The organism is Sinomonas soli (assembly GCF_054782415.1).
Genome location: NZ_BAAGSN010000020.1, coordinates 55,149 through 111,168, shown reverse-complemented (window position 1 = coordinate 111,168; position 56,020 = coordinate 55,149). Strand labels below are relative to the sequence as shown.

Here is a 56,020-nt window from a genome sequence, read left to right as displayed (position 1 = left end):
CGGCCCAACCCCTCGGCCCCGGTCCTCGTCATCGGCCTCGGCCGCTTCGGCGCGGCCACTGCCGAGCAGCTCGTCAAGCAGGGCCGCGAGGTCCTCGCGATCGAGCGCGACATCAATCTCGTCCAGAAGTGGTCGGGGACCCTGACCCACGTGGTGCAGGCGGACGCGACGAACATCGACGCCCTCCGGCAGCTCGGCGCCCAGGAGTTCCAGTCGGCGGTGGTGGGCGTGGGCACGTCGATCGAGTCCTCCGTGCTCATCACCGCCAACCTCGTGGACCTCGGGATCGAGCACCTGTGGGTCAAGGCGATCACCCCCTCCCACGGCAAGATCCTCACCCGCATCGGCGCCAACCACGTGATCTACCCGGAGGCCGACGCCGGGGTGCGCGCCGCCCACCTCGTCAGCGGGCGGATGCTGGACTTCATCGAGTTCGACGACGACTTCGCGATCGTGAAGATGTACCCGCCCAAGGAGACCCAGGGGTTCACCCTCGCAGAGTCCGCGGTCCGCTCCAAGTACGGGGTCACGATCGTGGGGGTCAAGAGCCCCGGCGAGGACTTCACGTACGCCCAGCCCCACACCAAGGTCACGAGCCGGGACATGCTCATCGTCTCGGGCCATGTGGACCTGCTCGAACGGTTCGCGGCGCGCCCCTAGGCGACCTTCCCGACTGCGCCGTCCTCCGCCGCCCTCAGAGGCGGCGGAGGAGGGCGTCGAGCATCTCCTCGGTCAGCCGCCTCGTGGACGTGTTGTGGGGACTCACGTGGTAGCTGCCCAGCAGCCGGACGCCGCCACCGCCGGGAAGGCCCAGGACCGTCTCCGCGCCGTGGCCGAACGCGGGTTTGGGCCGGGGCACCGCCCAGCCGAGCCGGCGCGCCGCGGCGAGGGCCGCGCTCCACGCCACCCCGCCGAGCGCCAGGACGGAGTCCAGGCCCCCGGCCGAGGCGGCCGTGAGGTCGAGGTCGCGGTCGAGCCAGTGCCCGCACGTGGCGAGCTCGGCCGGCGTCGGCCGGTTCGCCGGAGGTGCGCAGCGCACCGAGGCGACGATCCGGATGCCGGTGAGCACGAGCCCGTCCCCTGCCGCCGAGGAGGTGGCCTGGTTGGCGTAGCCGGTGCGGTGGAGGGCGGCGTAGAGCCAGTCGCCGGAGCGGTCCCCCGTGAACATGCGCCCCGTCCGGTTCGTCCCGTTGGCGGCGGGCGCGAGGCCCAGCACGAGCTTCGACGCCGAGGGGTCGCCGAACGAGGGGCCGGGCCGGCCCCAGTAGGGCTGGTCCGCGAACGCGGCACGGCGCCCCGAGACGGCCACGGCCTCGCGCCACTGGACCAGGCGCGGGCACGCCCGGCACACCGAGCTGAGCGCGTCCACCTCCTGGACCGTGGCCGAGGCGGCCGCCAGGCGGGAGACATCCGCGGCGTCGTGGGCGACCGGCGTGCTGGCCGTGGCCGGATCCCCCGGCCATCCCGTGCCCGGCGGGACGGGCGAGGGGAACGGCGCTGCGGTGACGGGGTGGGGCTCGAGGGTCATCTCCTCACGCTAGCGGCCGGGGCGCGGCCTCGTCCCAGAGCGCGGCGAGGGACGCCGCGACGCGCTCCGGCTCGACGCGGTGCGGAGGGTCGAAGTGGTGCCTGCCGGGGAACACCTCGAGCCGGAATCGGGGGAAGACGCCCGAGAGCCGGTCGGCGATCTCGCCGTAGTCGTCGGGGTTGGAGAGGCCTCCGAGGGCGAAGTAGACCGGGCGGTCGAACCGCTCCAGGGCGCCGCGGTCGAGGTTGTACGTGGAAAACGTGGTCAGGAAGGCCCGGATGCCCGCGGGCCGAAGGGCCATCCAGGGCGGCTGTTCCCCGCCCGGCACCGGCAGGCCCGCCGTCACGCCGGGGCGCACGCCAAGACGGACGAACCGGGCCATGAACTCATCGGGCGGGAAGCCGTCCAGGTCGGCGTACTGCTTCCAGAGGGCGCGGTGGGCGGGACTCCATCCCCAGTTGCCCGCCCACGCCGGCTCCAGCAGCGCGAGCGACTGGAGCAGCTCGGGGTGCCTCGCCGCGACGGCGAGGGCGGCGGCTCCCCCGCCGGAGTACCCCACGAGATGGAAGGTGTCCCAGTGCAGCTCGCGGGCTGCGCGCACGACGCCGGCCACCTCCGTGTCGAGCGAATAGTCGGCGGGCGGTGTGGGCCCGGCGTAGACCTCGAGGTCCTTGGCGACGGGGCGGACCGCACCCCTGAGCCTGGCCTGCAGGGCCTCGATGAGCGCCCCGTAGGCCGGGGCTGCGGGGAGGACGCTGCCGGGGAGGAAGAGGACGCGGTGTGCGGCTGCGGTGTTCATGTCCCAAGGATCCGCCCGCTCGCGCCGCCCCGCATCGCGCGATCGCGCTATGCGGCCCCCGCCCGACCGATGCTGCCCGGCCGATGCTGTACGGGCGACGCCGCCCGCGCGATCATCGTCGCATGACCCGCCCGCTGCGCCTGGCCGAATTCGCCGCCGCCGCATCCCTCGCCACCGACCTCGGCATGGGCCAGCCGCTCGAGCAGGGCCTGCGGACCTGCCTCACGGCCCTCGAACTGGCAGATGCCGCGGGCGTGGACCGTGGCGTGCTGCCCGAGGTGTACTACACAGCACTCCTGCGGTTCCTCGGCTGCACCGCGGACGCGGCCACGGCAGCGGCGCTCGCGGGCGGCGATGAGATCGCGCTGCGTGCCGCGATCGCGCCCGTGCTCGGCGCGCCGCCGCGGGAGTTCCTCCGCGCAGTCCTGCCAGTGCTCGCCCCCGAGCGCGCCCTCCTGCCCCGCCTCGGGGCCGCGGCGGTCTTCCTCGCCCGGGGCCCCGAGACGCTCCGCGCCGGGGTCCGTGCCCACTGCGAGGCAGGTGAGGTCCTCGCCGCACGGCTCGGTCTTCCCCTGGGGACGAGGGCAGCGCTGAGGGCAGCGTTCGAGACATGGGACGGCCGGGGCTTCCCCGACGGCGTGGCCGGCGAGGACATCCCGCTTCCCGCGCGGATCGCGTTCGCTGCCCGTGACATCGAGGTCATCGGGCGGCTCCAGGGCCGGGAGGCCCTGGGCGCGGCGCTCCGGGACCGGTCGGGAGGCTCCCTCGATCCGGAGCTGGTGGGCACCGCCCTGCGGCACCTCGACCGGCTTCTCGACGCCGCCGGCACCGACCGGCCCTGGGACGAGGCCCTGCGCCGCGAGCCCGCGCCGGTCGCCGTCCTCCCGGCGGACCGGGTGGACGAGGTCCTCGCGGTGCTCGCCGACTTCGCGGACCTCAAGGTGCCCGCCCGCGCCGGGTTCTCGCGCGATGTCGCCGCACTCGCCGCCTCCGCGGCCCCCGACCATGCCGAGGCCGTGCGGCGTGCGGGCCTGGTGCAGGACCTCGGGCGGGCGGCGGTGCCGGCGGGGCCCGCGTCCGGATCGCTGGAGGTGTCCGAGCGGCTCCGGCTGCACCCGTACTACAGCGAGCGCATCCTGGCCCGGGTCCCGGCCACGGCGCAGCTCGCGCGGCTGGCGGGCCTGCACCACGAACGGCTCGACGGCTCCGGCTACTACCGGGGCGCCACGGCCGGGGACCTGCCGTGGGAGGCCAGGGTCCTGGCTGCCGCGGACGCGTTCCGGGAACTGCTCATCGCCCCGGCCGGCCGGCGGCAGGTGCCCCTCGCCGACGCCGCAGAGGCCCTCAGCCGCGAGGCGCCGGACCGCCTCGACCGCGAGGCGGTCGACGCCGTCCTCGCCGCCGCGGGCGCGAGGGGCCGCCGCGCACGGCCGGCGTGGCCGGCGGGCCTCACCGCGCGGGAAGTCGACGTCCTCCGCCTCCTCTGCCGCGGCGCGACCAAGAAGGAGGTCGCTGCCGCGCTGGGGATCTCGCCCGCGACCGCAGACCACCACGTGCGCCACATCTACAGCAAGACCGGGTGCTCCACGCGGGCCGGAGCAGCCCTGTACGCCGCGGGCCACGACCTCCTCTGAGGCGGCCCGGGATCAGCCCTGCGGTGCGCGGCTGAGCTCGCGGGTGATCTCGTCCGAGCGTTCGACGGCGGCGCGGGCCCCCTCGGCGATGATCCCGGGCAGGCCCCGCTCGTCGAAGACCCGGATGGCCTGCTCGGTGGTGCCCTTGGGGCTCGTCACGGCGCGCCGGAGGGCGGCGGGGTCGGCCCCGGGCTCGTCCAGCATGTACCCGGCCCCGACCACGGTCTCGCGGGCCAGCTGGAGGGCGAGCCCGGGCTCGAGCCCCAGCGACTCGCCGGCCTTGGCCATGGCCTCGGCGAGGTAGAAGGCGTACGCGGGGCCGGAGCCGCTCACCGCGCTCACAGCGGCGATCTGGTCCTCGGAGACCTCCACCACGAGCCCGAGACCGCTGAAGAGCTTCTTGACGTGCTCGACCTGGTCGGTGGTGACGTGCGTTCCGCGCGCCACGGCGACCACGCCCTTGCCGAGCCGGGAGGGGGTGTTGGGCATGGTGCGGATCACCGGCTGGCCTTCGGGCAGCTCACCCTCGAGCTGCTCGATCGACACGGCGGCGGCGACGCTCACGACGACGGCTCCGGGACTGAGCACGGGCGCGATCTCGCGTGCCACGGCCGCGACCCCGACGGGCTTGACGCCGATGACGACGATCGAGGCCCCGCGCGCCGCCTGCGCGTTGGAGTCGCCCTCCTCATCCCAGGCCATGACGGTCACGCCGTAGCGTTCAGCCAGCTCGGAGGCGCTCTCCCTGCGCCGCACCGTGGCGACGATGTCCGTCTTGGGGAAGCCGGCCGCGAGCAGGCCGCCCATGATGGCCCCGTTCATGGAACCCGTGCCGAGGAATGCGATCTTGTTGCTCATGCCCCCATCCTGCCAGCCGGGCGCGGCCGCCGCATGCCGGCTGGCGGCATCTTTCCCAGCCTTTTCCCACCCTCGCCCCGGTGTTCTCCCATACTCCGTCCCTACAGTAATAACTACCTCACAGGGTGCGAGTGATGGGGCGGTCAGTCTCCCCCCAAGACTGACCGCCAGGCACTGGCAGTTCGGATGTATGGTCCCCTAACCTTCCCCGAACTGCCAGTGCCGAACTCGTTTAAGGGGTTCCTTGTCCTCAAGGGGTGCGCAGACAGCTTCGGCGCCGGCCCCGGACAGAGGCCGCCGCCGAAGCCCCTGCCTAGATTCCGCTGCCCGCGTCGAGGCGGGCGCGCTGGCCCAGATGGGTGCGGGCGAATTCGAGGGTCTCGGCGAGCATCCGCTCGCGCTCCCCCGCCACCTTGGCCTTGCGCGTGCTGATCTCGGCGACCACGGCGCCGTCGAACCCGTTCCCGCCCAGGTGCGCGAGGCACTCCGCGACCCGCTGCGTCCCCTGCCCGGGGAGGAGGTGCTCGTCGCGGAACGAGCGTCCGGACCCGTCGGTCAGGTGGACGTGCCGCAGCGTGCTGCCGAGCGCCTTGATCGCGGCGAGGCTGTCCTCGCGCGCGGTCGCCGCATGCGAGAAGTCCCACGTGACGTCCTGGTAGCCCTGTCCGATCGGGTCCCAGTGCGGGAGGTAGGCGAGGGTCTCGCGCCCGCGGACGCGCCAAGGGTACATGTTCTCGACCGCGATCCGGACCCCGTACGCGTCGGAGAGGTCCCGGACCCCGTGCGCGAACGTCTCCGCGTAGTTGCCCTGCCAGCGGAACGGCGGGTGCACCACGACGGTCTCGCACCCGACGTCGACCGCCATCTTGCAGGACTGGCTGATCTTGTTCCACGGCGACCCCCACACCTGCTGTGTCAGCAGGAGCGTGGGCGCATGGATGGACACGATCGGCTGGTCGTAGTGCTGGGCGAGCTGGATGAGCTCCTCGGCCTTCTGGCTCGTGGAGTTGTTGGTCACCATGACCTCGACGCCGTCGAAGCCGAGGTCGGCGGCCACCGCGAAGGCGTCATGGACGCTCAGCGGATAGACCGAGGCGCTCGAGAGGGCCACCGGGATCTCCCCTCCGTCCGGGCGCTGGTCCGCCTCTGGTGCCGCCTGGGGTGCTGTCTCCACGTGGGTTCCCGCTTCCGCTCCGGTGCCGCTGGATGAGTTCATACGCGCGCCCTCGAGGGGTGCATGCGCTCTGACCGCCGACGCTCGCTCTGGATGGGCCCGATGTGCGCCGGGGGCTCGAGCGGGCCGTCATGGACAAGCTGGTCGAGCCGGCGCAGGATCAGGCCCTCGCGCAGGGCCCAGGGGCAGATCTCGAGTTCCTCGACCTCGAACTGCTCCATGGCCGCCTCGGCGGCGAGGGCACCGGCGAGGAGCTGGGGGGCACGCGCCTCCGAGACCCCGGGGAGGTGCACCCGGTCGGAGGCCGCCATCGCGGAGATGCGCTGGGCCCACAGGCCGAGGTCGGTCCGCTGCAGGACGCGCCGCACGTACGGCCCTGCGCCCGACGGCGCGGCGCCGGCGATGCGGGCGAGCGAGCGGAAGGTCTTGGAGGTCCCCGTGACCAGGTTGGGCCGGCCCGCCTTCTCGAAGCCCTTGACCACCGGCCGCAGCGTGTCCCGGAGGTGCTTGCGCAGCTCCTTGATGCTCTTGGCGGTGGGCGGGTCCTGGGCCAGCCAGTCGCGCGTGAGGCGCTGGGCGCCGAGCGGGACGGAGGTCGCGACGGAGGGCAGCGAGTCGTGGCCCATCGCCATCTCGAACGAGCCGCCGCCGATGTCGAGATCGAGGATGGTCCCGGCGCCCCAGCCGTACCAGCGCCGGACGGCGAAGAAGGTCATCGCGGCCTCCTCGGGCCCGGTGAGCTCCTGCAGCGTCACGCCGGCCTCCTCCTGGACCCGGTCGAGGACGGCGTCGCCGTTGGGCGCCTCGCGGATCGCGGAGGTGCAGAACGCGAGGAGGTCCTCGGCGTGGTGCCGACCGGCGAACGCCCAGGCCTCCTGGACGAAGTCGACGAGCTCCTTCTGGCCGCGCTCGCTGATGCTGCCGTCCGGCTCGAGGTACCGCACGAGGGAGAGCGGCCGCTTGTGCGAGGCGTAGGCCACCGGCTGCGCACCCGGATGGGCGTCCACCAGGAGCAGGTGAACGGTGTTCGAGCCGATGTCGAGGACGCCTAGCCGCATGTGCCCATTATTCCCCGGCCGGACCCGCCGGGCCGTCCGGGCCCAGCTCGCCCGGCTCGGCGGGTCGGAAGTCGCGCAGCACCGCGGCCACGTGCTCCGCGTTCAGCTCGAAGCCGTAGGCGCTGCCCGGGTTCAGCACCAGGCCGAGCTCGCTGCCGAGGTTCTGCAGCAGCAGGGCGCCCTGGGTCTGCACCACGGTCGGCGCGTGCTCGAGGAAGTCCGGCCGGATCCGCGCCCGGTGGGTGAACGCCGCGACCACGGGCTGGCCCTCGCCGTTGGAGAGGATGAGCGGCTCGACCGTGTCCCCGCCTCCCGGCTCCCCCGCCGGCTCCGGCACGAGGAGGCACACGAGGCTGTTGAGGAAGACCAGGATGGACTGCTGCGCGTCGTCGTCGGCCCCGGAGGCCGTCGCCGAGGCCAGTGCGGCCTCGAGCTCGGTCAGCGGCACCGGGTCGAGGTGCGCGGGCACCGCCGTCGGTTCCGCGGACGACGCCGCATGCTCGCCGCCGGTGACCGGCTCGCCGTCGTGCGTGCTCACTTGGCACCCGCCTTCGCTCGGCCGCCCGACGACCGCCGGGCGGGCTTCTTGGCCGGGCCCTTGGCCCGCTTCTCCGCGAGGAGCTCGATGGCGCGCTCCCGCGTCAGTTCCTCGATCGCGGTCGACCGGGGAACGGTGATGTTCGTCTCGCCGTCGGTGATGTACGGGCCGAAGCGGCCCTCCTTGACCACGATGGGCTTGCCCGAGGCCGGGTCGTCGCCGAACTCGGCCAGCGGGGCCGCGGCCGTCCGGCCGCCGCGGGTCTTGGGCTGGGAGTAGATCTCGAGCGCCTGCTCGAGGGTGATCGTGAAGATCTCCTCCTCGGAGCCGATCGAGCGCGAGTCCGTGCCCTTCTTCAGGTACGGTCCGAACCGGCCGTTCTGCACCGTGATCGCGGTGCCCTCCGCGTCCTCGCCGAGGCGGCGCGGGAGCGTGAGGAGCTGCAGCGCCTGCTCGAGGGTCACGGTGTCCAGCGTCATCGACTTGAACAGGCTGGCGGTGCGCGGCTTGACCTTGACGGGCTTCTTGGGCGGCTTCGGCTTGCCGTTCTTGTAGTACTCGACGGGCTGGGCCGCGAGCTGCTCGGGGGTCAACTCGGGGATCACCTCGGTGACGTAGGCGCCGTACCGGCCGTTCTTGGCGACCACGGTGTGACCGGTGTGCGGGTCCTGGCCGAGGACGCGCTCCTCGGGGCCCGCGCTCTCCATGAGCTCGAGCGCCTTCTCGGCGGTGAGCTCGTCCGGGGCCAGGTCCTCGGGAACGTTGGCACGCTCGGGCACGGTGCCCTCGGGGGCGTCCGCCGGGAGGGGCTTCTCGAGGTACGGCCCGTACTTGCCGACGCGCAGCACGATGCCGGGGGCGATCTCGACCGAGTTGACCTCGCGCGCGTCGATCTCGCCGAGGCCGCTCACGATCGTGGTCAGTCCCGGGTTGGTCCCGTCGCCGAAGTAGAAGTGGCTGAGCCAGTCGGCGCCGGCCTGCTGGCCCGCGGCGATCTTGTCGAGGTCCTCCTCCATCTCGGCGGTGAAGTCGTAGTCGACGTAGTCGTGGAAGTGCTCCTCGAGCAGCCGGACCACCGAGAACGCGATCCAGCTCGGCACGAGCGCCGTGCCGCGGGTGCGCACGTAGCCGCGGTCCATGATCGTGGAGATCGTCGCCGCGTAGGTGGACGGGCGGCCGATCCCGCGCTCCTCGAGCGTCTTCACGAGCGAGGCCTCGGTGTAGCGCGGGGGTGGGGAGGTCTGGTGGCCGTTGGCGGCGATGTCGAGGGCGTGGAGGGCCTGCCCCTGGGCGAGGACCGGGAGGCGGCCGCCCTCGCTGGACCCTGCCCCAGCGCCGTTCGCGGCGCTTTCGGTGTCTTCGCGGACCTCGTCGCGGCCCTCCTCGTACGCGGCGAGGAAGCCCCGGAACGTGATGACCGTGCCGGACGCGGCGAACTCGGCGTCCCGCCCGGCCGCGTCGCCGGAGACGGCCGTCGCGCCGAGGCGGACCGTCGCGGTGGAGCCCTTCGCGTCCTCCATCTGCGAGGCGACCGTGCGCTTCCAGATGAGCTCGTAGAGGCGGAACTCGTCCCCGCGGAGCTGCTTGGCGACCTGGGCGGGGGTGCGGAAGGAGTCGCCCGAGGGGCGGATGGCCTCGTGGGCCTCCTGGGCGTTCTTGGACTTGGACGCGTACACGCGGGGCCGCGACGGGATGTACTCCGCGCCGTAGAGCTCCGAGGCCTGCCGCCGCGCGGCCGTGACGGCCTGGTCGGACAGCGCCGTCGAGTCGGTACGCATGTAGGTGATGTAGCCGTTCTCGTACAGGCGCTGGGCGACCTGCATCGTCACCTTCGCGGAGAAGCGCAGCTTGCGCGCCGCCTCCTGCTGGAGGGTGGAGGTGGTGAAGGGGGCGGCGGGGCGCCGGGTGTAGGGCTTCTCCTCGACGGAGCGGACGGCGAACGCCGCGTCCCGCAGGCCCTCTGCGAGGGCGGTGGCGGTCGCCTCCGTGAGGAGCTCGGCGTTCTTGGCCTTGAGCTGGCCGCGGTCGTCGAAGTCGCGCCCGGTGGCGACCTTCTTCCCGTCCACCTGCGCGAGCCGCGCCTGGAAGCTCTGGCGGGCGGCGGCGTCGTCCGTGCCCTCCGCCGCGGGGGCGAGGGTCGCGAGGAGGTCCCAGTAGCTCGCGGCGCGGAACGCCATGCGCTCCCGTTCGCGCTCCACCACGAGCCGGGTGGCCACCGACTGCACGCGGCCCGCGGAGAGGCCGCCGGCCACCTTGCGCCAGAGCACCGGGGAGATCTCGTAGCCGTACAGGCGGTCCAGGACACGGCGCGTCTCCTGGGCGTCTACGAGCGACTCGTCGACGTCGCGCAGCTCCGCCATGGCGCGCTGGATCGCTTCCTTGGTGATCTCGGGGAAGGTCAGGCGGTGCACGGGCACCTTGGGCTTGAGCACCTCGAGCAGGTGCCACGCGATGGCCTCGCCCTCGCGATCGCCATCGGTGGCGAGGTAGAGCTCGTCGGCGTCCTTGAGCTTGGCCTTGAGCTCGGCGACCTTCTTCTTCTTGTCCGGCGAGACGACGTAGTACGGCTCGAAGCCGTGCTCGATGTCCACGGCGAACTTGCCCACCGAGGACTTCTTCAGCTCGGCGGGCAGGTCCGAGGGCTGGGGGAGGTCGCGGATGTGGCCCATCGACGCGTCGACTTCGAAGCCGTCGCCCAGGTACTGGGCGATCGTCTTGCTCTTGGCCGGCGACTCGACGATCACGAGCTTCTTGCCGGTTCTAGCCTTCGTGGCCACGGTACTCCTCGCCAAACTGCTGCAGATCTCCCGTGCCCTGGCAGACCCGGAGCAGGCCGGCGTCGTGGCACGAGGGGGCGCGGCGGAGCGCCGCGCAAGTCCCTAGTTCACCATACGACGGCCGCCCACGCGCAAGCCGGGCGTGCAGCTGTGGACAGCCGGCCTCAGGAGCCCGCGACCGCGGCGGGGTGCGCCGCGCCGCCCGAGGACGCCCGCCCCGGGGCCTCCGCACCGGGCTTGCGGGCCGCGCCCCGGCGCGCGGCGGGGCGCCGCCCCTCGCCCGCCTCCTTGGGCGCAGACTTCACCGTCTCGCGAACCTCGGGCAGCATCGACCAGACGAAGTACATGCGCTCGGTGTCCTCGTCCCCGGGATGCTCCTCGAGCTCGAACTCGTCCATGAGCTCGAGCATCCGCTGCTTGAAGCGTGCCCGCTGCTCGAGGGTGAGCTTGAGGACGTTGCCCGAGATCATCATGACGGGGGACTCGTCCGGCTCGCCCCGCCGCCGGGCCGCGTCGCGGTGCTTGGCGTGGCTGGCGATCCGCGTGCGCAGCGAGTCGATCTCCATGTCGATGATCGCGAGGCCCGGGGTCTGGCCGGTCGTGGCCGTGTCCAGGTTCAGGTCGGTGCCGGCGGCCTTCCAGCGCCGCTCCCGGCCGTCGCCGTCGCTCGGCGCGTCGACCACGATGCCCCACTTCTTCAGGGCGCGGAGGTGATAGCTCATCGCACTCGGGGTGAGCCCGGTGAACGCTGCCAGTTCGGTGGCGGTGCGGCTCTCCTGGCTCGAGTAGAGCTCGTTGATGGCCTCGAGGCGGGCCGCGTGGGCGAGCGCGCGGATAGCCTTGGGGTCTGTGATCCGGACCGGGTTCTCGGTGCGGGAACTGCGCTTCTTGTCCGTCATGCTGCTTTTTCGTTGTGCCGGTATTGGAGTGTAATAAACGCCACACTCGGGGCGATGTCAAGCTGTCTCTTCACGGTTTGCCCTCCCCGCGTCATGGGCGTCGCCGGTGGCGGTTCCGGCCGGGTCTCCGGCCCCGTTTCCGGCCGGAAGGAGGAAGCCGTCGGCGACCAGGTGCGCGGCCTCGGCGAGGAGGCCCGGGCGGAAGCCCTCGTCGTCGCGGTCCAGGAGCGCAGCGAGCGCGGACGCGATCTGCCCGGCCGTGAGCCCGCCGTCGCACGCCGAGACGAAGCCGGCCAGCTCGGTGCTCAGCAGGCTCGTGCGGCGGAACCCCGCGCCCTGGCGCAGGAGGATCACCCCGGGATGCTCCGCCCCGGGCCGCTGGTGGCGCTCCTCGGTGACATCGTCCGCGACGACGAGGCGCTCGGCTGCCAGGTCGGGGTGGGCGGCGAGCCAGTCGGCACGCTCCACGGCCGCGGCCCAGTGCGGCCCGATCGGCTGCTCGAGCGGATGGGTGAGCTCCTCGAAGCGGTCCAGGCGGGCCTGGCCCGGTGCGGGCCGCCGCAGCCAGATCGCGCCGAAGCCGATCGCGGCGGTCCCGCGGGCCGCGAAGTCCGCGAGGTAGGCGGTGTAGGCCTCCTCGTAGGCGGCCGGGTCGCGCTGCTGCGAGGCGTCGGCGAGCCACGTCTCCGCGTACTGCCCGGGGCCGACCTGCTCACGCTGGAGGACCCACGCGTCGACGTCCGCGGGCACCCACGAGCGGACGCGCCGGTGCCACGGGGCGCCGGCCGGGATCTCCCAGTTGCCCAGCAGCTGCGCGGTGCCTCCCTCGGCCAGCACGGCGGGCAGCCCCGCCACGAGACGGGCCACGAGCTCGTCCCCGGCCAGCCCGCCGTCGCGGTAGGTGAACTGGTCCTCTGCCCGCTCGCCCGGGCCCCGCGGGGTGATGACGAACGGCGGGTTGGAGACCACGAGGTCGAACAGCTCCCCCGCGACCGGGTCGAGCAGGCTGCCGCGGCGGAGCTCGACCCGGTCCCCGAGGCGCTCCGGGTCGAGGCCGAGGACATTCGCGTTGAGGACGAGGTTGAAGCGGGTGAACGCGAGCGCCCGTTCGGAGATGTCCGTGGCGACCACGTGGCGCGCGTGGCCGAGCAGGTGGAAGGCCTGGATCCCGCAGCCCGTGCCGAGGTCCAGCGCGCGCCCGACCCGGCGCCTGGCCGTGGTCTGGACGAGGGTGGTCGAGGCGTGGCCGATCCCGAGCACGTGGTCCGGGCGGAGGACCCCGGCACGCTGGTGGGCGGCGAGGTCGGAGGCCACCCAGATCTCCTTCGCCCCGTCGCCGGCATCCCATGCGTAGGGGCGGAGGTCGACGGCCGCGGCGAGCCCCCCGCCGTCGGCCGCCGGCTCGGCCAGCCCGAGCGCGCGGAGGCCCTCCGCACCGAGCGCGGGGAACACGGCATCGAGCCCCGCTGCCGGCAGGGGCCGGGCGAGGAGGAAGAAGCGCACGACGGCGCCAAGCGGGGTCCGGGCGGGATCCTCGCCCGCGGCGCGGGTCGCCGCGAGCGCCGGCACGATCTGGTCTCGGGAGAGGGCCGCGTGCGCCTCGGGGCCGAGGAGCTCGGCGACCGCGTCGACCGTGTAGTCCGCGGCGGCAAGGTCGTGGGCCAGCGCGCGCAGCAGCTCGGGCCGGTCTGAGGCGGGGGCGTCGTCCGGGGTGGTTGAACTCACCACGGAAGTCTAGGCGGATCCGCGCGGCCGGTGCTGGGGCAGAATGGTCGCATGAGCCGCTCCGCCGCCGCGCGACCCGCCAGGGCGAGGACCCTGCAGGCGTGCCTCGGGGCCGTGCTCCTCGCGGCCGGCGCGGCCGGCTGCGCGTACCAGTACGACGACGGGCTGCCGCCCCTGGGCCAGCGCAGCGCCGCGGCGGCCGCGTCGGCGTCTGCCAGCGCGTCGGCGGCAGCCGCCGAGCATGACCGCAGGTCGCGGGTGGCGCGGGGCATCGCGACGGCCGCACCCCTGGACCAGCCGCTGGCCGGCGAGGCCCTGCAGTCGTGGGCGTCCACGGTGCTGCCGGACGCCTCCGGGGTGTCGCTGGCCCGCGACGCGAGCACGGCGTGGCCGGCCAGGCCGGCTCGGCGCATGGGCATAGCGGCAGAGCCGGGCCCTGCGACCCTGCGCGTCGCGTGCCGGGGCGAGGGCCTCGCGGACGTGCGGGTCACCGCGGGCGATGTGCAGCTGCTGGACTTCACGTTCGCGTGCAACCGTGCGTGGGCGCGGCCCGTCGAGGTCCCGGCCGGGGGCCGTCTCGACGTGCAGTTCACAGCCCCGGGCGACGCGGCGGCCAACGTGGCCTACCGGCTCACCCGGCCGTGACGCGCACGGCGGCCCCTCCTGCCGCGCCTTCCGCCTGCTGGCAGCCGTCTGGGCACCGGAGGGTCTCGGGGGACGAGGCGCACTGCGGGCAGAAGAGGGTCAGCCGGCGGCACGCCGGGTCGGAGCAGTTGTGGAAGTCGGACGTCGGAGCAGCGCAGCGCGCGCACCGGCCGATCGTGGCGGCGTCCTCGCTGAACTCGAGGTGCATGCGCCGGTCGAAGACGTAGAGCGAGCCTTCCCACAGGCCGGCGTCGCCGTAGGACTCGCCGTACCGCACGATCCCGCCGTCGAGCTGGTACACCTCCTGGAAGCCGCGGCGCCGCATGTGCGCGGTGAGGACCTCGCAGCGGATGCCGCCCGTGCAGTAGGTCACGACCGGGCGGTCCTTGAGGTCGTCGTACTTGCCGGAGTCGAGCTCGGCGAGGAAGTCGTGGGTGGTGGAGGTGTCGGGGACGATCGCGCCCTTGAAGCGTCCGATCTGTGCCTCGAAGGCGTTGCGCCCGTCGAAGAACACGACCTCGCGCCGGGCGTCCTCGGCGGCGCTGCCCGAGGCGACGAGGTCGTGGAGCTGCTCGGGGGTGAGCCGTTCGCCGCCGCCGACCACGCCGTCGTCGCCGACTTCCAGTTCGCCGGGCGCGCCGAAGGACACCAGCTCGGGGCGCGCCTTCACGGACAGGCGGGGGAAGTCCGCGGCGCCGCCCTCGGACCACTTCACGTCGAGGTTCCGGAACCCGGGGTACTCCCTGGTGGCCCGCAGGTACCGCTTGACCGCGCTGAGCTCGCCGCCCACGGTGGCGTTGATGCCGTCCGGGGAAACGATGATCCTGCCCCTGAGTCCGAGCCCCTCGCAGAGGGTTCGCTGCCAGAGCCGGACTGCCTCGGGGTCCGCCAGCGGGGTGAAGCAGTAGAAGAGGACGATACGGTGCAGGGCCACCCATCAAGGGTACCGGCGGCCCCGCCAAGGCCCCGGTGACAGTTCTGTCACGGCCCTTATCAGGCTCGCGTCGTTGCGGTTATCGTCATGGCTATGGGAGAGCCATCGCTGAGCGAACTTCTGGGCATCTGGGTCGAAGGCTGGGCCTCCACGCGCCACTATCCGGTCCAGGACGTCGGGGCGTTCAAGACCGTGCAGCTCACGGACAAGTCCGGCGACTGGGAGGCGTTCGCGGCCGATCCGAGCGAGCAGGAGTTCGCCGAACTCGCCGCCTTCGTCGCGGAGTCCTCGCCACGGCTGATGACCGTGCTCACCGACGACCTGGCCGCCTACCGCGCCCTCGGCGAAAGGCACGGCCTCGTCGTGCTCGCCGCGGACCAGGAGCTTATGATCATGGACTTCGAGGGCAAGGACGTCGAGGCACCCTGGCTCAACGACGACGAGCTCAAGCTGACGACCGACTACGAGGACCACAGCGCCACGGTGACGGTCGCCACCGCCGACGGCACGCTGGCCGCGCGCGGCCACGTGGCCGTGGCGCACGGGTACGCCGTGTTCGACCGGATCATCACCGAGCCGGCTTTCCGCCGCCGGGGCCTGGGCAGCTTCATCATGCGGGCCCTCACGGCGGCGATGAGCGAGCACAACCTCGACCAGGGACTGCTCATCGCGTCCACCGACGGCCAGCACCTCTACCACCACCTCGGCTGGAGCGACGTGTCCCAGGTGCTCGTGCTCACCAACGCGGGCAACACCCAGGGCGGTTCGCTCTCCGCGGACTGAGCCAGCCCCCGGCGCCCACGGTCCGGCGCGTCCGGTCGGTGCTGGAAGAATGCTGGTGTGGCCGCGCACGACTCCCTCCTCTCGCTCCTGGGCCGGTCCTCCGCCCCGGAGGAGCTGCGGCATCTGCGCACGATCCCCGCACGATCGGCCCGGCATGCGCCCTGGCCGGCGTGGGCGCACCCGGACCTGGTCGAGGCGTACCGGCGCCTCGGCGTCGACGAGCCCTACATCCATCAGGTCGAGGCGGCCGACCTCGCCCACGCCGGCCGCCACGTGGTGCTCGCCACCGGGACCGCGTCGGGCAAGTCCCTCGCCTACCAGCTCCCCGCGCTGGACGCCGTCCACCGCTCGGAGCTGCGCGTGGCCGAGCAGCCCGGACGGATCCACGACGACGGCGCCGCCGTGCTCTACCTGTCCCCCACCAAGGCGCTGGCGGCCGACCAGCTCACGGCCATCCGTTCGCTCGGGCTGCGCACGGTCCGCGCCGAGACCTACGATGGCGACACCGAACAGTCGGCCCGGCGGTGGATCCGGGACCATGCGAACGTCATCCTCGCCAACCCGGACATGCTCCACTTCGGCATCCTGCCGAACCACCCCTGGTGGGCCGCGTTCTTCCGGCGCCTGAAGTTCGTGGTCATCGACGAGGCCCACTCGTACCGCGGCGTCTTCGGATCGCACGTTGCCAACCTCCTGCGGCGGCTCCGGCGGGTCTGCGCGTACTACGGCGCCGCCCCCGTCTTCATCGCGGCCTCCGCGACCTCCGGGGACCCGGAGGGCTCGGTGGGGCGGCTGATCGGCGACGCCGTCGCAGCAGTCACCGAGGACGGCTCGCCGCACGGGGCCACCGAGGTGGCCTTCTGGGAGCCGGCCCTGACCGACGCCCGCGGGGAGAACGGCGCTCCGCAGCGGCGCACGGCGATCGCCGAGAGCGCGGATCTGCTGGCCAACCTCGTCTCGGCACACGTGCGGACCATCGCCTTCATCAAGTCGCGCCGCGGGGCCGAGACGATCTCCTCGATCGCGCAGCGGCTCGTCGACGAGGTCGATCCGAGCCTTCCCGCGCGCATCGCCGCGTACCGGTCGGGGTACCTGCCCGAGGAGCGGCGCGAGCTCGAGCGGCGGCTGCGTTCCGGGGAGCTGCTGGGGGTCGCGAGCACCTCGGCGCTGGAGCTCGGCATCGACATCTCAGGGCTCGATGCGGTCCTCGTGGCGGGGTGGCCCGGCACGAGGGCCTCGCTGTTCCAGGAGATCGGCCGCGCCGGGCGCTCGGGCCAGGACGCGCTCGCTGCGTTCGTCGCCAGCGACGACCCCCTCGACACCTATCTCGTGAACCACCCCGAGGCGATCTTCGACACCTCGGTCGAGGCCACCGTCCTCGATCCGTCGAACCCCTACGTCCTCGGCCCGCACCTGTGCGCTGCCGCGGCCGAGAGGCCCATCACCGCCTCCGACCTCGCCTTGTTCGGCCCCACCACCGAGCGCCTCCTCGACCAGCTCGTGGCCCAGGGGTACCTGCGGAGGAGGCCGGGCGGATGGTTCTGGACCCATCCGGAGAGCGCCGCGGGCATGGTGAACCTCCGGGCGGACGGCGGCGGCCCCGTGAGCATCATCGAGGCCGAGACCGGACAGCTGCTGGGCTCCATGGATTCGCCCCAGACGCACTACCAGGCCCATCAGGGCGCCATCTACGTCCACCAGGGCGCGAGCTACCTCGTGGAAGAGCTCAACGAGGCAGAGCACTGCGTGGTAGTCCGGCGGGTGAACCCCGACTACTACACGACCGCACGGGACCTCACCACGGTCGAGGTCCTCGGCGAGGAGCGCAGCGAGCAGTGGGGCCCGGTGGGCGTCCACTTCGGCGAGGTCAGGGTGACCACGCAGGTCGTCTCCTTCCAGCGCAAGGCGCTCATCTCCAACGAGGTCCTCGGCGAGGAGCCGCTCGAACTCGGCGCACGTGACCTCTTCACCAAGGCCGTCTGGCTCACCCTGCCCGAGCCGACGCTCGCAGCCGGGGGACTGATCGCCGCGCAGTTCCCCGGCGCCCTCCACGCCGCCGAGCACGCGTCGATCGGCCTCCTGCCCCTCGTCGCCTCGAGCGACCGGTGGGACGTGGGCGGGGTGTCCACCGCCCTGCATGCCGACACCGAGCAGCCCACCATCTTCGTCTACGACGGGCACCCCGGCGGGGCGGGCTTCGCCGAACGCGGGTTCGAGCGCATCAGGGTGTGGCTCCGGGCGACCCTGGACGCCATCGAGGCCTGCGAGTGCGACGCCGGCTGCCCCTCGTGCGTCCAGAGCCCCAAGTGCGGCAACAAGAACAACCCCTTGGACAAGGCTGGGGCAGTGGCCCTCCTGCGCGCAGTCCTCCTCCAGGCGGACCTTGCCGCCGAGCTGGTCTGACCCAGGCTGCTGGCCGTCCCGCGCCTCACCGGCCGCGGGCCGGGCGATCATCCCGGGCCTCACCCGCCGCCTGGGCTGGGCGGGGGCCCGGCCCGTGCACGCCCCACGGCGGGACCCCAGAGGGCGCCCGTGTCCAGCTCGACCGTGACCCGGACAGTGCTCCCGGGCTTCTCCACGCTGCAGGATGCGAGGGCGGCGCCGTTGAGCTCGGCCACGCTCTGGGCCGTGGCGCACGCGGCCCCGGGGCGGAGGCCGCGCTCGGTGTCGGCTGCGGCGAGCGCGGCCAGGTCCGCCGCCGCGCCGGCCCGCGAGGACGCCGCGAGGGCCTGGCCGAGCAGCACGAGGGCAGCACAGGCCAGGACGAGGACCATCCCGAGCCCGAGGGCCAGGACCGTTCCCGACCCGGCCTCGGCGCACCGGCTGCTGGCGCCGGCGGGCCGGGGCACGCACCCGCCCGGCCTGGGCGTGCGGCTCACGGCGGGGCCTCCCTGCTCAGACTCGCGGTAGCCTGGGCGCGCAGCCCGGCCGCGGCCGCCACGGGTCCGGGCACCGCAGTGCTGACCCGGACCGTGACGACGCCGGCAGAGGCATCGATCGAGTGCTCCGTGCCAGCTCCGGCGACCCGGGCGATCTCGCGCGCCACCGTCCCGGGGTCCTCGCCTCGGGCGACCGCACGCGCGCCGGCCCTCGCAGCCTCCTCCACTCTTACCTGGCACACGGCCGCGGAGACGGCGCCGAGGAGGAAGCCGAGCAGGAGGATCACGGCGGGGACGGCCACCGCGAACTCGGCGGTGACCGAGCCCCGCGGGGACGCCGGGCCCTCGTGGGCGCCGGCGACCCCACGGACACGCCTCACGGCAGGGCGAGGGCTTGGCGGATGATCGCGAGGAGGAAGCCCCGCACCTCGTCACTTCGCATGATGACCACGAGCAGGCCCGCGAAGGCCACGGCGCCCAGGGTCGCGATCGCATATTCCGCCGTGGCCATCCCGTGCTCCCCGGCGCCCCTGCCCTCGAGCCAGAGCCGCAGGAGCTGCACCCGGACGGCCGTCCTCCGCCGCACCCGGGTGCCCAGGACGCGCGCCCGCCGGCGGGGCCGCCGGCGTACTCCACGGTCCTCCCGCGGCACGGGCAACGCGGCCGGACGGGTTCCGAGCTCGGAAGCCCGCGGCGCGGCCTCCCCCCGGTCCTGGCCGCGCTGCTCCGCGCTGCGCGGGCTGCCCGGAGGGAACAGCTCGATGATCCGGCAGGTCTCCTCCGATGCCCCGAGGGCGTCGGGCCGGGGGCCCGCACCCGGGGCGAGCTCGAGCCGTGCGGGTTCGCTGGATTGGTCGGGGCGGGCCCTGACGTCGTTCCGATGGGGCTGTGCGGACATGGTTCCTCCTTGATGGGTCGGACGCAGCCGTAGTGCAGGCTCCAGGGAGGGGCGTGCCGGCGCGCCGTGGGATGCCCTGCCTCGCGGCGGGGCCGTGGCGCCGTGGGCGCCGCCTGCCCGAGGTGGGCAGGAAGTCGTGGCGACGGGATCACCCGCCGGGCAGCATCGCCAGCAGCACCGGCACGACGCCGAGGCATAGGAAGGCCGGAAGGGAGCAGACCCCCAGAGGGATGACGAGCCGGACCCCCAGAGCGGCAGCGCGCTTCTCGAGCTCCCGGTGCCTGCTCCGCCGCAGCTGCCGTGCCCGCGAGTACAGCAGTTCGGCTGACGGGGCCCCGGTGGACGCCGCGAAGCCCAGGGCCTCCCGGAGCCCGTCGATGGCGGACCCGGGCACCGCGTCAGGCCACGCATGGTCCCAGTCGGTCCCCAACCGCAGGGCAGCGGAGGCCCTCAGCAGAGCAGGGCCCGGTCCGTCGGCGACGCCGGCGGCCACCTCGAGCGCCCGCGGCAGGGCCAGGCCCGCCTCGAGCATGGCGCCGAGCAGCTCGAGCAGGAGGGGCACCTCATCGGGTCGCGCGGCCCGTCGTCCCCCTTGGCCGCCGGCCGGGTGGGACAGCGTCCGGCCGTCCTCGCCCGCGAGCGCCGCCTCGCCGATGGCGGGCTGGACGCCCAGAAGTCGCTCGGCACGCCGCCGCCCGCCTCCGAGCGCGAGGGCGGCTCCCGCCGCGGCGGCAGCGAGGCCGAGGGCCAGGACGGCGCTCATCGTGCCTCCGACGCGGACCGCACGAGCCGGTCCGACCACCAGCGCCCGGCCACCGTCAGCGATGCCCCGAGGCCGAGGCACATCGCCCCCAGTGGCGTGGAGAGCAGGATCCCGAACGGGTCCGCACCCATCAGCATCCCGAGTCCGAGCCCTGCCACGGGGAGGACGCTCAGCACCTTCGCGGTGGCACGGGGGCCGGCGAGGGCCACCGCGCGTGCTGCGACCGCGTCTGCGTCGGCCTCGAGCTGGGCCGCGAGCCTCTCGAGGACGTCGGCAAGGGCACTCCCCGAGGCCTCCGCGGCCTCGATGCAGGCCGCCACGCTGCGCCAGATGCCGGGCGCCGCTCCAGCGGCTCGGGGAGAGGAGGGATCGCGGTCGCCCACCGCCGTCCGGAGGGCCGCCGCGACCGGGCGCCCCAGGTCTGCGGCCATGGCGGCCGACCGGAGCACACGGGGGGTGAGGTCTGCGTTCCCCCGCTCGCCGACCCGATACGCCTCGGCGGCCTGCCGCCACATCTGCTCCGGCGTGCGGCCCGCGCGCAGCAGGGCGGCGAGCTGCCCGACCAGGATGGCCGCGTGCTGGAACTCCTCGGCCGGCCGCGTGCCGTCCTTCCCCGCGCGGAGTCCCGCTCGGCGCAGGCGCAGCCGACCGGGCCGCTGGCGGACACCGTGGGTTCGGAGGCGGCGCCAGTACGTGCTCGTCGCCCCTGGCTCGGCGCCGAGGCGCCAGCTGGCGAACAGCAGCACAGCGATCGTGGCACCCACGACGGATCCGGCGCTCACGCGGCGGCCCCCAGTGCGCGGGGAAGGGCCAGTTCCGCGGCGAGCCGGGCCCAGCCGGGTCCCGGTTCCGAGGTCCGGGCCGTCCCGGCGACGCGGCGCAGGGCGTCGGTCACCGTGAGCCCGTCCGGTCCCTGGGCGACCACGGCAATGCTCGCGACCCGTCGTCCCGCCGGTGCCCTCTCGAGGTGCACCACAGCGTCCAGGGCACTCGAGGCCTGGAGGAAGGTGGCTTCGCGGGTCAGCCCCGCGAGCGCCCCCAGGGCGGCAAGCCGTGCCACGACGGCGCCCGCCGTATTGGCATGGACTGTCCCGGCCCCGCTGTGCCCCGTGTTGAGCGCGGAGAGGAGGTCCCGGACCTCGGCGCCGCGGCACTCGCCCACGACGAGCCAGTCCGGGCGCATCCGCAGCGCCTCCCGCACGAGCCGGGCGAGATCGACCCCGCCGGCCCCTTCGACATTGCCATGGCGCGCTTCCAGGCCGACGGCGTGGCCGTGGTCGGGGGCCAGTTCGGCGGCGTCTTCCACGAGCACGATCCGGTCGCCGGACGGGACCAGGCCGAGGAGGGTGCTCAGCAGTGTGGTCTTGCCTGACCCGGTGGACCCGCTCGCGAGGAAGCTCCTCCGCTGCGCCACCAGGGCCTCGAGCACGGTTCTCTGGTCGGGCAGCACCGTGCCTGCGGCCTCCAACTCGTCCAGGGTCATCGGCCGAGCACGCCGGATGCGGATGGACAGCAGCGTTCCGCCAGTGGAGACGGGCGGCAGCACGGCGTGGACCCGGTAGCCTCCGGGAAGCCGCACGTCGACGCACGGCGAGGAATCGTCGAGCCGGCGCCCCGCCGCCGCCACGAGGCGGACGGCGAGGGCGCGCAGGGCCTCCTCCGAGGGGAAGGACACCGCGCTCCGTTCGAGTCCGTGCCCCCTGTCGAGCCACACGCTCTCCGGTGCGTTGACGAACAGGTCCGTCACCGCGGGATCGTTGGCGAGCGCCTGCAGGGGCCCGAGCCCGCGCAGCTCGGCCATGATGGTCTCCACAGCGGAGAGTGCGCCGGCCGTGCCCAGCACGCGGCCGCTGCCCTGCAGGGCCGCCGCGACCCGCGCGGGGGTCACCGGCCCCGGAGTCGAGAGCACCGACCTGCGCACTGCGTCCAGCAGCTCCGCGTCGATCTGGCTTCTCACCGCGCGGCCCTCCGACCACGGCCAGCGAGCCTGGCACCCACGGCGAGGGCCGCGGCGCGGTCCACGGGAGCCGGCGGAACCTGCTCGGGCAGCGCCTCGAGCACCGCAGCGGCGAGCCGCCGCAGGGACCTCGAGCACGCCAGCTCCATCAGGCGCCCGGCCTCCGCGGCGCCCGCGGCACGCCGGAGGTGCGGAATCCGGGTCACGAGCGGGCAGCCGACGAGCCCCGCCAGCTGCTCGGCGTCGACACCTTCGGCCGTGCGTCCCCGGACCACGATGCCGTGCGGCACCGGGGGCAGCTCATGGACGAGCTGGGCGGCGGACAGGGCCCCGCCCACGGTCCCGGGAACGACGACGAGGATCCGGTCGCTGGCCCACCCGAAGTCCTCGAGCCCTTCCCGCCCTCGTCCGACATCGACGACGACGAGGTCGAACGCCGACCGTGCCGCCTCGACCACCCCGGAGACCGCGGACCCAGGGACGCGCACCGCGCGGCGCGGCCCTGCGGGCCAGGACAGGACCGCGGCGCCTCCCGCCCGCGGCAGCGACGCGGCGAGCTGGTCGGGGTTGATGGCCCCGCTGGCGGAGGCGAGGTCCGGCCAGCGCAGCCCCTCGAGCGGCTGCTCGCCCAGGACGGTCTCGAGCCCTCCCGCGAGCCTGTCGCCGTCCACGAGCAGCACCCGGCCGCCGTGGTGCGCCGCGGCGCCGGCGAGCAGCACCGCCGTCGTGCTGGCACCCGCGCCCCCACATCCCCCGACGACCCCGACGACGACCCCGGACGGCCCCTCGGCGCCCCTCCTGCCCAGGAACTCCACGAGCCAGCCGGCAGCCTCCGGCAGCTCGGCCACATGGTCGATCCCGAGTGCCGCCGCCCTGTCCCAGAGCAGACTGCGCTGGCCCGCACCGCCGACGAGGACGGTCGAGCCGCGCCGCTGCGGGGGCACCTCGCTGACGTCGGCGCCGAGCAGCACCAGGTCCGCTCTGGTCCAGAGGCGTGCGTCCCCTCCCACTGCCGGGACCCCCTCGAAGATGACGCCCGCCACCGCCGCCGCCCTCGCGCACTCGTCCCGGAGTGCAGCGTCACCGGTGACACAGCACACGACCGGTCCCGCCTCGGGGAGCCACCTCCTCGTGCCGTCGGGCTGTTCCTGCTCGTTCCTCGCCATGCCGTCCAGACTTCCCAGTCCGGGCATCCGCCGGAACCGACGGGGCCGCCCATGTGGACAAAACGCCTCGGGCGCACCTGTGGAGGGCGAGTGCAGGCGTGCGGACAGGGAAGAATGGGAGGCGTGTACCAGCTCGTCGCCCCCGCATCGGACGGCGGAGTGCTGCTGCAGTGCCTCGACCGGGCCGGTGCACCGGCCGGCCCCGCGCGGGCCGTGTCCGGCGGCGGCTTCGCAGAGCTCGTCCGGCGGGTGGATGCCCGCGAGCACCCACGGTGGGTGTGGCAGCGCACCTCCGACTGGTACCCGCGGCTCCTCGCAGCGGGCGTCGAGGTCGAGCGGTGCCATGACCTCACCCTCAGCGCCGCGATCCTCGCCCATTCGTCCTACACGGCCGGCAGCGGCTACACGCCGTCGATCCCCGTGGGCAGCCTCCTCGGCGAGCCGGACGCCGGGCGGGCAGCGTGGCCCGTCCAGCACCAGGACGCCCTGTTCGAGGCCCGGCCCACCGGCGTCGGTGCCGACGCGGGCGCCGCGGAGCTCGCGGCCCAGCTGGCCGCGGTCGCCGGGTCGCCGCGCCGCCAGCGGCTCGCCCTGCTGCTCGCGGCGGAGTCCGCGGGAGCCCTCGCCGCGGCGGAGATGCAGCATTCGGGCGTCCCGTGGGATGCGGCAGTCCACGATGCGCTCCTCGCCGAGCGGCTCGGTCCGCGGCCGCAGGGGACGGCACGGCCCGCCCTGCTCGAGGCCAAGGCCGCGGAGCTCCGCGACCTCCTGGGCGCCCCACGCCTCAACCCGGATTCACCGCAGGAGCTCATCCGCGCGCTCCACCGCGCCGGCATCGAGGCGAACACCACGCGTGCCTGGGAGCTGCGGAGGTTTACCCACCCGGCGGTCGCCCCGCTGCTCGAGTACAAGAAGATGGCGCGGCTGCTCGCCGCCAACGGCTGGTCGTGGCTGGACACCTGGGTCTCGGACGGCCGCTTCCGGCCGGAGTACGTGGTGGGCGGTGTCGTGACCGGGCGGTGGGCCTCACGCGGCGGAGGCGCGATGCAGATCCCTGCCGAGGTCCGGTCCGCGGCCCGGGCACACCCGGGGCACCGACTCATCGTGGCGGATGCCTCGCAGCTCGAACCGCGGGTCCTCGCGGCCCTGGCAGGCGATGAGGCGATGGCCGGCGCCGCGCGCGGGCGAGACCTCTATGCGGGGATCGCGGCCGCGGGCTTCGGCGGCGACCGGGCCCAGGCGAAGGTTGCCCTCCTCGGGGCCATCTACGGCGCGACCACTGGTGAGTCGGGCCGGCTGATGCCGCAGCTCACGCGACTGTATCCGCGGGCCGTCGCGCTCGTGGAGCAGGCGGCGCGGGACGGCGAGCGGGGGCTCACGGTGACGACCCACCTGGGCCGGAGCACCCCTCCCCCGTCGCCGCGCTGGCTCGCGTCCCAGCGCACCACAAGCGCCCAGGAGCAGCACCGTGCCGATGCGATCGCCCGCGACAGGGGCCGCTTCACGCGCAACTTCGTGGTGCAGGGGACGGCGGCCGAGTGGGCCGAGTGCTGGATGGCCGACCTGCGGGGGCGGCTGCGGCGCATCAGGTCGCACGGCCGCCGGGCGGAACTCGTCTACTTCCTCCACGACGAGGTGGTCATCCACGCCGAGGACGCCGTCGCCGAGGAGTGCGCCGCCGCGGTCCAGGACGCCGCGAGGACGGCCGGGCGGCTGCTGTTCCATGGCGCCCCCGTGGAGTTCCCCCTCAGCGTCGCCGTCGTCGAGTCCTACGACCGCGCGAAGTAGCCGCGCCCGCGGCCGGCGCGGCTAGGGGTCGACCCGGTGCTCCCGGGTCCGGTCCCAAGGGACCGCCCAGCCCAGGGCGGTGAACAGGGAATCGAGGACCATCGCGGTGAAGCCCCAGACGAGGACGCCGTTGACTTCGAACCCGGGGCTCGCGAAGCGCGCTCCCCGGCGGTGGAGCACCGCCATGACCCGGTTGTCCGGGTCGAGCAGGTCCCGGACCGGGGTGCGGAACACCTGGGCGGACTCCCCGTAGTCCACCACGTCCACGGGGGACGGAGAGGACCACCACCCCACCACGGGGGTGACGAGGAAGTTGCTCACCGCCATGCCCAACGGCGGCAGCTCGCCCAGCACCTCGACCCCGGCAGGGTCGAGGCCCGTCTCCTCCCTGGCCTCGCGGAGGGCACAGTCCACCAGGGTCGCGTCCTCGGGGTCCTGGCCTCCGCCGGGGAAGGCGACCTGGCCCGGGTGCGAGCCGAGGGTCGCGGCCCGCTCGAGGAGCAGGACGTCGAGATCGGCGGGGGCGAGGGGACGGCGCGAGACAGCCGGGACATCGTCGAGGACGCCGAAGAGGACGAGGACGGCGGCCCTCCGCGCGGCCCCGGGCAGGGTCGCCGGGTGCCAGCGGCGGTCGAAGGGGTCGGTGTGGCCCGCGCTGATGGCGCGGACGAGCTCCGCGAGTTCCGCTCGGGCGCTCACGGGTGCCGGTCCGACGTGGCATCCGTGACGGGCTCCGGGCCCTCTGGGGACGCTGCTGCGGTGGCCAGCGTCTCCGTGCGCCGGCGGATCGCGGCCGCGTCGGAGGAGTTGGCCACCATCTCGGCGTGGAGGTCCTCCCGGCCCGGGGCCAGCTCGAACCGGAGCAGGCGCCGTGCCTTGGCGGGGTCGGTCTCCCCTTCGCCGAACGAGGGGCACAGAGAGGCCACCGGACACGCGCCGCAGGCAGGCTTCCGCGCGAGGCACACGCGCCGCCCGTGGAACACGACGCGGTGGGAGAGCATGGTCCAGTCCCGCGGCTCGAACAGTTCCATCACGTCCCGCTCGATCACCACGGGGTCCTCTGATGCCGTCCAGCCGAACCGCTTGGCCAGCCGTGCGAAATGGGTGTCCACGGTGATCCCGGGGACCCCGAAGGCATTCCCGAGCACCACGTTGGCCGTCTTGCGGCCGACGCCGGGCAGGGTCACCAGTTCTGCCAGTGTCCCGGGCACCCTGCCGTCGAATTCGTCGACGACCTTGCGCGCCAGCGTGTGGATGCTCCGTGCCTTGGCCCTGAAGAAGCCGGTGGGCCGGATGATCTCCTCGATGTCGGCGAGCTCGCCCTCCGAGAGGGCCAGCGCGTCCGGGTACCGGGCGAACAGGAGAGGGGTGACCTGGTTGACCCGGACATCAGTGGTCTGGGCGCTCAGCACGGTGGCCACCAGGAGCTCGAACGGGTTCCGGAAGTCCAGCTCGGCATGCGCGTAGGGGTACGCCTCGGCGAGTACCCTGTTGATCTTCCGGGCCCGTCGCTTGAGCGCCAGGGGGGTCTCGTCCTGGCTCATCCGCCGGCGGCGAGGCTGGGCAGCGGCACCGCTCACGCGCGTTCGATTCCCGAGAGGTCTCGCAGGACCCCGACGCGCCCGTCGGGGCTCTGCACCACGAACTCCTGGCCGCGGTCCTGGAGCGCGAGGATCCACTGCCCGGGCTCGAGGCTGAACATCGGCTGGCCGGTGGTGGCATCCACCGCGGTGCGGGGCTGGCCGACGGCGAACCAGAACGCCTCGTAGCGCGTGCCCTCGTCCTCGTACGGCCTGGTCGCCCCGATGTCCTCGGCAGGGCTCCCCTGCCCGGCGACGCCCGGGTCTGCGGGCCCGCGGCCCGGGGCCGGGAACACCGCAGTGGCCGGTCCTGCACCCGCTGCCGCGACGACCTCCGTGGGGGCCACCGGTCCGTCCGACTCGGTGGACGGAGCGGGCACCGTGGGGGCCGCGGGCTGAGCGGCCCCGGCCTGATCCGTGGACGGCCCCGGCTCCGCGGAGCCGGTGTGTCCGGCGTGCGGCGCGGCCTCAGCCAGGACACCAGGTTCAGCGGCGGCATCGTCCCCAGCAGGGGCACCGGCCCCAGCGGGGACACCAGGTTCAGCGGCAGCCTCTTCAGCGGCTGCCTCTGGCTCGGCAGGCTCCGCCGCGGCAGGCTCCACGGGCGCCTCGGATGCGGCTGGAGCACCGTAGGCCTCGCCGTCGGCTGCCCCGAAGACGCCGACGGCGCGCTCGGGCGCCCCATCGTCGTCGGGCGCGGGAGCGTTCGGCTCGGTTCCGGCGGCAGCCTCCACGGTCGGGGCCGCGGACGTCCCTGCGAACGGTGCCACCGGGCCCCCGGTGCTCGGGCCGGCGCCGGGGACGGCGGCGGCCTCGCCGGGGCGCCCGGGCGCCTGCGCGGCGGCCGGGCCTGGCCACTCGCCCGTGGCCGGGCTGCCCCACTCGTTCCCGGCAGCGCCGGAGGCGGACGCAGCACCGGCGCGTCCACGCTGGGGCTTTGCGGCCCCGGCAGGGCGCGGCGCCGGGGGCACGGCGTCGCGCGCCATGACGTGCGCGGGCACCTCCGGCCGGCCCAGGAAGTCGACGGCGAACGCAGGGATGAGCCGCGCGATCGTTGTGGCGGCGAGCATGGCAAGGCCCCCCAGCAGGCCCACCACGGCGCCGGGCGAGAGCGTGGTGACGGTGCCGAGGAAGTAGAACGCGGCGCTCAGGACTGCGGCGACCGAGGCGAACTGGTCCACCGAGAGGGAGCCGACCCGCAGGCTCCGCGTGGGCTCGAGCCGGCGCCAGGCGAACAGGGCCGCGGCCGCCACCGGGACGAGGATGCCGATCCCGAGGAAGTACAGGCCCGCGGCGTTCCAGAGGTTCCCGACCCCGAACAGCGGCAGGAGGGAGGCCACGAACGTGATGAGCACACCCCCGAACAGGGTCAGATCACGCGTGGTGAACGGTCCGAGCACGGACTCGCTGCGGCGCCCCTCGGACGGGCTCTGGCTGGGGTCAGACATGAGTCACTCCTTCGGTCTTGAGTTCAGCCTAGCCACACCGGCACGGGGGCACCTAGGCGGCTCCGGGCGCGAGGGGCGCCGCCCGACGGGGTGGAGGACGACGGCGTGTGCCGGCCACTCGGCGTCGGGCGCCTACCGCCCGCCGCATGTCCGCGGCCGTCCGGCGCGGCAGTGTGACGCTCGCAACGTCGCCGCGACCCCATTGGGGCTACTGTTGACATCAGGCAGCCGGTGTGTGCGGCCTCACATCCGACGGTGGCGTCCGGCCCCGCGGCCGGGGCTGCAGGATCGGCTGGATCATGCGAGGAACGAGCCGAAAGGACACCATGGCCCACGAAACCGTCACGGGCGACGCCTTCGAGAACCTGCTCCGGGAGAAGCGCCAGTTCGCCCCCTCCCCCGAGTTCGCGGCGGGGGCGAACGTCCACGAGGGCATCTATGCCGAGGCGAACGCTGATCCCGAGGCCTTCTGGGCCGCCCAGGCGCGCGAGCGCCTCACCTGGTCGAAGGACTTCTCCCAGACTCTGGACTGGTCGGACGCGCCCTTCGCCAAGTGGTTCGTCGGCGGGGAGGTCAACGCCGCCTACAACGCACTCGACCGCCACGTCGTGAACGGCCTCGGCGACCGGGTCGCGATCCACTTCGAAGGCGAGCCCGGCGACACCGAGACGATCACCTATGCGGATCTGACCGAGCGCGTCAAGCGCGCCGCGAACGCCTTCGAGTCGCTGGGCGTCGCCAAAGGCGACCGCGTCGCCGTGTACCTGCCGATGATCCCCGAGGCCGTCGTGACGATGCTCGCCTGCGCTCGCATCGGGGCGATCCACTCCGTGGTCTTCGGCGGCTTCTCCTCCGAGGCCCTGCGCAGCCGCATCGACGACGCCGAGGCCAAGCTCGTGGTCACCGCAGACGGGACCTACCGCCGCGGCAAGCCCAGCCCGCTCAAGCCGGCGGTGGACGAGGCCCTCGCCGAGGACGGGCACACGGTCCAGCACGTCGTCGTGGTGGAGCGCAACGGCCAGGACGTGGCCTGGACCCAGGGCCGCGACCTGCGCTGGTCGGAGGTCATGGCCGCCGCCTCCCCCGAGCACACCGCAGTGGGCCACGACGCCGAGCACCCGCTGTTCATCCTCTACACGTCCGGCACGACGGGGAAGCCCAAGGGCATCCTCCACACGACCGGCGGGTACCTCACGCAGACCGCCTTCACCCATTCGGCCGTGTTCGACCTCAAGCCGGAGACGGACGTCTACTGGTGCACCGCGGACATCGGCTGGGTCACCGGCCACTCCTATGTGACCTACGCGCCCCTCGTGAACGGCGCCACCCAGGTCATGTACGAGGGCACGCCGGACTCGCCGCACCAGGGCCGCTGGTGGGAGATCGTCCAGAAGTACAAGGTCTCGATCCTGTACACCGCGCCCACCGCGATCCGCACCATGATGAAGTGGGGCTCGGACATCCCGGCCAAGTACGACCTCTCCTCGATCCGCGTCCTCGGCTCCGTGGGCGAGCCCATCAACCCCGAGGCGTGGATGTGGTACCGCGAGGTGATCGGCGGCAACGGCGGGCGCCGCGAGGAGCGTGCCCCGATCGTGGACACCTGGTGGCAGACCGAGACCGGCGCGATCATGATCGCACCGCTGCCGGGCGTCACGGCCACGAAGCCCGGGTCGGCCCAGGTTCCGCTGCCGGGCATCGCGGTCGACGTCGTCGACGAGGCGGGCCAGCCGGTGCCGGACGGGCACGGCGGCTTCCTCGTGATCCGCAAGCCATGGCCGGCCATGCTCCGCACCATCTGGGGCGACCCGGAGCGGTTCAAGGACACCTACTGGTCCCGCTTCGACGGCATGTACTTCGCCGGCGACGGGGCGAAGAAGGACGACGACGGCGACATCTGGCTCCTGGGCCGGGTCGACGACGTCATGAACGTCTCGGGCCACCGCCTCTCCACCACCGAGATAGAGTCGGCGCTCGTCTCCCACCCGTGGGTCGCCGAGGCCGCGGTGGTGGGGGCCGCTGACGAGACGACCGGCCAGGCGGTCGTGGCCTTCGTCATCCTGCGGGGCGAGGCCAGCATCCCCGAGGGCGAAGACCCCGCGGCTGTGCTGCGGGCCCACGTGGGCCACGAGATCGGCCCGATCGCCAAGCCGCGGCACATCCTCGTGGTCCCGGAGCTGCCCAAGACCCGCTCGGGCAAGATCATGCGCCGCCTGCTCAAGGACGTGGCCGAGGGGCGCGACCCGGGCGACGCCACGACCCTCGCCGACCCGACGGTCATGCACAAGATCGCCCAGGACCTGCGCAAGTAGGCCCGGCGGCGCGGACGGGAATCCGCGCACGACGGCGGCGCCTCGCCCGAGCGGGCGGGGCGCCGCCGCGGTCGTTGCCGTGCGGTGCCCGGCGGTCCCGGCTAGGACCTCACGGCGATGTCCCCGACCATGCCCATGTCGTCGTGGAACTGGCAGATGTAGTGCCAGGTGCCGGCCGTTCCGAACGTCCACGTGAAGTGGTCCGGACCCCCGCCTGCCCTGGGGAGGAGCGTGCCGGAGTCGACAGGCTTGCCGCCGGCGCGGGTGAGCTTGGTGAACGTCACCGTGTGCGGGACGACCCCGTGGTTGGCGCTCATGTCGAACGTCACCGTGGTCCCGGCCCTGATGTGGTCCAGGGACGGCATGAACCGCATGACCATGGCCGTGTCGTCCATGGCCCCGACGAACACATGCGTGGCGCTCGCCCTCTCCATCGTCTCGTGCATCAGGGCGTACCCGTCACGGATGATGTGCCTGCTCTCAACGTGGGCGCGCCGGTCGTAGTAGGCCTGGCTGTGCGGGAGCGGGGCCCCCTGATGCCGGACGTGGACCACGAGGTTCATCATCTGGCCGTGCAGGATGCAGTAGAAGGTGAAGGTGCCGTATTGGCGAACTTGAGCTGGTACGTCCGCACGGTCGGGATCCCCGGCGTGGGCGGCGCGATCACGCCGGAGTTCATCCACCGGACCTTCGGGTCGAACAGGGGGCCGCCCACCGGCTTGAACGCGTCGGCCTCGAGGTTGGCGATCGAGGTCGGGGGCAGGGGCGGCGTGCCGTAGCTGACCGTGTGGAGTTCGGCGCTGTTGGAGAGGAACCGGATCGAGTCTGCCTGGTGGATCCAGATCTCTCCCGGCAGGAATCGCATGCCCTGGATGGCCATGTCCTTGGACTGTTCGCCCACGAGGACGTTCCAGGTCTGCGGGGCGGCCGCAGAGCCCGCGCCGGCCTGCGCCGGTGCGGTGCCGAGGAGGCCGATGAGCAGGGTGAGCAGGGCCGTGGCGACCACGGCGGGCGCCCGGAGCCGGGCGCGGGATGACGGTGACATTGGACTGCTCCCATGGTGAAGCAGTGGGCCCGGGCCCTTCCAGCGAGGGCTCCGGCTCGGAAGCGCCGGCGGGCGGAGGGCGCGGGCCGGCCACGCGGCGTCGTGCACCTCCAGCGGGGGTGCCGCCGCCTCGGCGCCGAGACTGCGCCGATCCAGGGTGCTGTCCTCCGGCCCCCTCGACCTCTGGCCCCGCGAGGACACGCCACAGGATAGACCCCCGCGTCCCGCCGCGGAAGGCCAGTCCGGCGCGGCGCGGACGCCCTAGAGTGAATCCATGGCACAGACCCGCGGCACCGTCCTCGTCCTCAACGGCCCCAACCTGAACCTGCTGGGAACGCGCGAGCCGGAGAAGTACGGCACGCACACCCTCGCGGACATCGAGCGCCTCTGCGCCGAGGCGGCCCAGGCCCAGGGGCTGGACGCGCAGTGCTTCCAGTCGAACCACGAGGGCGCGCTCGTGGATGCGATCCACGCCGCCCGCGGCACGGCCCTGGGGATCGTGCTCAACGCCGGCGCCTACACCCACACCTCGGTGGCCATCCGCGACGCCGTCGCGGCCGTCCAGCTGCCGCTCGTCGAGGTGCACATCACGAACGTGCATGCCCGGGAGCCATTCCGGCACCACTCCTACCTCAGCGACATCGCCAAGGCCGTGATCGCGGGCGCCGGGGTGCTCGGCTACCGGTTCGCGATCGAGTACCTCGCGGACCTCACGGACACCCGCCGGCCCCTGGACGTCTAGCTACTTCCGGGTGCAGACGCCGGGCTGGACCTGCTGGCTGAGGCCGGGGGCCTTGGCGGCCACGGGGGCCAGCTCCTCCATGGTGATCGCGTAGCCGACGTTCGCCGTGGAGTCGCTCTTGGCGAAGACCACGCCCGTCACGCGTCCGTCGAGGGTCATCAGCGGGCCCCCCGAGTTGCCCTGCTGGACGTTCCCGGAGATCTGGTAGACGTTCTTGGGCACCTCGTTGGTGCCGTAGATGTCCGGGGCGAGCACCGTCGTCGTGCCCTGCACCACCGCGGGGCGGAGCTGGTAGGGGCCGCCGAGGGGGTAGCCGCCGAACGCTGCGGAGGTGCCGGCCGGGCTCGTGCCGGTCAGCTGCAGCGGTGCGACGCCCAGGCCGTCCACCGCGACCACCGCGAGGTCGTGCACCGCGTCGAAGTACACCACGCGCCCGCTGCGGGCGCCCCCGCCGGGAAGCTCGACGACGGGCTCGCTCACCCCGGCCACGACGTGCGCGTTGGTGACGATCCTCCCGGGCGAGACCACGAAGCCGGAGCCGGTCTGGTTCTGGCCGCACTGGTACGCGGTGCCGGTGATCCTGAGGATGGACGGCGCGGCGCTGCGCAGCTGGGCGGTGTCCACCGAGTCGGGGACCTTGACCGGCTGGGCCGGGGCGATGCCCTCGATCAGCTTGGGCAGGCCGTCGCCGATCACGAACGCGCGGAGGGCGGCCGCCTGCTCCTTCACGGGATCCGGCGTCGCGTCGTCGAGCGCCCGGACCACCTTGGAGCCGGCGATCTGCTGGGTGAGCAGCGGCACGCCCATGCTCGAGACGGTGAACGCCGTCATCGAGATGACGAGCGCGGCGACGACCACGCTGACCACTCCGCCGAGGCCGCGGTCGATCGCGGTGGCCCCCTTCCAGCGGATCCCCCGCCGGATGCGCTGGCCGAGCGCGGAGCCCACGGCGTTGCCCGCGGCCATGAGGAGGACCGCGGTGATGATGATGCCGGCCGCGCGCCAGCCGCCGGGCGCGAGCCAGCTGCTCACGATCGGGACGGCGAAGAAGGCGGCCACCCCGCCGGCGACGAAGCCGAGGATGCCGCTCAGGCTCACGACGAATCCCGCCCGGATCCCGTTGAGGAGGTAGCCCACGAGAACGAGCACGAGGAGGACGTCGAGGAGATTCACCCTCGGGAGTCTACCGACGGGTTCTGGCGCCAGACTGGGAGGCCAGCGCGCCCCTCCCGCGCGTCCCCGCGCGGGCTGTGTGCTGTGTCGCCTGCCAAGTTCGTCACAAAAGGTCCGCGGTATCTGAAACAATGAGCCCAGCGCAAGCAAGCGAATGCAACTGACACTAGGAGACTGAATTGGACCTCGAGGTACTGCGCCGCGCACCGCTCTTCGCCACGCTCGACGACGAAGGGTTCCGCCTGCTGACGGATGAGCTCACCGAGGTGGACCTGTCCCGGGGCGCGTCGGTGTTCCGCGAAGGCGACCAGGGCGACCAGCTCTACTTCATCGTCTCCGGCAAGGTGAAGCTGGGCCGCACCTCCCCCGACGGCCGCGAGTCCCTCGTGGCGATCCTCGGCCCCGGCGAGCTCTTCGGCGAGATGGCCCTGTTCGATCCCGCGCCCCGCAACGCCACGGCCACCGCCGTCTCCGAGACCCGCCTCGCCGGCCTGAAGAACGAGGCCCTCGTCGCGCTCCTGCGGTCCCGCCCAGAGGTCTCCGCGCAGCTGCTGCAGGCCCTGGCCCGCCGCCTGCGCCGCACCAACGACTCGCTCTCGGACCTCGTGTTCTCGGACGTCCCCGGCCGCGTGGCGAAGGCCCTCCTGGACCTCGCCGACCGCTTCGGCCGCCCGGCGACGGACGGCGTGCTCGTGGCCCACGAGCTCACCCAGGAGGAGCTGGCCCAGCTCGTGGGCGCGTCCCGCGAGACGGTCAACAAGGCCCTGGCCGAGTTCGTCCAGCGCGGCTGGATCCGCCTCGAGGCCCGCGCTGTCGTGATCCTGGACATGCAGCGGCTGCGCCAGCGCTCCCGCTGAGCCCCCCGCTACACGGAAGGAGCCGGACCCCTGCGGGTCCGGCTTCTTCCGTCTGTGCGCGGCGGCATGTGCCTGCCTCAGGCCATGCCTGCGCTATGCCTGCTCGGCGGGACGGCCGACGGCGCGCAGCGCCTCGGTGGGCGGCGCGACGGCTCCCGGGGCGCTCACCTCGAGGTAGAGCTGGCCGCCCTCCTCGACGAGCTCGGCCTGGTAGACGTGGTTGCTGCGCTTGATGTTGAGGTAGGCGATGCAGCCCCTGGCCTTGGCCATCTTGGCGAGGATGATCTCCGTGGCGGGGACGAGGAGTTCCGGCAGCGCGAGCCCGCGCGTGTCCGGCTGGCCCACCTCGTCGCCGAGGGCGCTCGTCTCCTTCTCCGCCATGAGCGTGGCGGCGCTCACCCACTGGCCCCATACGCCCTTGCTCGGCAGCAGGGTGGGGGTCTGCCCGACGGGGAGCGTGGCCGCGAAGTAGCGGGTGTCGAACCGCCGGTGCGCGAAGTCGGGCGTGACCCAGTGCACGAGGGACCGCAGCAGGTCCGTCCGCAGTCCCAGGCCGCGCTTGGCGAGCAGCTCGGCGAAGCCGATCTCCTGGCCGGCGAGCGCCTCGCGGGCGCGGACCCAGTCCGCCGTGCTCGTGCCCTCGACCACGAGCGATTCGTCGGAGCCGGCCAGGAGCACTCCGGACTCCTCGAACAGCTCGCGGATGGCGGCGACGACGTGGACCCGGGCGAGGGCGTAGTCCTCAGTCCCCAGGACCTCGGCCCACTGGCCCACGCTCGGCCCGAACCAGTCGAAGGAGTCCTGGTCCGCGTTCTCGACCGAGCCCCCCGGGAATGCGACGACCCCGAGGGGCGAGTCGCCCGTGCGGTAGGTCAGCCACGTCTCGGTGCCACCGGGGGCGTCGCGCACGAGCGCGACGGACGAGGCGAGACGGGGCTTGCGCGGTGCCCGGTCGGCTTCATCGAGCCAGCTGCGGGCCGCGCCCTGCAGGCGCTTGGGCAGGGTGAAACGGCGCCTATGCGAAGTCGGCAATCAGCTCAACCTCCACTGGGGCGTCGAGCGGCAGGACCGCGACGCCGACGGCGGAGCGGGCGTGCGTGCCGGCCTCGCCGAAGATCTTGCCGAGCAGCTCCGAGGCGCCGTTGACCACCCCGGGCTGCCCCGTGAACTGCGGGTCGGAGGCGACGAACCCCACGACCTTGACGATGCGGGTGACGCGGTCGAGGTCCCCGATCTGGGCCTTGACCGCGGCGAGCGCGTTGATGACGCACACCTCGGCGTGCTTCTTGGCGTCCTCGGCGCTTACTTCGGCGCCGACCTTGCCGGTCGCGGGGAGCTTGCCGGAGACGAACGGCAGCTGGCCGGAGGTGTAGACAGTCGAGCCGCTCACCACCGCCGGGACGTAGGCGGCCACGGGCGCGGCGACCTCGGGCAGGCTCAGGCCCAGGTCCGCGAGGCGGCGCTCGACGGCGCTGCTCACCTCGGCCTCGGCGGCCCCTTCCGCTGGTGCGGCCTGGTCGTGGCTCATGCCTGCTTCTCCCTCTTCATGTACGCGACGAGTCCGTTGCCCCCGGGGCCCGGGACCACCTGGACGAGCTCCCAGCCGTCCTCTCCCCACTGGTCGAGGATCTGCTTCGTCGCGTGGACGATGAGCGGCACGGTCGCGTATTCCCAGGCGGTCATGAGGCCAGATTAGCCCCTCCCGTTAGACTGGCACACATGGCGTCTGGCAAGAACCCTGTCTTTGACACGGCCACCACTCTGGGCAAGATCTTCGCATTCCTCGGCGTGAGTGCGGTCTGTGGCGTGCTGGTTGCGGGGCTCCTCGTGCCCGCCGCGGCCGTCACCGGCAGCGCAGCGAACGGCTCGGTCCAGTTCTTCGACAGCCTGCCCAGCGAGCTCACCGTCGAGCCGCCCGGGCAGGTCACGAAGATCCTGGCCTCGGACGGCTCGCAGATCGCGACACTGTTCTCGGAGAACCGCACCAAGGTCTCGCTCGACCAGATGTCCCCGTACATCAAGGACGGGATCGTCGCCATCGAGGACTACCGCTTCTACGAGCACGGCGGCGTGGACACGACCGGCATCCTGCGCGCGCTCGCGGCCAACTTCCGGGGCGGCCGGCAGGGTGCCTCGACCCTCACGCAGCAGTACGTCAACAACGTGATCAACGAGAACCTCGTGGCACAGGGCAAGGCGGACGAGGTCCTCCTGAACGGCCTGAACAAGGGCGTCGGGGACAAGCTGCGCGAGATGAAGCTGGCCATCGCCCTCGAGAAGAAGTTCAGCAAGGACCAGATCCTCGAGGGCTACCTCAACATCGTGTTCTTCAACGCCAACGCCTACGGGATCGAGGCGGCGAGCCAGTACTTCTTCTCGACGGACGCCAAGAGCCTGACGCTGCCGCAGGCGGCGCTCCTCGCCGGCCTCGTCAACAGCCCCTCGATGTACGACCCGATCGCGCACCCCGAGGCGTCGAAGAAGCGCCGCGACCTCGTGCTCGACGCGATGCTGCAGCACGGCAAGATCAACCAGAAGCAGCACGACGACGCCGTGGCCACCCCTGTGAAGACCAAGGTCAACCCGCCCAAGCAGGGATGTCCGTACGCGCAGTCCGCGCAGTACTTCTGTGACTACGTGCTCCACCAGATCCTCAACGATCCGGCGTACGGAGCGGATGAGAAGGAGCGCACGGCACGGATCATGCGCGGGGGGCTGACCATCAAGACCACGCTCGACCCGCGCCTCCAGGCGCCGGCCCAGCAGCAGGTCGACTCGACGGCCGGGGCGAACCCGCTCAAGTGGGCGGCCTCCCTCGTGACCGTCCAGCCCGGGACCGGCAAGATCGTCTCGATGGCCCAGAACTCCCGCATGCTGGACGGCCAGGGTTCGAGCTTCGTGACCTCGTACAACGTCAACGTCGAACGCAGCGACCCCTCCGGCAACCCCCTCGGCGGCGCGGGCGGCATGCAGCCCGGATCGACGATGAAGCCCGTGACGCTCGCGGCGTGGCTCAACGAGGGCAAGTCCACCAATGCCATCGTGAACGCGGCCCAGCGCCGCTACCCCAAGGGCTATCCGTGGAAGACGACCTGCGCCCCGGTCGTCGGCTGGTACGACGACACGGTGGAGGGCTCCACCGACCTCCAGAACGACGAGCCGAACTGGTACCGGCCGATGACGGTGCGCGAGGGCATCTACCAGTCGATCAACACGGCGACCTTCGCCTCCGCCGCGGGCCTGAACGACTTCTGCGACATCCAGCGGGCCGCCGATGCGCTCGGGATGCACGACGGCGACGGCAACGGCAAGAAGCTCGACCTCCACTACCTCGGCAACCTGCTCGGCGGCATGAACGTGGCCCCGCTGACGATGGCGAGCGCCTTCGCGACCTTCGCGGCGGACGGCACCTACTGCACCCCGATCTCCATCACGGACGTGACGGACGCCCAGGGGAAGCGGATCGGGGGCCAGGCGCCGACCTGCCAGCAGAACGCGATCAAGCCCGAGGTGGCGAGGGCGGCCACGAACGTGCTCCAGGACGTCCTGACGAAGGGGTCCGGCTACAACATCAAGGATGCGTCCGGCCAGACCATCAAGCTGCCCTACCCTGACGCGGCCAAGACCGGTACCAACAACTTCAACAACCAGACCTGGGTGGTCGGGTACACGAAGGGCCTCGCGACGGCGTCCTTCTTCGGAGAGGCGCTGAAGGACCCGGCCTCCTCCACCATCGGGCGGGAGATCACGATCAACGGCCGGTTCTACAAGTCGGTGGACGGCGCCTTCATCGCCGGTCCGCAGTGGGCCAACTTCATGCAGAAGGCGGCGCCGCTCTACGACAACGGCAGCTTCGAGGCACCGCCGCAGAATCTGATCACCGGCGCGAACACGGACTCCACCCCATCCACGTCGCAGCAGGGCGTGCAGCAGCAGCAGAATCCACAGCCGGCGCCCGTCGCCCCGGCCCCCGCGCCGAAGCCGCAGCCCACCCAGCCTCCGGCCCAGAAGCCGGCCCCCTCGCCCGCACCCCAGCCCACCTCAGGCAAGGGCAAGGGCGGGAACGGCTGAGCCGTGGATCCTGCACTCGAGAGCATGCCGGCGCGCGCCGGGGGCCGGGTCGGTCCCGCGCTGGCCAGGGCGGCGCGGCGTGCCGCCCTCCTCGCCGGCCTGGGCCTGAGCGCGGGCGCCGCCGCGGCGGCGTACGGATGGTGGGAGAAGGACCAGTTCACGGTCCGCGAGGAGACCGTGCCCGTGCTCCCTCCGGGCGCGGGGCCGCTCCGGGTCCTGCACCTGAGCGACATCCACTTCGTGCCCGGCCAGACCGCGAAGGTCCGCTGGCTCGCCGGGCTCGCCGCCCTCGAGCCCGACCTCGTGGTCAACACCGGTGACAACCTGAGCCACCCGGACGCGGTGCTGCCGCTCGTCACGGCCCTGAAGCCGCTCCTGCGGTTCCCGGGGGTGTTCGTTCCCGGCTCCAACGACTACTACGCACCGGTCGCGAAGAACCCGGCGGCCTACCTCCTCGGCCCCTCGAACCGGAAGCCCCTCCCCCGCCGCATCGAGCTGGACTGGCGCAGCCTCTTCACAGCGTTCGGCGCGGCGGGCTGGCTGGACCTGACGAACCGGGCGCAGTCGATGAGCGTCGGCGGGGTCCGGCTGGACCTCTCGGGGGTGGACGATCCGCACCTGCGGCGCGAGCGCTACGCGGGCTGGCCGGTGCCGGCTCCCGGCCCTTCGGAGGGGCCCTCGCTCAAGGTCGCCGTGATCCATGCGCCGTACCAGCGGGTGCTCGACCACTTCGCCGACGCCGGCGCCGAGCTGATCCTCGCGGGCCACACGCACGGCGGGCAGATCTGCCTTCCCGGCTACGGCGCCCTCGTCTCCAACTGCGACCTGCCGACGTGGCGCGCCAAGGGCCTCACCCTCTGGGAGGAGGGCGGCCGTTCGGTGCCGCTGAACGTCTCCGGCGGAATCGGCACCTCGCGCTTCGCCCCGGTGCGGATCGCCTGCCGCCCCGAGGCGGTCCTGCTCACGCTCACCGCCCGCCCGGCGTAGGGTAGTTGCCACAGCTAACTACTTCTCCCCCAGGTGTGTGAACCCCGGCATGCCACAGCGCGCCCCTGTTGACCCCACGGCACCGATCCCGCAGCAGAGCCCGTACTGGGCCTCCATCGGGCGTCTCGGCCCGATCGTGCGCCCCATCGTGCCGCGCCTCGTGATGGGCCTCGTCGTCGCCCTGGCCGCCTCGGCACTTGCCCTCGCCGTCCCGCAGGTGCTGCGGCTCGTGATCGACGAGCTGCTCCGCAGCGGCACCCAGCCCGCGGCAGTGTGGGGAGCGGCCGGCGTCGTGCTCGTCCTCGGGGTGCTCGAGGCGACGATGATCTACCTGCGCCGCGTCCTCGTGATCGAGCCGAGCATCACGCTCGAGCGGCAGCTGCGCACCTCGATGTACGACCACCTCCAGGACCTGCCCGTCTCGTTCCACGACCGGTGGGGCTCGGGGCAGCTGCTCTCGCGCTCCGTCGCGGACCTGGGGTTCCTGCGGCGGTGGCTCGCCTTCGGCGCGATCTTCCTCGTGGTCTCGATCAGCACGGTGGCCCTCGGCGTGGTCCTGCTGTTCACGCTCTCGTGGCAGCTCGCGCTGATCTTCCTCGCGGCCGCCGTGCCGATCATGGTCTACGGGGCGATCTTCCGCCGCCGCTTCTCGCTCGCCACCCGGCGCAGCCAGGACCAGGCCGGCGACCTCGCGACCGCGGTCGAGGAATCAGTGCACGGCATCCGCGTCCTCAAGGCCTTCGGCCGCGCCCGCGAGGCGCTCGAGGGCTTCACCGAGCAGGCGCGGCACCTGCGCGAGACCGAGGTGGCCAAGGCCCGGCACCAGGCCCTGTTCAGCCTCGTCGTGACCCTGCTGCCCGAACTCGCGCTCGGCACGGGCCTCGTCACCGGCATCTGGCTCACTGCCGCCGGGCACCTGAGCATCGGCTCGCTCGCCGCCTTCTTCGCGACGGCCGCGGCGGTCGCGCAGCCGGTCGAGGCCAGCGGCATGCTCGTGGGCATGGCGCTCACGGCGAAGACTGCCGTGGACCGGCACTTCGAGGTCATGGATGCCACGAACACCGTGGCCGACCCGGAGCACCCGCGCCACCTCAGCACCCCCCGCGGCGAGCTGGCCTTCCGCGGCGTCCGCTTCTCCTTCGGAGCCCCCGGCGCGCCCGACGCCGGCCGACCGCCGCGCGCCGCCGGCCCAGCGTCGGAGGTCCTGCGCGGGGTGGACCTGCAGGTGCGGCCCGGGGAGACGATGGCGCTCGTGGGCGCGACGGGCTCCGGCAAGAGCACGCTGCTCCAGCTCGTGCCGCGGCTCTACGACGTCGGCGCGGGCGCCGTGGAGGTCGACGGCGTGGACGTCCGGGACCTCCCGCTGGCCGAACTGCGACGGCTCGTCGCCGTCGCGTTCGAGGACACCACCCTGTTCTCCTCCTCGGTGCGGGAGAACGTGCTCCTCGGCGCCCCCGTCCAAGACAGCCCGGAGGCGGACGCCGTGCTGGCCGAGGCCCTCGAGGTCGCCCAGGCCCAGTTCGCGTACTCGCTCCCGGACGGCCTCGCCACCCGCATCGGCGAGGAGGGCCTGAGCCTCTCGGGCGGGCAGCGCCAGCGCATCGCCCTGGCGCGCGCGATCGCGGCGCAGCCGTCCGTGCTGGTCCTCGACGATCCGCTCTCGGCCCTGGACGTCGCCACCGAGGAGCGCGTGTCCGAGGGCCTGCGCGCGGCACTCGCCCACACGACCACGCTCATCGTGGCCCACCGCCCCTCGACCGTGGCCCTCGCGGACCGCGTGGCACTCCTGCGCCACGGCGTGGTCGAGGACGTGGGCACGCATGCCGAGCTGCTCGCCCGCAGCGACCACTACCGCTGGGTCATCGCGAGCCTGCCCGGGGAGCCGCGGGACCTGGACCGGGACGAGGAACCGGATCTGGACACCGTCTTCTCCGAGGAGGCCCGATGAGCCGCACCCACCGCACCTCCCCCCGCCCGGCGCAGCCCGGCGAACCGGTGCGGGACCAGGGCGGCCAGGGGACCCGCGGCGAGGACGCGGTGGACCTCACGCGGGAGGCGAGCCGCGCCGTCCGCCGTCGTTCGCTCAGGCTCCTCGGGGACCTCGTCCGGCCCGTGCGCGGGCGCCTGTGGGCGACCCTCGCGATGGTCGTCGTCTCGCAGGCATCCCGCGCGGCGGGCCCGGCGATCATCGCCTTCGGGATCGACCGCGCGCTGCCCGCCCTCGCCTCCGGCGACCCGGCGCAGATGTGGCTCGCCGGCGCCGGGTACGTCGCGGCGGCGCTCGTCACCGGCGTGCTCACGGCCGGCTACGTGACCTCGACCGCGAAGCTGAGCCAGGCCATGCTCCTGGACCTGCGCGTGTGGGTCTTCCGGCACACGCAGCGGCTGAGCCTGGACTTCCACGAGACCTACACGTCCGGGCGCATCATCTCGCGGCAGACCTCGGACCTCGAGGCGCTGCGCGAGCTGCTCGACTCGGGCATCAGCTCGCTCGCCTCCGGCCTGCTGTTCATGGCCTTCACCGCGATCACGGTCTTCGCGCTCGACTGGCCGTCGGGGCTCATCATGCTCGCCGCCGCGGTCCCCATGCTCTTCCTCGCCCGCTGGTACCAGGTGCGCTCCCAGCGGGCCTACCGCTCCTCCCGGGTCGTCTCGGCGCGGCTGATCGTGCACTTCGTCGAGACCATGACGGGCATCCGCGCGGTCAAGGCCTTCCGGAAGGAGCGCGCCAACAGCGCCGAGTACGGCCGCCTGGCCGACGACTACGCCGCCGCCACCCAGCGTTCGGTGATGCTCAACGGCGTCTTCCAGCCCGGCCTGGTGCTCATCGGCAACGTGACCGTGGCCGTGATCCTGCTCGTCGCGGCGTTCCGCGTGCTCGACGGCGGCCTCGCCGTGGGCGTCCTGCTCGCCGTGGTGCTCTCGACCAAGCGGTTCTTCTCACCGCTCGAGCAGATGGCCATGTTCTACAACTCCTTCCAGAGCGCGCAGGCGGCCCTCGAGAAGGTCTCCGGCCTGCTCGAGGAGGTCCCCAGCGTGCGGCCGCCGCAGGATCCGGTGCCCCTGCCGCACGCCCGCGGCGCGGTCGCCTTCGAGGCGGTCTCCTTCTCCTACGGCTCGGGGCCCGAGATCCTCCCGGAGTTCACCCTGCGGATCCCCGCAGGGCAGACGGTGGCGCTCGTCGGGGCGACCGGCGCGGGGAAGTCGACGATCGCCAAGCTCTTGGCCCGGTTCTACGACCCCACCTCGGGGGCGGTGACGCTCGACGGCGTGGACCTCCGGCGGCTCTCGACGCGGGACCTGCGGCGTGCGGTCGTCATGGTGACGCAGGAGGCCTACCTGTTCTCGGGCTCGGTCGCTGACAACATCGCGCTCGGGCGGCCGGATGCCGCGCGGGAGGAGATCGAGGCAGCGGCCCGCGCGGTGGGGGCCCACGAGTTCATCGCGGCGCTGCCCGACGGCTACGACACTGACGTCACCAAACGCGGCGGCCGGGTCTCGGCCGGGCAGCGCCAGCTCATCTCCTTCGCGCGGGCCGTGCTGGCGAACCCGTCCGTGCTGATCCTGGACGAGGCGACGAGTTCCCTCGACATCCCGTCCGAGCGGCTCGTGCAGTCCGGGCTCGCCAGGCTGCTGGGCTCGGGCCCGGGCCAGGAGGCGGGCCGGACCGCCGTGATCATCGCCCACCGGCTCTCGACCGTGGAGAACGCGGACCGCGTGCTCGTGGTGGACGGCGGGCGCATCGTCGAGGACGGCTCCCCGGCCGAGCTCCTCGCCGGCGGAGGGCGATTCGCGGCCCTCCACGGAGCGTGGCGGGACTCCCTCGTCTAGCTCGCGCCGCGCGGGAGGAGGGCCGTCTCCGATTTCATCTTCGCCCCCTGATCGGGTACTCTGGATGAGTTGCTTCGGGGAGACTCGGGTGACGGATCGGGATGTAGCGCAGCTTGGTAGCGCGCTTCGTTCGGGACGAAGAGGTCGCAGGTTCAAATCCTGTCATCCCGACCATGTGAAGGCCCCACGGCATGAGCCGTGGGGCCTTTGTCGTGCGCCGCCGCGTCGTGCGCCCTCCCGTGCGGGCCCTCCGCAGAGGGCGCCTCAGTGGTGCGGGAGGACCGGGTGCGTCCTCCCGGCGCCCCAGCGGTGCCGGAGCGTCTTGTGGAACGCGTCCCCGGCCAGCACGCCCGGGATCGCGAAGGCGGCGACGGCCAGGCCCTCGAGGGGCGGCGGTGCCTGGCCCAGCAGTGCGGCCACCGGCCCGATGAAGAGGAAGACCGCGAGCAGCACGAGTTCGGCGGCGATGGCGCCGAGCAGCATGCGGTTGGTCCCCCACGGCAGGCGCCAGGCCGGCCGGCTGGCGCTGCGGCAGGCGTAGGCATTGGCCAGCTGGCCGAGCACCACCGCCGTGAAAGCCGCCCCGGAGGCCGCGGCGACCGTCGCGGGGTCGGGGAAGGCACCGCCGGGGCGCCAGCCCGCGAGCCAGAGCACCGTGGTGAATGCCGCCATCTCGACCACGACCTCGGCCGGCCCCAGCACCGCGAACACCCGGAACAGCAGGCTCGCGTCCATGAGGTGGCGCCGCTCCGGCGGGCGCCTGAGGACGCCCGCACTCGGGCTCTCCCCGCCGAGTGCGAGGGCCGGCAGCAGGTCCGTGCCGATGTCGAGGCAGAGGATCTGCAGCACGCCGAGGGCCAGCGGGAAGTGCCCCGCGGACAGGGCCCACACCACGAACGGGGTCAGCTCGGCCACGTTGTCCGTGAGGTGGTAGGTCAGGAAGCGCCGGATGTTCGCGTAGGTCGCCCGGCCCTGCTCCACCGCCACGATGATCGTCGCGAAGTTGTCGTCGAGCAGGACGAGGTCGGCCGCGTTCCGCGCCACGTCGGTGCCGCTGCGCCCCATCGCCACCCCGATGTCGGCGGCCTCGAGTGCAGGACCGTCGTTGACGCCGTCGCCCGTCATGGCGACGCAGTGGCCCCGGCCCTGCAGGGCGTGCGCGACGCGGAGCTTCTGTTCCGGAGTGACCCGCGAGATCACCACCCCGTCCCGGTCCAGGAGCGCGCCGAGCACCTGGAGATCTTCCGGGAGCGCGGCCCCCTCCAGCACCGCCTCGGTCCCCGTGCCGCGCCCGATCAGCCCGATCTCCCGGGCGATCGCCGCGGCCGTCATGGGGTGGTCCCCCGTGACCATCGCGACCCGGATCCCGGCCTCGCGCGCCTGCCGGATCGCGTCGGCGACGGCGGGGCGCGGCGGGTCGTGCAGGCCGATCAGGCCGCGCAGCACGAGCTCGCGCTCGAGGACGACGGCGTCCGCCTCGCCGCGCGCCGCGGCGGCCGCCTCGGCGGCCGTGAGCTCACGCGACGCGACCGCCAGCACCCTCAGGCCCCGCGCGGCCAGCTCCGCGAGCGTCCGGCGTGCCCGGTCCAGCCACGCCCCCTCTCCGCCGGGCCCGGCGCCGGGCGAGCCGTCGCCCACGCACAGGTCAAGGAGCGTCTCCGGGGCGCCCTTGACCCACAGCTCCGTCCTCCCGCCCTCGCCGGCGGGGAGGACCGCGCTCTGCCGTTTGCGCTCCTCGTCGAACGCGAAGCCGGCCAGCGCCGCAGGGCCCTCTGCTGCCCCGCCGAGCCTGCGGTCGAGCGCCGCGAGGGCGCCCTCCATCGGATCGCCGACGGCGCGCCACTCGCCGTCGTGCTCCTCGATGTCCCCCTGGGAGGCGGCCCGGGAGCCGGCGGCGAGGCGCGAAGCCGCCGCGACCGCGGGCGGAGTGCCCGCGACCGCGGCCTCGGGCTCGTACCCGCGCCCCTCGAGGCGGACAGAGCCCTGCGGGGTCCACACCTCGACGGCGCTCATCCGGTTCTGCGTGAGGGTCCCGGTCTTGTCGGTGCAGATGAACGTCGTGGAGCCCAGCGTCTCGACGGCCTGAAGGTTGCGCACGAGCGCGTGGCGTCTGCTCATGCGCTGGGCACCCATGGCCAGGGAGAGCGTGACGGTGGGCAGGAGCCCCTCGGGGACCAGGGCCACGGTGACCCCGATCGCGAACAGGAAGGCCCCCGCGAGGGGATTGCCGATGAGGAACGAGATCACGAAGAACACCGCGCCGACCGTCACGGAGACCATGGCGATCACCTTCACGACGCGCGTGAGCTCGAGGTCGAGCGGGCTGGGCGGCGACTCGGCCCGGGTGGTCAGGCGCGCGATCTCGGCCAGCCGCGTGGACACCCCGGTCGCGCTGACGCGCCCGACGGCCTCTCCCGTGGCGACGAAGGTGCCGCCGGTCGCCGCCGTGCCCGCCTCCCTGACCACGGGCAGGCTCTCCCCGGTGAGCATGGACTCGTCGAGGGACAGCCCGGACGCGTGGAGGATCTCGAGGTCCGCGGGCACGCGGTCGCCTGCGGCGAGCAGGACGATGTCCCCGGGGACCAGCTCGACGGCACCGACCACGGTGGTCCGGCCGCCGCGCCGGACCTGGACGTTGCTCGGCAGCAGGTCGCGCAGCTTGCCCGACGCCCGCTCCGCACGGGCCTCCTGGACGAAGGCGAACAGCCCGTTGATGACGACCACCGCGGCGATCGCCCAGCCGAGCTGCGGCATCCCCGCGACGAACGCGAGGATGGCGGCCGTCCACAGCATGAGGGCGAAGAAGTGCGCGAGCTCAGCGCCGAGCCGCGCCCACCAGGGGCGCACCCGCTCGCGCGGCAGGCTGTTGGGGCCGTAGCGGGCCCTCAGCTCCGCGACGTCCGCGTCGGAGAGACCCACGGGGGCCGAGGGGCCGGGCATGCCCGGGCGCGGCGGCCCGGCGGGAAGGCGCGGGGTGACGCTCACGGGGGTATTCTCCCGGACCCCGAGGCGGCCGTGGAAGGGAAGGAAGGCCCCGGCGCCGCGCCCGCGGACGCAGAAGTGCCCCGGACCGGAGTCCGGGGCACTCTCCGACTGGCGTCAGCACTCCCCCACAGGTGTACTGGGCTGACGGGCCGGGTCAGCGTGAGGCGGCTGCGCCGCGTCCGCTCAGAGGCTGCTGCCGGTGACCGACATCGGGTCGGGCCAGTTGCCGATCGCGGTGGCCTTCATCGGGTCGGGCCAGTTGCCGATCGCCGTCGACTTCATCGGGTCGGGCCAGTTGCCGATCGCCGTCGACTTCATGGGATCCGGCCAGTTGCCGATCGCTGTCGGGGCGCCGGCAACCCCGGACACTGCGAGCGCGCCGCCAAGTGCGAGGGCCGCAATCAGTTTCTTCAGCATGAGCTTGTCCTTTGTCTTTAGTCCCGTTGGAAGGTGGGACAGGGTGCGTCTAACTGGGCAGAGCGTGCTTTGTCATGATTGACATTCCCAGTAAAATATCTCCCACATTGCCTGTCAAGGAATACCGTCGCCCTCTTGACGGCCCATGATGGATATTAAAGACAATCGCGCTCCGGTTCACGAGGTTCCGGGCCGGGCCAGGAGGTCATCGTGGGGAGTGGATTCGGCGAGAAGCTGCGTGCCGAGCGACTGGAGCGCGGACTCACTCAGGCCGAACTCGGCAAGGACCTCTACTCGCCCAGCTACATCTCGCTGCTCGAGACCGGGCGGCGCGAGCCCACCGCAGAAGTGATCCAGGAGCTGGCGCGCAGGCTGCAGCTCGCCCCGAAGGCCCTCGAGGCCTGGAGCCAGCCCGTGAGCGCCAACGACGCGGAGTACGTGCTCGCGGGACTCTACGCGCGGCAGGCCTGGGACCTCCGCGACTACGCGCAGGCCGCGACCCACGCCGCGACGGCGGCGCAGTTCGCCCTCGACGGCAAGAACAACAGCGCGTGGTGGAACATGACCTACATGCAGGCCGAGTGCCTCATGAAGCAGGGCGAGCTGGCGGAGTGCCAGCGGATCGTCCAGCACCTCCTCGAGCATCCCATCGTCGCCGAGTCGGCCGGCCTCGCGGTACGCGCGCGCCAGATGCTCGCGGCGGTCTGCCACGGGCTCGGACAGCTCAGCACGGCGGTGGAGCACGCTCGGGAGGCGGTGCGGCTCGCGTCCCAGCTCCCCGCGGGGTCCACGATCTACATCGGCGCCCTGCGCGCGCTCATCGGCGCCCTCGCGGAGAGCGGGAAGCTCGACGAGGCCTGGGAGCAGTGCCGCATCCTCGAGACCCTCGTCGACGAGGAGTCCATGGGCCAGCTCGCGGGCGAGATCGAGTGGGTGATCGGCAACGTCGCGTTCATGCGCGCCGACTACGCCGAGGGCGTCAAGCACCACGAGCGGGCCGCCAAGCTCCTCTCCCCCGCCAACGACATCGAGCTCTGGGCCCGCTTCAACAAGGCCTCGGCGGCCGTGCGGCTCTCGGGCGGCATCATCGAGCCCGAGACCCTCGCGGCGATCGAGCGCGCCGAGCTGGCCCTGAGCATCGTGGGCGGCTCTCGCTCGGAGCAGCTCGAAGTGAGCTTCATCCGTGCCCGGTGGCTGTACCTCAACGGCCAGATCCCGGAGGCCATCGAGCTCCTGCGCACCATCCACGCCGAGAAGGCGGTGCTCGGCCGCCACACCGCCGGGGAGGTCGCCCTCCTCTACGGCCGGGCGCTCAAGGCGCTGGGCCGCAACGACGAGGCCCTCGAACTCCTCGCCGACGCCCGTGAGCAGTTCAGCTACGCCGGGGCCTCGGACAAGGTCCAGCAGGTTATGGACGCGATCCTCGAGATCCGGCTCGCCACTCAGCGCGCCGCGAAGGAGTCCTCGGCCGGGGCCAAGGCCGCCGAGAGGGACGGCGTCAGCTGAAGGCGCGGCCGGTGAGCCGCTCGTACGCCTCGACGTAGCGGTCCCGGGTGCGCTCGACGACCTCTGCCGGCAGGGCCGGCGGCTCCTGCCCCGAGGCACGGTCCCAGCCGGACTCCGGGGACGTGAGCCAGTCGCGCACGAACTGCTTGTCGAACGAGGGCTGCGCGTGCCCCGGCTCCCAGGTGGCCGCGTCCCAGAAGCGCGAGGAGTCCGGGGTGAGCACCTCGTCGCCGAGGGTGATGTACCCGGTGGTCGGGTCGACGCCGAACTCGACCTTGGTGTCCGCGAGGATGATCCCCCGCTCGCGGGCGATCCGCTCGGCCTCCCGGTAGATCTCGAGCGTGAGGTCGCGCAGCTGCGCCGCGGCCTCGTCGCCGACCATGCCCGTGACGTCCTCATACGTGATGTTCACATCGTGCTCGCCGAACTCGGCCTTGGCCGAGGGCGTGAAGACCGGCTCGTGAAGGCGCGAGCCGTCAACCAGGCCCGGAGGCAGCGGGATCTCGCACACCGTTCCGGACTCCCGGTACTCGGCCAGGCCGGAGCCCGTGAGGTAGCCGCGGGCAATGCACTCGACCGGGTACATCTCGAGCCTGCGGCAGACCATGGCGCGCCCGGCGACCTCGGCGGGAACGCCGTCGTCCACCGTCGCGGCCACCACGTGGTTGGGCACGTTGAGCTGCTCGAACCACCACAGGCTCAGCTGGGTGAGGATCCGGCCCTTGTCCGGGATGGTGCTCGCGAGGACGTAGTCGTAGGCGGAGATCCGGTCGCTCGCGACGACGAGCACCTGGTCCGCCGGCCCGTCGACGGGCTCGTACAGGTCCCGGACCTTGCCGGAGTAGATGTGCCTCCAGCCCGGCAGCTCGAGGACCTCGGCGGAGAACCCTGCCTTGTCGATGCTCATCGCTCTGCTCCCGTTCCGGCGCCGTTGCGCACCCCAGGCACGCTGATCTCCCCGCGTGCTGCCTTTGCCGCGATGTCGCGGCGGTACTGCCCGCCCTCGAGCCTGATGAGGCCCATGCCCTCGTAGGCCAGCTCGCGTGCCTGGGCCAGTCCCTCGCGGAGGGCCACGACCGCGAGCACGCGGCCGCCGGCGGAGACCACCTTGCCGTCCTCGTCGACCGCGGTGCCGGCGTGCAGGACGTGGATGCCCTCGAGCTTCTCCGCCTTCTTCAGCCCGCGGATGCGGTCGCCGGTGCGTGGGGTCCCGGGGTAGTTGTGCGACGCGAGGACGACGGCGACGGCGGTCTCGGGCGCCCAGCGCAGGTCCCCGGCCGTCTCGAGCTGGCCGGTGGCGGCGGCCAGCAGCAGGCCGCCGAGCGGCGTCCTGAGCCGGGCGAGCACGGCCTGCGTCTCCGGATCGCCGAACCGGGCGTTGAACTCGATGACGCGGGTGCCGCGGGAGGTGAGGGCCAGGCCGCAGTAGAGCACGCCCACGAACGGGGTGCCGCGCTTGGCCATCTCGTCGATGGTGGGCTGGGCGACGCGCTCGACGACTTCCTCGACGAGCCCGGCGGGGGCCCACTCGAGCGGGCTGTAGGCGCCCATGCCGCCGGTGTTGGGGCCCTCGTCGCCGTCGAAGATGCGCTTGAAGTCCTGGGCGGGGGCGAGCGGGACCACGGTGTGGCCGTCGGAGAGGACGAAGAGGGAGACCTCGGGGCCGTCGAGGTACTCCTCGATGACCACGGTGCCGCCGGCCTCGAAGCAGGCCTGGGCGTGGGCGAGGGCCTCGCTGCGGTCCGAGGTGACCACCACGCCCTTGCCGGCCGCGAGCCCGTCGTCCTTGACCACGTAGGGCGCCCCGAAGGCATCCAGCGCGTCGGCGGCCTCACCGGGGTTGACGGCCACCCGCGCCATCGCGGTGGGGACGCCGGCCTCCGCCATGACCTGCTTCGCGAAGGCCTTGGAGGCCTCGAGCTGGGCGGCGGCCCGGCTGGGGCCGAACACGGGGATCCCGGCGGCCCGGACGGCGTCGGAGACGCCCGCGGCGAGGGGCGCCTCGGGGCCCACCACGACGAGGTCCGCCGCGAGGGTCCGCGCGAGGGCCGTGACCGCGTCCGGATCGTTCGCGTTGACCGGATGGGTCGGGACGATCTGGGCGATTCCGGCGTTGCCGGGCGCGGCGTGCACCTCGGAGACGGCCGGATCGGCGATGAGGGAGCGGACGATGGCGTGTTCGCGGCCACCGGGGCCGATCACGAGAACCTTCACGCCCCAAGGGTATCGGCCAGCCCGTGCGCGGCGCACCCGGGCGTCCCCGGCAACCCGGCCCCGCCCACCTAGACTGAGGCCATGGCCCACGCAACCTTCACCGCGGACGACGCCGTCGAGCTCGCTGTGATCGAGCGCAGCGGCTTCATCGAGTCCCGCCACCTCGGCTCGGCCGTGGTGCTCTCCGGCGACGGCTCCGTGGTCACCGAGCTCGGGGACATCCGCACGCCCGTGCTCGCCCGCTCCACGCTCAAGCCGTTCCAGGCGCTCGCGTCCATGCAGGCCGGCGTGCCGCTGCGGGGCACCCAGGTGGCCCTCGCGTGCGCCTCCCACACGGGTTCGCTGGACCACATGGACGTGGTCGAGGGGATGCTCCACGCCGCGGGCCTGGGCGAGGCGGATCTGGGCTGCCCGGCCGAGTGGCCGGCGGACGAGAACGCCCGGGCCTGGCTGGTCCGCTCGGGCCAGGGCCGGCGGAAGCTCGCGTACAACTGCTCCGGCAAGCATGCGGCCTTCCTGTGGGCCTGCGTGGAGAACGGGTGGGACCGGCGCAGCTACCTCGAGCCGAACCACCCGCTCCAGCAGCGTGTGCGGACCACGATCGAGGAGTACGCCGAGGAGCCCATCGCGCACCTCGGGATCGACGGCTGCGGGGCCCCGGTGGCCGCGCTGTCCCTGCGCGGGCTCGCCCAGGCCTACTCGCGGCTCGCGAAGTCGCCCGGGGATGACGCCGCCAACGCCCGCGCCGCCACCATCGCCACCTCGATGCTCGACTACCCGTGGGCGGTCCAGGGCCATGACAAGGAGAACACGATCGTCATGGAGGAGCTGGGGATCCTCGCCAAGGTCGGCGCCGAGGGCCTCCTCGTGCTCGCCACCCCGCAGGGCGCCACGGCGGCCGTGAAGGTCCTCGACGGCAACGTCCGCGCCACGACCCTCGTGGGCCTGACGATGCTCGCAGCGGCCGACGCCGTGGACGTCCCCGAGGTGGCCCGGGTCCTCGAGCGGGTGGTCGACCCGGTGCTGGGCGGTGGACGCCAAGTGGGCCGCATCCGGCTGGGGCGCGCCGTCTCGGCGCTGCTGGACTGAGGGAGGCCGCCATGGCTGTCCGCCGCAGGATCGCGCACGACGCCGGCCGCGCCGCAGTCGCTGCCTGGCTCGCCGCGCACCGGGGCCAGGCCGCTGCCGGGGGGACCCCCTCGGGCGAGGCCGCGGCGGACGGCGGCCGGGCCGGCGTCGTCCGTGGCGCCGTGGACCGGCAGACGACCGCCACGGCCGTGCGCTACCTGCTCGAGGAACTCTCGGAGCGGGCCCCCGGGAACTCGGTCGAGGTGCGCGTGCCGCCGTTCGGGGTGGCGCAGTGCGTCGAGGGTCCACGGCACACGCGCGGGACGCCCCCGAACGTGGTCGAGACGGATGCCGAGACGTGGCTCGCCCTGGCCACGGGCACGCTCGGGTGGCCCGGGGCCGTGGCCTCCGGCCGGCTCACGGCCTCCGGGATCAGGACGGACCTGAGCGAGTTCCTGCCGCTCGCGTAGCTACCCCCGCCCCACGAAGGGCATGCCCGCGGCGGTGATGAGCAGGCTGCCGACGGTGGCCTCCGCCGGGAGCGAGGCCATGAAGGCCACGGCCGCCGCGGCCTCCTCGACGGCGAAGGTGGGCTCGACCAGGCGCGAGCCGTCCGCCTGGAGGGCGCCCTCGCCGACACCCACCGTGTAGTTGAGCTGCTCTACGAGCTCAGTGCGGGTGTTGCCGATGTCGATCTGCCCGCACGTGATCCCCCACTGCCGCCCATCGAGCTCGATGCTCTTGGTCAGGCCCGTGATGGCGTGCTTCGTGGCCGTGTAGGCGACGGAGCGCGGCCGCGGCGAGTGCGCCGAGATCGAGCCGTTGTTGATGATCCTGCCGCCCCGCGGCTCCTGCGCCTTCATGGCCCGGAATGCCGCGGCCGCGCACAGGAAGCTCCCGGTGAGGTTCACGGCCACCGTGGACTCCCATGCCGCGGGGTCGATCTCGCCGACGTCGCCGGAGGGGCCGAACGTCCCGGCGTTGTTGAACAGCACGTCCACCCGCCCGAGCGCCTCGACAGCCTCCGCGAAGAGCCGCTCGACGTCGGCCGGCACGGTGACATCGCAGGGCACCACGAGCGCGGCCGGGGCCGCACCCGCCGTCTCCTCCAGCTGCGCCCGCCGCCGGCCCGCAAGGGCCACGCTCCACCCGTCGGCGAGGAGCCGGCGGGCCACGGCCCGGCCGATCCCGCTGCCGGCACCGGTCACCACGGCGACGCCGGGTGCTTCGCGCTTGCTCATTGCTGCCTCCATTCCGTCACGGACTTGACGTGCGTCACGTCCACAGGCCACGCTAGTTTCACATTACAGTATTTCTCTTCCGCTATATGGAATATAGCCATCGGGCGGAGGAGCGGCGGGGATGTCCCGCCGACGCTCGACGCGCGGCACCAACGCGCGCAGAAGGAGGTTGGCCGTGCTCACGTCAGAGCCTACCCAGCAGTTCCTCGGCGGCGCCGGGGCCGCCGTGGACCGCGACCCGGAGGAGACCGCCGAGTGGATCGAGTCCTTCGACTCGCTCGTGGCAGAGCGGGGCACCGAACGGGCCCAGTTCATGGTCAAGAACATCCTGCAGCGGGCGGGCGCGCAGAGCGTCGGCGTGCCCATGGTCCACACCACGGACTACATCAACTCGATCCCCGCCGACCAGGAGCCCGAGTACCCGGGCGAGGAGGAGGTCGAGCGCCGCTACCGCGCGTACATGCGCTGGAACGCCGCGATCATGGTCCACCGGGCCCAGCGCCCCGGCATCGGGGTCGGCGGCCACATCTCGACCTACGCCGGCGCGGCCACGCTGTACGAGGTCGGCTTCAACCACTTCTTCCGCGGCAAGGACCACCCCGGCGGCGGGGACCAGGTCTTCTTCCAGGGCCATGCCTCCCCCGGCATGTACGCCCGGGCGTTCATGGAGGGCCGCCTCACTGAGGAGGACCTCGACGGGTTCCGCCAGGAGAAGTCCAAGGAGGGCCACGCCCTCTCCTCCTACCCGCACCCCCGCCTCATGCCGGCCTTCTGGGAGTTCCCGACCGTATCCATGGGCATCGGCCCCATGAACGCGATCTACCAGGCCCAGTCGAACCGGTACCTGCATCACCGGGGCATCAAGGACACCTCGGACCAGCACGTGTGGGCCTTCCTCGGCGACGGGGAGATGGACGAGCCCGAGTCCCGCGGACTGCTCCAGCTCGCCGCGAACGAGAACCTGGACAACCTCACGTTCGTGGTCAACTGCAACCTCCAGCGCCTCGACGGGCCGGTGCGCGGCAACGGCAAGGTCATGCAGGAGCTCGAGGCGTTCTTCCGCGGCGCCGGCTGGAACGTCATCAAGGTGGTCTGGGGCCGCGAGTGGGACTCGCTGCTGTCGAAGGACACCGAGGGGAACCTCGTGAAGCTCATGAACGAGACCCCCGACGGCGACTACCAGACCTTCAAGGCCGAGAACGGGGCCTTCGTCCGGGACCACTTCTTCGGCAGGACCCCGGAGACCAAGGAGCTCGTCGCCGACTACACGGACGAGCAGATCTGGAACCTCAAGCGCGGCGGCCACGACTACCACAAGGTCTTTGCGGCCTACCAGGCGGCCACCGAGTTCAAGGGCAAGCCCACGGTGATCCTGGCGAAGACCGTCAAGGGCTACGGCCTGGGCCCGCACTTCGAGGGCCGCAACGCGACCCACCAGATGAAGAAGATGACCCTGGGAGACCTCAAGGACTTCCGCGATTACCTGCGCATCCCCATCTCGGACGAGCAGCTCGAGGCCAACCCGTACGAGCCCCCGTACTACCACCCGGGCTTCGACGCCCCGGAGATCCGCTACCTCCTCGCCCGGCGTGCCGACCTCGGCGGCCCGGTCCCCGAGCGGCGCAAGGAGCACCGCGCCGTGCCCCTTCCCGCTGAGAAGGCGTACGCGATCGCCAAGCGCGGCTCGGGCAAGCAGCAGGCGGCCACCACGATGTCCTTCGTGCGCCTGCTCAAGGACATCATGCGCGATGCGGACTTCGGCCAGCGGATCGTCCCGATCGTCCCCGACGAGAGCCGGACCTTCGGCATGGACGCGTTCTTCCCCACGGCGAAGATCTACAACCCCAAGGGCCAGAACTACCTCTCGGTGGACCGTGACCTCGTCCTGGCCTACAAGGAGTCCCCGGCCGGGCAGCTCATCCACCCCGGCATCAACGAGGCCGGCGCCGTCGCGGCGTTCACCGCGGCCGGCACCGCCTATGCGACCCACGGCGAGCCGCTCGTGCCCGTCTACGTCTTCTACTCGATGTTCGGCTTCCAGCGCACCGGCGACGCCTTCTGGGCAGCGGCGGACCAGATGGCCCGCGGGTTCGTCATCGGCGCCACCGCCGGCCGCACCACGCTCACCGGCGAGGGCCTCCAGCATGCCGACGGGCACTCCCCCCTGCTCGCCGCCACCAACCCGGCCGTCGTCACCTACGACCCGGCCTACGGGTACGAGATCGGGCACATCGTCAAGGCCGGGCTCGAGCGCATGTACGGCGGGGAGCATCCTGACCCGAACGTCATGTACTACCTCACGGTCTACAACGAGCCGATCGTCCAGCCGGCCGAGCCGGAGGGCCTCGACGTCGACGCGCTGCTGAAGGGCATGCACCGCCTGACGTCCGACGCCGTCGCCGGCCTCGCCGCCGACGCCCCCCGCACGCAGCTGCTCGCCTCCGGCGTCGCGGTGCCGTGGGCGCTCGAGGCGCAGCGGATCCTCGCGGAGGACTGGGGCGTGGCCGCGGACGTGTGGAGCGTGACGAGCTGGAGCGAGCTGCGCCGGGATGGCCTCGCCGCCGAGGAGCAGGCCTTCCTGCACCCCGAGCTCGAGGCGCCCACCCCGTTCGTGACCCGGCAGCTCGCGGCCACGTCCGGACCGGTCGTGGCGGTCACGGACTACAACAAGTCGGTCCCGGACCAGATCCGCCAGTTCGTCCCGGGCGACTACGCCGTGCTCGGCGCCGACGGCTTCGGCTTCTCGGACACCCGTGCGGCCGCGCGGCGGTTCTTCAAGATCGACGCGCACTCCGTTGTGGTGCGGGCGCTGCAGATGCTCGCCCGCCGCGGCGAGGTCGACGCCGACGCGCCGCGCCAGGCGTTCGAGAAGTACCGCCTGCTCGACGTGAACGCCGGCACGACTGGGAATGCGGGAGGCGAGAGCTAGACCCTTCCGCAGCACGGCCGGCAGGCGCCGGCCCACACGCTGCCCCCGCACCGTCCCCTGGGGCCTGGTTGGACGGTGCGGGGGCCGGCGGCCGATTCACAGTGGCCGCCACCGGGCGGCCCTCCTCGTGCAACGGGAGGGCCGCCGTCGTCTGTCGGGCGGCCGCCTCAGACGTGCCAGCGGGGCCCCGCCTGACGCCCGGGGCCGGGCCGACGGCCGAGGTGCATCACAGCGCGCACGAAGGCGACCAGTTGGGCGAGGATTCCGATCAGGGCGCCCACGATGCCGATCACGAGCAGGACGCGGACCAGGAGGGCCCAGTCGGGCGGGCCGCCGGGAAAGGCGAACGGGAACACGTTCCAGACTCTGACCGTGGCCACGATCCCGAAGACGAGCACGACGATCTCCCCGACCGCGCGGAGAGCAGGGGTGCCGGCCACCAGGTAGACGGCGTTGGCGACGAGCCCCGCGATCCAGGCGGCGTTGACCGCCCCGATGACCTCGGAGGCCTGGGGGGTCACAAACGGCACGGCCCACCAGCCCGGCCAGACATTCGCGGCGTACAGCAGGACGCCGATCACGACGATCGACGGGACTGCGCCCTCGCGCCCCGTGCTCCTCCGCTCGGCCCGCTCCATGGCCCCATCACATCCTTCTCCCCGCCGCCGCGCGAGAGGCTTTCGTCCCGGCGCGCCCGGGAACGGCAGCGGCCCCGTTCCCGGAGGGGGAGCGGGGCCGTTGCGCAGCCGCGGGGCGAAGGGGCTGAAGAACCTGGGGGCCGGGTCAGCGCCCCAGGAACCAGTTCAGGACG

Annotated in this window: 50 protein-coding genes and 1 tRNA gene (2 of these 51 only partly in view); 18 read left to right on the top strand and 33 right to left on the bottom strand. The window is 73.0% G+C overall.

The window, feature by feature from the left end:
* Positions 1-660, top strand: partial view of a potassium channel family protein gene (locus ACYVKZ_RS18810; protein WP_307004980.1) — the 3' portion only. The gene continues 39 nt to the left of window position 1, outside the view; 660 of the gene's 699 nt are visible here — the last part of the coding sequence; its start codon lies beyond the left edge, outside the window; the stop codon is at positions 658-660.
* Positions 661-694: 34 nt separating this feature from the next.
* Here ACYVKZ_RS18810 and ACYVKZ_RS18805 read toward each other — a convergent pair whose 3' ends face one another.
* Positions 695-1,528, bottom strand: coding sequence for a uracil-DNA glycosylase (locus tag ACYVKZ_RS18805; RefSeq protein ID WP_460993740.1), 834 nt, complete (start codon positions 1,526-1,528; stop codon positions 695-697).
* Between the two features lie 4 nt (positions 1,529-1,532).
* On the bottom strand, positions 1,533-2,327 hold the full coding sequence (locus ACYVKZ_RS18800) for an alpha/beta fold hydrolase (protein WP_460993739.1): 795 nt from the start codon (positions 2,325-2,327) through the stop codon (positions 1,533-1,535).
* A gap of 122 nt (positions 2,328-2,449) precedes the next feature.
* Between ACYVKZ_RS18800 and ACYVKZ_RS18795 the strand changes: the two genes are divergently transcribed.
* A complete protein-coding gene (locus ACYVKZ_RS18795) occupies positions 2,450-3,961 on the top strand; it encodes an HD domain-containing phosphohydrolase (protein WP_460993738.1) in 1,512 nt (503 codons plus the stop codon).
* 12 nt (positions 3,962-3,973) lie between these two features.
* On the opposite strand, the gene proC is transcribed toward ACYVKZ_RS18795, so the two are convergent.
* The 7 genes from proC to ACYVKZ_RS18760 form a co-directional block, all read right to left on the bottom strand.
* Entirely contained in the window at positions 3,974-4,819 is an 846-nt protein-coding gene (proC, locus tag ACYVKZ_RS18790; protein ID WP_460993737.1) for a pyrroline-5-carboxylate reductase, read from the bottom strand.
* A gap of 313 nt (positions 4,820-5,132) precedes the next feature.
* Positions 5,133-6,035 carry a sugar phosphate isomerase/epimerase family protein gene (locus tag ACYVKZ_RS18785; protein ID WP_460993736.1) on the bottom strand — a complete coding sequence of 301 codons (903 nt, stop codon included), beginning with the start codon at positions 6,033-6,035 and terminating at the stop codon, positions 5,133-5,135.
* Positions 6,032-7,051 (bottom strand): Ppx/GppA family phosphatase, encoded by a 1,020-nt coding sequence (locus ACYVKZ_RS18780; RefSeq protein WP_460993735.1) that lies wholly within the window; start codon positions 7,049-7,051, stop codon positions 6,032-6,034. The genes ACYVKZ_RS18785 and ACYVKZ_RS18780 overlap by 4 nt, the downstream gene beginning before the upstream one ends.
* A gap of 7 nt (positions 7,052-7,058) precedes the next feature.
* Positions 7,059-7,589: an SseB family protein gene (locus ACYVKZ_RS18775; protein ID WP_460993734.1), complete on the bottom strand. Its 531-nt coding sequence runs from the start codon at positions 7,587-7,589 to the stop codon at positions 7,059-7,061.
* Positions 7,586-10,366: a type I DNA topoisomerase gene (topA, locus tag ACYVKZ_RS18770; protein ID WP_460993733.1), complete on the bottom strand. Its 2,781-nt coding sequence runs from the start codon at positions 10,364-10,366 to the stop codon at positions 7,586-7,588. Before topA ends, ACYVKZ_RS18775 begins: the two co-directional genes overlap by 4 nt.
* Before the next feature lie 164 nt (positions 10,367-10,530).
* A complete protein-coding gene (locus ACYVKZ_RS18765; protein WP_460993732.1) occupies positions 10,531-11,265 on the bottom strand; it encodes an ArsR/SmtB family transcription factor in 735 nt (244 codons plus the stop codon).
* 57 nt (positions 11,266-11,322) lie between these two features.
* Positions 11,323-12,990, bottom strand: a complete 1,668-nt coding sequence (locus tag ACYVKZ_RS18760) for a DUF7059 domain-containing protein (RefSeq protein WP_460993731.1) — start codon at positions 12,988-12,990, stop codon at positions 11,323-11,325.
* A gap of 51 nt (positions 12,991-13,041) precedes the next feature.
* On the opposite strand from ACYVKZ_RS18760, the gene ACYVKZ_RS18755 reads away from it, so the two are divergent.
* The gene (locus tag ACYVKZ_RS18755) at positions 13,042-13,635 is read left to right on the top strand and encodes a hypothetical protein (protein WP_460993730.1); all 594 of its coding nucleotides are present in this window, start codon (positions 13,042-13,044) and stop codon (positions 13,633-13,635) included.
* On the opposite strand, the gene trhO is transcribed toward ACYVKZ_RS18755, so the two are convergent.
* On the bottom strand, positions 13,622-14,569 hold the full coding sequence (gene trhO / locus ACYVKZ_RS18750) for an oxygen-dependent tRNA uridine(34) hydroxylase TrhO (RefSeq protein WP_460993729.1): 948 nt from the start codon (positions 14,567-14,569) through the stop codon (positions 13,622-13,624). The two genes, ACYVKZ_RS18755 and trhO, sit on opposite strands and share 14 nt — an antisense overlap.
* A 93-nt stretch (positions 14,570-14,662) precedes the next feature.
* Between trhO and ACYVKZ_RS18745 the strand changes: the two genes are divergently transcribed.
* Both ACYVKZ_RS18745 and ACYVKZ_RS18740 read left to right on the top strand, forming a co-directional pair.
* The gene (locus ACYVKZ_RS18745; protein ID WP_460993728.1) at positions 14,663-15,352 is read left to right on the top strand and encodes a GNAT family N-acetyltransferase; all 690 of its coding nucleotides are present in this window, start codon (positions 14,663-14,665) and stop codon (positions 15,350-15,352) included.
* 57 nt (positions 15,353-15,409) lie between these two features.
* A complete protein-coding gene (locus tag ACYVKZ_RS18740; protein ID WP_460993727.1) occupies positions 15,410-17,755 on the top strand; it encodes a DEAD/DEAH box helicase in 2,346 nt (781 codons plus the stop codon).
* A gap of 59 nt (positions 17,756-17,814) precedes the next feature.
* Here ACYVKZ_RS18740 and ACYVKZ_RS18735 read toward each other — a convergent pair whose 3' ends face one another.
* The 7 genes from ACYVKZ_RS18735 to ssd form a co-directional block, all read right to left on the bottom strand.
* A complete protein-coding gene (locus tag ACYVKZ_RS18735) occupies positions 17,815-18,231 on the bottom strand; it encodes an Rv3654c family TadE-like protein (protein WP_460993726.1) in 417 nt (138 codons plus the stop codon).
* Positions 18,228-18,611, bottom strand: a complete 384-nt coding sequence (locus tag ACYVKZ_RS18730; protein WP_460993725.1) for a TadE family type IV pilus minor pilin — start codon at positions 18,609-18,611, stop codon at positions 18,228-18,230. The genes ACYVKZ_RS18735 and ACYVKZ_RS18730 overlap by 4 nt, the downstream gene beginning before the upstream one ends.
* Positions 18,608-19,129, bottom strand: a complete 522-nt coding sequence (locus ACYVKZ_RS18725; protein ID WP_460993724.1) for a DUF4244 domain-containing protein — start codon at positions 19,127-19,129, stop codon at positions 18,608-18,610. The genes ACYVKZ_RS18730 and ACYVKZ_RS18725 overlap by 4 nt, the downstream gene beginning before the upstream one ends.
* A gap of 148 nt (positions 19,130-19,277) precedes the next feature.
* On the bottom strand, positions 19,278-19,892 hold the full coding sequence (locus ACYVKZ_RS18720; RefSeq protein WP_460993723.1) for a type II secretion system F family protein: 615 nt from the start codon (positions 19,890-19,892) through the stop codon (positions 19,278-19,280).
* Positions 19,889-20,674 carry a type II secretion system F family protein gene (locus ACYVKZ_RS18715; RefSeq protein WP_460993722.1) on the bottom strand — a complete coding sequence of 262 codons (786 nt, stop codon included), beginning with the start codon at positions 20,672-20,674 and terminating at the stop codon, positions 19,889-19,891. The genes ACYVKZ_RS18720 and ACYVKZ_RS18715 overlap by 4 nt, the downstream gene beginning before the upstream one ends.
* Positions 20,671-21,849, bottom strand: coding sequence for a TadA family conjugal transfer-associated ATPase (locus tag ACYVKZ_RS18710; protein WP_460993721.1), 1,179 nt, complete (start codon positions 21,847-21,849; stop codon positions 20,671-20,673). The genes ACYVKZ_RS18715 and ACYVKZ_RS18710 overlap by 4 nt, the downstream gene beginning before the upstream one ends.
* Positions 21,846-23,015, bottom strand: coding sequence for a septum site-determining protein Ssd (gene ssd / locus ACYVKZ_RS18705; RefSeq protein ID WP_460993720.1), 1,170 nt, complete (start codon positions 23,013-23,015; stop codon positions 21,846-21,848). The genes ACYVKZ_RS18710 and ssd overlap by 4 nt, the downstream gene beginning before the upstream one ends.
* A 114-nt stretch (positions 23,016-23,129) precedes the next feature.
* Here ssd and ACYVKZ_RS18700 point away from each other — a divergent pair, with 114 nt between their 5' ends.
* Positions 23,130-24,803: a bifunctional 3'-5' exonuclease/DNA polymerase gene (locus tag ACYVKZ_RS18700; RefSeq protein WP_460993719.1), complete on the top strand. Its 1,674-nt coding sequence runs from the start codon at positions 23,130-23,132 to the stop codon at positions 24,801-24,803.
* Positions 24,804-24,824: 21 nt separating this feature from the next.
* On the opposite strand, the gene ACYVKZ_RS18695 is transcribed toward ACYVKZ_RS18700, so the two are convergent.
* Genes ACYVKZ_RS18695 through ACYVKZ_RS18685 form a run of 3 tightly spaced genes read right to left on the bottom strand, consistent with a single transcriptional unit; the run spans position 24,825 to position 27,831 of the window.
* Positions 24,825-25,502, bottom strand: coding sequence for an NUDIX hydrolase (locus ACYVKZ_RS18695; RefSeq protein ID WP_460993718.1), 678 nt, complete (start codon positions 25,500-25,502; stop codon positions 24,825-24,827).
* Positions 25,499-26,347: an endonuclease III gene (gene nth, locus ACYVKZ_RS18690; protein WP_460993717.1), complete on the bottom strand. Its 849-nt coding sequence runs from the start codon at positions 26,345-26,347 to the stop codon at positions 25,499-25,501. The genes ACYVKZ_RS18695 and nth overlap by 4 nt, the downstream gene beginning before the upstream one ends.
* 32 nt (positions 26,348-26,379) lie before the next feature.
* Positions 26,380-27,831, bottom strand: coding sequence for a hypothetical protein (locus ACYVKZ_RS18685; protein ID WP_460993716.1), 1,452 nt, complete (start codon positions 27,829-27,831; stop codon positions 26,380-26,382).
* Between the two features lie 326 nt (positions 27,832-28,157).
* Between ACYVKZ_RS18685 and acs the strand changes: the two genes are divergently transcribed.
* Entirely contained in the window at positions 28,158-30,143 is a 1,986-nt protein-coding gene (gene acs, locus ACYVKZ_RS18680) for an acetate--CoA ligase (protein ID WP_460993715.1), read from the top strand.
* Between the two features lie 101 nt (positions 30,144-30,244).
* Here acs and ACYVKZ_RS18675 read toward each other — a convergent pair whose 3' ends face one another.
* Together ACYVKZ_RS18675 and ACYVKZ_RS18670 are read right to left on the bottom strand one after the other, a co-directional pair.
* Complete coding sequence (locus ACYVKZ_RS18675) at positions 30,245-30,709, bottom strand: cupredoxin domain-containing protein (RefSeq protein WP_460993714.1); 465 nt, start codon at positions 30,707-30,709, stop codon at positions 30,245-30,247.
* On the bottom strand, positions 30,706-31,188 hold the full coding sequence (locus ACYVKZ_RS18670; RefSeq protein WP_460993713.1) for a hypothetical protein: 483 nt from the start codon (positions 31,186-31,188) through the stop codon (positions 30,706-30,708). Before ACYVKZ_RS18670 ends, ACYVKZ_RS18675 begins: the two co-directional genes overlap by 4 nt.
* 274 nt (positions 31,189-31,462) lie before the next feature.
* Between ACYVKZ_RS18670 and aroQ the strand changes: the two genes are divergently transcribed.
* Complete coding sequence (gene aroQ, locus ACYVKZ_RS18665) at positions 31,463-31,930, top strand: type II 3-dehydroquinate dehydratase (RefSeq protein WP_460993712.1); 468 nt, start codon at positions 31,463-31,465, stop codon at positions 31,928-31,930.
* Here aroQ and ACYVKZ_RS18660 read toward each other — a convergent pair whose 3' ends face one another.
* Complete coding sequence (locus ACYVKZ_RS18660) at positions 31,931-33,103, bottom strand: MarP family serine protease (protein WP_460993711.1); 1,173 nt, start codon at positions 33,101-33,103, stop codon at positions 31,931-31,933.
* A 179-nt stretch (positions 33,104-33,282) separates the two neighbouring features.
* Between ACYVKZ_RS18660 and ACYVKZ_RS18655 the strand changes: the two genes are divergently transcribed.
* Positions 33,283-33,960, top strand: a complete 678-nt coding sequence (locus tag ACYVKZ_RS18655; RefSeq protein WP_066500145.1) for a Crp/Fnr family transcriptional regulator — start codon at positions 33,283-33,285, stop codon at positions 33,958-33,960.
* A 93-nt stretch (positions 33,961-34,053) separates the two neighbouring features.
* Here the strand turns inward: ACYVKZ_RS18655 and ACYVKZ_RS18650 are convergent, their stop codons facing one another.
* Genes ACYVKZ_RS18650 through ACYVKZ_RS18640 form a run of 3 tightly spaced genes read right to left on the bottom strand, consistent with a single transcriptional unit; the run spans position 34,054 to position 35,643 of the window.
* Positions 34,054-34,992: an NUDIX hydrolase gene (locus ACYVKZ_RS18650; protein ID WP_460993710.1), complete on the bottom strand. Its 939-nt coding sequence runs from the start codon at positions 34,990-34,992 to the stop codon at positions 34,054-34,056.
* Positions 34,976-35,488: a RidA family protein gene (locus ACYVKZ_RS18645; RefSeq protein ID WP_307005033.1), complete on the bottom strand. Its 513-nt coding sequence runs from the start codon at positions 35,486-35,488 to the stop codon at positions 34,976-34,978. The genes ACYVKZ_RS18650 and ACYVKZ_RS18645 overlap by 17 nt, the downstream gene beginning before the upstream one ends.
* Positions 35,485-35,643 (bottom strand): DUF4177 domain-containing protein, encoded by a 159-nt coding sequence (locus ACYVKZ_RS18640; RefSeq protein ID WP_084249599.1) that lies wholly within the window; start codon positions 35,641-35,643, stop codon positions 35,485-35,487. Before ACYVKZ_RS18640 ends, ACYVKZ_RS18645 begins: the two co-directional genes overlap by 4 nt.
* A 36-nt stretch (positions 35,644-35,679) precedes the next feature.
* Between ACYVKZ_RS18640 and ACYVKZ_RS18635 the strand changes: the two genes are divergently transcribed.
* The 5 genes from ACYVKZ_RS18635 to ACYVKZ_RS18615 all read left to right on the top strand — a co-directional run bounded on the left by ACYVKZ_RS18635 (position 35,680) and on the right by ACYVKZ_RS18615 (position 43,023).
* On the top strand, positions 35,680-38,031 hold the full coding sequence (locus ACYVKZ_RS18635; protein ID WP_460993709.1) for a transglycosylase domain-containing protein: 2,352 nt from the start codon (positions 35,680-35,682) through the stop codon (positions 38,029-38,031).
* A 24-nt stretch (positions 38,032-38,055) separates the two neighbouring features.
* Positions 38,056-39,018: a metallophosphoesterase gene (locus ACYVKZ_RS18630; protein WP_460993904.1), complete on the top strand. Its 963-nt coding sequence runs from the start codon at positions 38,056-38,058 to the stop codon at positions 39,016-39,018.
* A gap of 85 nt (positions 39,019-39,103) precedes the next feature.
* A complete protein-coding gene (locus ACYVKZ_RS18625; RefSeq protein WP_460993901.1) occupies positions 39,104-40,966 on the top strand; it encodes an ABC transporter ATP-binding protein in 1,863 nt (620 codons plus the stop codon).
* The gene (locus ACYVKZ_RS18620) at positions 40,963-42,849 is read left to right on the top strand and encodes an ABC transporter ATP-binding protein (protein WP_460993708.1); all 1,887 of its coding nucleotides are present in this window, start codon (positions 40,963-40,965) and stop codon (positions 42,847-42,849) included. Before ACYVKZ_RS18625 ends, ACYVKZ_RS18620 begins: the two co-directional genes overlap by 4 nt.
* Before the next feature lie 97 nt (positions 42,850-42,946).
* A tRNA-Pro gene (locus ACYVKZ_RS18615) sits at positions 42,947-43,023 on the top strand.
* A 90-nt stretch (positions 43,024-43,113) separates the two neighbouring features.
* Here ACYVKZ_RS18615 and ACYVKZ_RS18610 read toward each other — a convergent pair.
* Together ACYVKZ_RS18610 and ACYVKZ_RS18605 are read right to left on the bottom strand one after the other, a co-directional pair.
* Entirely contained in the window at positions 43,114-45,789 is a 2,676-nt protein-coding gene (locus ACYVKZ_RS18610) for a cation-translocating P-type ATPase (protein ID WP_460993899.1), read from the bottom strand.
* Between the two features lie 228 nt (positions 45,790-46,017).
* The gene (locus ACYVKZ_RS18605; protein ID WP_460993707.1) at positions 46,018-46,251 is read right to left on the bottom strand and encodes a hypothetical protein; all 234 of its coding nucleotides are present in this window, start codon (positions 46,249-46,251) and stop codon (positions 46,018-46,020) included.
* 210 nt (positions 46,252-46,461) lie between these two features.
* On the opposite strand from ACYVKZ_RS18605, the gene ACYVKZ_RS18600 reads away from it, so the two are divergent.
* Positions 46,462-47,757, top strand: a complete 1,296-nt coding sequence (locus ACYVKZ_RS18600) for a helix-turn-helix domain-containing protein (RefSeq protein ID WP_460993706.1) — start codon at positions 46,462-46,464, stop codon at positions 47,755-47,757.
* On the opposite strand, the gene ACYVKZ_RS18595 is transcribed toward ACYVKZ_RS18600, so the two are convergent.
* Positions 47,750-48,664: a phosphoribosylaminoimidazolesuccinocarboxamide synthase gene (locus ACYVKZ_RS18595; RefSeq protein ID WP_460993705.1), complete on the bottom strand. Its 915-nt coding sequence runs from the start codon at positions 48,662-48,664 to the stop codon at positions 47,750-47,752. The two genes, ACYVKZ_RS18600 and ACYVKZ_RS18595, sit on opposite strands and share 8 nt — an antisense overlap.
* Positions 48,661-49,971 carry a phosphoribosylamine--glycine ligase gene (gene purD, locus ACYVKZ_RS18590; RefSeq protein WP_460993704.1) on the bottom strand — a complete coding sequence of 437 codons (1,311 nt, stop codon included), beginning with the start codon at positions 49,969-49,971 and terminating at the stop codon, positions 48,661-48,663. The genes ACYVKZ_RS18595 and purD overlap by 4 nt, the downstream gene beginning before the upstream one ends.
* A gap of 81 nt (positions 49,972-50,052) precedes the next feature.
* On the opposite strand from purD, the gene ACYVKZ_RS18585 reads away from it, so the two are divergent.
* A complete protein-coding gene (locus ACYVKZ_RS18585) occupies positions 50,053-51,060 on the top strand; it encodes an asparaginase (protein ID WP_460993703.1) in 1,008 nt (335 codons plus the stop codon).
* 11 nt (positions 51,061-51,071) lie between these two features.
* Entirely contained in the window at positions 51,072-51,509 is a 438-nt protein-coding gene (locus tag ACYVKZ_RS18580; protein WP_460993702.1) for a sterol carrier family protein, read from the top strand.
* On the opposite strand, the gene ACYVKZ_RS18575 is transcribed toward ACYVKZ_RS18580, so the two are convergent.
* Entirely contained in the window at positions 51,510-52,280 is a 771-nt protein-coding gene (locus ACYVKZ_RS18575; RefSeq protein WP_460993701.1) for an SDR family oxidoreductase, read from the bottom strand.
* Between the two features lie 121 nt (positions 52,281-52,401).
* On the opposite strand from ACYVKZ_RS18575, the gene aceE reads away from it, so the two are divergent.
* Positions 52,402-55,209, top strand: coding sequence for a pyruvate dehydrogenase (acetyl-transferring), homodimeric type (gene aceE, locus ACYVKZ_RS18570; RefSeq protein ID WP_460993700.1), 2,808 nt, complete (start codon positions 52,402-52,404; stop codon positions 55,207-55,209).
* Between the two features lie 167 nt (positions 55,210-55,376).
* Here the strand turns inward: aceE and ACYVKZ_RS18565 are convergent, their stop codons facing one another.
* On the bottom strand, positions 55,377-55,847 hold the full coding sequence (locus ACYVKZ_RS18565; protein WP_460993699.1) for a hypothetical protein: 471 nt from the start codon (positions 55,845-55,847) through the stop codon (positions 55,377-55,379).
* A 145-nt stretch (positions 55,848-55,992) separates the two neighbouring features.
* Positions 55,993-56,020 carry the 3' end of a hypothetical protein gene (locus ACYVKZ_RS18560; RefSeq protein ID WP_307005055.1) on the bottom strand. Its footprint extends 164 nt past the window's final position, so the window shows 28 of its 192 coding nt (coding positions 165-192); its start codon lies off the right edge, out of view — the gene reads right to left on this strand; it ends in the stop codon at positions 55,993-55,995.

Coding starts and splice junctions, on each gene's coding strand:
- ACYVKZ_RS18805 (WP_460993740.1), bottom strand. CDS start 1,528: ATGACCCTCGAGCCCCACCCCGTCACCGCAGCGCCGTTCCCCTCGCCC.
- ACYVKZ_RS18800 (WP_460993739.1), bottom strand. CDS start 2,327: ATGAACACCGCAGCCGCACACCGCGTCCTCTTCCTCCCCGGCAGCGTC.
- ACYVKZ_RS18795 (WP_460993738.1), top strand. CDS start 2,450: ATGACCCGCCCGCTGCGCCTGGCCGAATTCGCCGCCGCCGCATCCCTC.
- proC (WP_460993737.1), bottom strand. CDS start 4,819: ATGAGCAACAAGATCGCATTCCTCGGCACGGGTTCCATGAACGGGGCC.
- ACYVKZ_RS18785 (WP_460993736.1), bottom strand. CDS start 6,035: ATGAACTCATCCAGCGGCACCGGAGCGGAAGCGGGAACCCACGTGGAG.
- ACYVKZ_RS18780 (WP_460993735.1), bottom strand. CDS start 7,051: ATGCGGCTAGGCGTCCTCGACATCGGCTCGAACACCGTTCACCTGCTC.
- ACYVKZ_RS18765 (WP_460993732.1), bottom strand. CDS start 11,265: ATGACGGACAAGAAGCGCAGTTCCCGCACCGAGAACCCGGTCCGGATC.
- ACYVKZ_RS18755 (WP_460993730.1), top strand. CDS start 13,042: ATGAGCCGCTCCGCCGCCGCGCGACCCGCCAGGGCGAGGACCCTGCAG.
- ACYVKZ_RS18745 (WP_460993728.1), top strand. CDS start 14,663: ATGGGAGAGCCATCGCTGAGCGAACTTCTGGGCATCTGGGTCGAAGGC.
- ACYVKZ_RS18725 (WP_460993724.1), bottom strand. CDS start 19,129: ATGTCCGCACAGCCCCATCGGAACGACGTCAGGGCCCGCCCCGACCAA.
- ACYVKZ_RS18720 (WP_460993723.1), bottom strand. CDS start 19,892: ATGAGCGCCGTCCTGGCCCTCGGCCTCGCTGCCGCCGCGGCGGGAGCC.
- ssd (WP_460993720.1), bottom strand. CDS start 23,015: ATGGCGAGGAACGAGCAGGAACAGCCCGACGGCACGAGGAGGTGGCTC.
- ACYVKZ_RS18700 (WP_460993719.1), top strand. CDS start 23,130: ATGGGAGGCGTGTACCAGCTCGTCGCCCCCGCATCGGACGGCGGAGTG.
- nth (WP_460993717.1), bottom strand. CDS start 26,347: ATGAGCCAGGACGAGACCCCCCTGGCGCTCAAGCGACGGGCCCGGAAG.
- ACYVKZ_RS18685 (WP_460993716.1), bottom strand. CDS start 27,831: ATGTCTGACCCCAGCCAGAGCCCGTCCGAGGGGCGCCGCAGCGAGTCC.
- acs (WP_460993715.1), top strand. CDS start 28,158: ATGGCCCACGAAACCGTCACGGGCGACGCCTTCGAGAACCTGCTCCGG.
- ACYVKZ_RS18675 (WP_460993714.1), bottom strand. CDS start 30,709: ATGATGAACCTCGTGGTCCACGTCCGGCATCAGGGGGCCCCGCTCCCG.
- ACYVKZ_RS18670 (WP_460993713.1), bottom strand. CDS start 31,188: ATGTCACCGTCATCCCGCGCCCGGCTCCGGGCGCCCGCCGTGGTCGCC.
- aroQ (WP_460993712.1), top strand. CDS start 31,463: ATGGCACAGACCCGCGGCACCGTCCTCGTCCTCAACGGCCCCAACCTG.
- ACYVKZ_RS18645 (WP_307005033.1), bottom strand. CDS start 35,488: ATGAGCCACGACCAGGCCGCACCAGCGGAAGGGGCCGCCGAGGCCGAG.
- ACYVKZ_RS18640 (WP_084249599.1), bottom strand. CDS start 35,643: ATGACCGCCTGGGAATACGCGACCGTGCCGCTCATCGTCCACGCGACG.
- ACYVKZ_RS18635 (WP_460993709.1), top strand. CDS start 35,680: ATGGCGTCTGGCAAGAACCCTGTCTTTGACACGGCCACCACTCTGGGC.
- ACYVKZ_RS18630 (WP_460993904.1), top strand. CDS start 38,056: ATGCCGGCGCGCGCCGGGGGCCGGGTCGGTCCCGCGCTGGCCAGGGCG.
- ACYVKZ_RS18620 (WP_460993708.1), top strand. CDS start 40,963: ATGAGCCGCACCCACCGCACCTCCCCCCGCCCGGCGCAGCCCGGCGAA.
- ACYVKZ_RS18610 (WP_460993899.1), bottom strand. CDS start 45,789: ATGCCCGGCCCCTCGGCCCCCGTGGGTCTCTCCGACGCGGACGTCGCG.
- ACYVKZ_RS18605 (WP_460993707.1), bottom strand. CDS start 46,251: ATGCTGAAGAAACTGATTGCGGCCCTCGCACTTGGCGGCGCGCTCGCA.
- ACYVKZ_RS18595 (WP_460993705.1), bottom strand. CDS start 48,664: ATGAGCATCGACAAGGCAGGGTTCTCCGCCGAGGTCCTCGAGCTGCCG.
- ACYVKZ_RS18585 (WP_460993703.1), top strand. CDS start 50,053: ATGGCCCACGCAACCTTCACCGCGGACGACGCCGTCGAGCTCGCTGTG.
- ACYVKZ_RS18580 (WP_460993702.1), top strand. CDS start 51,072: ATGGCTGTCCGCCGCAGGATCGCGCACGACGCCGGCCGCGCCGCAGTC.
- ACYVKZ_RS18575 (WP_460993701.1), bottom strand. CDS start 52,280: ATGAGCAAGCGCGAAGCACCCGGCGTCGCCGTGGTGACCGGTGCCGGC.
- aceE (WP_460993700.1), top strand. CDS start 52,402: ATGTCCCGCCGACGCTCGACGCGCGGCACCAACGCGCGCAGAAGGAGG.
- ACYVKZ_RS18565 (WP_460993699.1), bottom strand. CDS start 55,847: ATGGAGCGGGCCGAGCGGAGGAGCACGGGGCGCGAGGGCGCAGTCCCG.